The sequence below is a fragment of the Novosphingobium sp. genome, assembly GCF_025351285.1.
Classification (GTDB): Bacteria; Pseudomonadota; Alphaproteobacteria; order Sphingomonadales; family Sphingomonadaceae; genus Novosphingobium.
Genome location: NZ_JANXWG010000058.1, coordinates 1 through 57,365, shown reverse-complemented (window position 1 = coordinate 57,365; position 57,365 = coordinate 1). Strand labels below are relative to the sequence as shown.

Annotated in this window: 51 protein-coding genes, 1 tRNA gene and 1 pseudogene (1 of these 53 running past the window's edge); 31 read left to right on the top strand and 22 right to left on the bottom strand. The window is 63.4% G+C overall.

All coding sequences use genetic code 11. The features are described from left to right. The 5 genes from Q0R16_RS07475 to Q0R16_RS07455 form a co-directional block, all read left to right on the top strand. Positions 1-581 carry the 3' portion of a 2-hydroxychromene-2-carboxylate isomerase gene (locus Q0R16_RS07475; RefSeq protein WP_295634369.1) on the top strand. The gene continues 40 nt to the left of window position 1, outside the view, so 581 of the gene's 621 nt are visible here — the last part of the coding sequence; its start codon lies beyond the left edge, outside the window; its stop codon occupies positions 579-581. Positions 582-943: 362 nt separating this feature from the next. Next, positions 944-1,609 carry a DUF4331 family protein gene (locus Q0R16_RS07470; RefSeq protein ID WP_295634366.1) on the top strand — a complete coding sequence of 222 codons (666 nt, stop codon included), beginning with the start codon at positions 944-946 and terminating at the stop codon, positions 1,607-1,609. Continuing rightward, the gene (locus Q0R16_RS07465; protein ID WP_295634363.1) at positions 1,609-2,304 is read left to right on the top strand and encodes a DUF4331 family protein; all 696 of its coding nucleotides are present in this window, start codon (positions 1,609-1,611) and stop codon (positions 2,302-2,304) included. The genes Q0R16_RS07470 and Q0R16_RS07465 overlap by 1 nt, the downstream gene beginning before the upstream one ends. A gap of 76 nt (positions 2,305-2,380) precedes the next feature. Beyond that, the gene (locus Q0R16_RS07460) at positions 2,381-3,754 is read left to right on the top strand and encodes a hypothetical protein (RefSeq protein WP_295634361.1); all 1,374 of its coding nucleotides are present in this window, start codon (positions 2,381-2,383) and stop codon (positions 3,752-3,754) included. A 26-nt stretch (positions 3,755-3,780) separates the two neighbouring features. After that, a complete protein-coding gene (locus Q0R16_RS07455; RefSeq protein WP_295634358.1) occupies positions 3,781-5,019 on the top strand; it encodes a HupE/UreJ family protein in 1,239 nt (412 codons plus the stop codon). A 3-nt stretch (positions 5,020-5,022) separates the two neighbouring features. Here Q0R16_RS07455 and Q0R16_RS07450 read toward each other — a convergent pair. Next, a tRNA-Ser gene (locus tag Q0R16_RS07450) sits at positions 5,023-5,112 on the bottom strand. A 285-nt stretch (positions 5,113-5,397) separates the two neighbouring features. Here Q0R16_RS07450 and pstC point away from each other — a divergent pair. The 14 genes from pstC (at position 5,398) to mazG (ending at position 17,602) form a co-directional block, all read left to right on the top strand. Continuing rightward, on the top strand, positions 5,398-6,363 hold the full coding sequence (pstC, locus tag Q0R16_RS07445; RefSeq protein WP_295634355.1) for a phosphate ABC transporter permease subunit PstC: 966 nt from the start codon (positions 5,398-5,400) through the stop codon (positions 6,361-6,363). Continuing rightward, positions 6,360-7,250, top strand: coding sequence for a phosphate ABC transporter permease PstA (gene pstA, locus Q0R16_RS07440; protein WP_295634352.1), 891 nt, complete (start codon positions 6,360-6,362; stop codon positions 7,248-7,250). Before pstC ends, pstA begins: the two co-directional genes overlap by 4 nt. Further along, positions 7,247-8,098 (top strand): phosphate ABC transporter ATP-binding protein PstB, encoded by an 852-nt coding sequence (gene pstB, locus Q0R16_RS07435; RefSeq protein ID WP_295634349.1) that lies wholly within the window; start codon positions 7,247-7,249, stop codon positions 8,096-8,098. Before pstA ends, pstB begins: the two co-directional genes overlap by 4 nt. Positions 8,099-8,257: 159 nt before the next feature. Continuing rightward, positions 8,258-9,247: a lytic transglycosylase domain-containing protein gene (locus Q0R16_RS07430; protein WP_295634390.1), complete on the top strand. Its 990-nt coding sequence runs from the start codon at positions 8,258-8,260 to the stop codon at positions 9,245-9,247. Then, positions 9,231-10,334 (top strand): SPOR domain-containing protein, encoded by a 1,104-nt coding sequence (locus Q0R16_RS07425; RefSeq protein WP_295634346.1) that lies wholly within the window; start codon positions 9,231-9,233, stop codon positions 10,332-10,334. Before Q0R16_RS07430 ends, Q0R16_RS07425 begins: the two co-directional genes overlap by 17 nt. 24 nt (positions 10,335-10,358) lie before the next feature. After that, on the top strand, positions 10,359-11,045 hold the full coding sequence (tmk, locus tag Q0R16_RS07420) for a dTMP kinase (RefSeq protein WP_295634343.1): 687 nt from the start codon (positions 10,359-10,361) through the stop codon (positions 11,043-11,045). 19 nt (positions 11,046-11,064) lie between these two features. Continuing rightward, on the top strand, positions 11,065-12,021 hold the full coding sequence (locus tag Q0R16_RS07415) for a DNA polymerase III subunit delta' (protein WP_295634340.1): 957 nt from the start codon (positions 11,065-11,067) through the stop codon (positions 12,019-12,021). Between the two features lie 29 nt (positions 12,022-12,050). Then, on the top strand, positions 12,051-13,616 hold the full coding sequence (gene metG / locus Q0R16_RS07410) for a methionine--tRNA ligase (protein WP_295634338.1): 1,566 nt from the start codon (positions 12,051-12,053) through the stop codon (positions 13,614-13,616). Continuing rightward, positions 13,616-14,392 (top strand): TatD family hydrolase, encoded by a 777-nt coding sequence (locus tag Q0R16_RS07405; protein ID WP_295634335.1) that lies wholly within the window; start codon positions 13,616-13,618, stop codon positions 14,390-14,392. The genes metG and Q0R16_RS07405 overlap by 1 nt, the downstream gene beginning before the upstream one ends. Beyond that, positions 14,389-15,156: an MBL fold metallo-hydrolase gene (locus Q0R16_RS07400; RefSeq protein WP_295634332.1), complete on the top strand. Its 768-nt coding sequence runs from the start codon at positions 14,389-14,391 to the stop codon at positions 15,154-15,156. Before Q0R16_RS07405 ends, Q0R16_RS07400 begins: the two co-directional genes overlap by 4 nt. Next, positions 15,153-15,332 (top strand): hypothetical protein, encoded by a 180-nt coding sequence (locus tag Q0R16_RS07395; protein WP_295634329.1) that lies wholly within the window; start codon positions 15,153-15,155, stop codon positions 15,330-15,332. Before Q0R16_RS07400 ends, Q0R16_RS07395 begins: the two co-directional genes overlap by 4 nt. A 141-nt stretch (positions 15,333-15,473) precedes the next feature. Continuing rightward, positions 15,474-16,157 carry a helix-turn-helix domain-containing protein gene (locus Q0R16_RS07390; RefSeq protein ID WP_295634326.1) on the top strand — a complete coding sequence of 228 codons (684 nt, stop codon included), beginning with the start codon at positions 15,474-15,476 and terminating at the stop codon, positions 16,155-16,157. Positions 16,158-16,299: 142 nt separating this feature from the next. Then, positions 16,300-16,569 (top strand): hypothetical protein, encoded by a 270-nt coding sequence (locus Q0R16_RS07385; protein WP_295634323.1) that lies wholly within the window; start codon positions 16,300-16,302, stop codon positions 16,567-16,569. A 181-nt stretch (positions 16,570-16,750) separates the two neighbouring features. After that, positions 16,751-17,602: a nucleoside triphosphate pyrophosphohydrolase gene (mazG, locus tag Q0R16_RS07380; protein WP_295634320.1), complete on the top strand. Its 852-nt coding sequence runs from the start codon at positions 16,751-16,753 to the stop codon at positions 17,600-17,602. On the opposite strand, the gene hflX is transcribed toward mazG, so the two are convergent. The 7 genes from hflX to dusB all read right to left on the bottom strand — a co-directional run bounded on the left by hflX (position 17,564) and on the right by dusB (position 27,117). Further along, positions 17,564-18,844, bottom strand: a complete 1,281-nt coding sequence (gene hflX, locus Q0R16_RS07375) for a GTPase HflX (protein WP_295634387.1) — start codon at positions 18,842-18,844, stop codon at positions 17,564-17,566. The genes mazG and hflX overlap by 39 nt on opposite strands. 107 nt (positions 18,845-18,951) lie before the next feature. Further along, complete coding sequence (hfq, locus tag Q0R16_RS07370) at positions 18,952-19,578, bottom strand: RNA chaperone Hfq (protein WP_295634316.1); 627 nt, start codon at positions 19,576-19,578, stop codon at positions 18,952-18,954. Positions 19,579-19,749: 171 nt separating this feature from the next. Beyond that, positions 19,750-21,135, bottom strand: coding sequence for a sigma-54 dependent transcriptional regulator (locus Q0R16_RS07365; RefSeq protein WP_295634313.1), 1,386 nt, complete (start codon positions 21,133-21,135; stop codon positions 19,750-19,752). Between the two features lie 54 nt (positions 21,136-21,189). Continuing rightward, positions 21,190-23,451 carry an ATP-binding protein gene (locus Q0R16_RS07360; protein ID WP_295634310.1) on the bottom strand — a complete coding sequence of 754 codons (2,262 nt, stop codon included), beginning with the start codon at positions 23,449-23,451 and terminating at the stop codon, positions 21,190-21,192. Positions 23,452-23,508: 57 nt separating this feature from the next. After that, positions 23,509-24,939, bottom strand: a complete 1,431-nt coding sequence (locus tag Q0R16_RS07355; protein ID WP_295634307.1) for a sigma-54 dependent transcriptional regulator — start codon at positions 24,937-24,939, stop codon at positions 23,509-23,511. Further along, the gene (locus Q0R16_RS07350) at positions 24,939-26,054 is read right to left on the bottom strand and encodes an ATP-binding protein (RefSeq protein WP_295634304.1); all 1,116 of its coding nucleotides are present in this window, start codon (positions 26,052-26,054) and stop codon (positions 24,939-24,941) included. The genes Q0R16_RS07355 and Q0R16_RS07350 overlap by 1 nt, the downstream gene beginning before the upstream one ends. Before the next feature lie 25 nt (positions 26,055-26,079). Continuing rightward, positions 26,080-27,117, bottom strand: coding sequence for a tRNA dihydrouridine synthase DusB (gene dusB, locus Q0R16_RS07345; protein ID WP_295634301.1), 1,038 nt, complete (start codon positions 27,115-27,117; stop codon positions 26,080-26,082). A gap of 79 nt (positions 27,118-27,196) precedes the next feature. Between dusB and Q0R16_RS07340 the strand changes: the two genes are divergently transcribed. Together Q0R16_RS07340 and Q0R16_RS07335 are read left to right on the top strand one after the other, a co-directional pair. Continuing rightward, positions 27,197-28,399 (top strand): bifunctional 2-C-methyl-D-erythritol 4-phosphate cytidylyltransferase/2-C-methyl-D-erythritol 2,4-cyclodiphosphate synthase, encoded by a 1,203-nt coding sequence (locus Q0R16_RS07340; protein ID WP_295634298.1) that lies wholly within the window; start codon positions 27,197-27,199, stop codon positions 28,397-28,399. Between the two features lie 12 nt (positions 28,400-28,411). After that, positions 28,412-28,942 (top strand): CinA family protein, encoded by a 531-nt coding sequence (locus Q0R16_RS07335; RefSeq protein ID WP_295634295.1) that lies wholly within the window; start codon positions 28,412-28,414, stop codon positions 28,940-28,942. Here the strand turns inward: Q0R16_RS07335 and Q0R16_RS07330 are convergent. Beyond that, positions 28,939-29,394: a type II toxin-antitoxin system RatA family toxin gene (locus tag Q0R16_RS07330; protein ID WP_295634292.1), complete on the bottom strand. Its 456-nt coding sequence runs from the start codon at positions 29,392-29,394 to the stop codon at positions 28,939-28,941. The genes Q0R16_RS07335 and Q0R16_RS07330 overlap by 4 nt on opposite strands. 5 nt (positions 29,395-29,399) lie before the next feature. Continuing rightward, a complete protein-coding gene (gene lipA, locus Q0R16_RS07325) occupies positions 29,400-30,356 on the bottom strand; it encodes a lipoyl synthase (protein ID WP_295634289.1) in 957 nt (318 codons plus the stop codon). A gap of 109 nt (positions 30,357-30,465) precedes the next feature. On the opposite strand from lipA, the gene Q0R16_RS07320 reads away from it, so the two are divergent. Further along, positions 30,466-31,134, top strand: coding sequence for a carbonic anhydrase (locus Q0R16_RS07320; RefSeq protein ID WP_295634285.1), 669 nt, complete (start codon positions 30,466-30,468; stop codon positions 31,132-31,134). A 94-nt stretch (positions 31,135-31,228) separates the two neighbouring features. Here Q0R16_RS07320 and Q0R16_RS07315 read toward each other — a convergent pair whose 3' ends face one another. Then, a complete protein-coding gene (locus tag Q0R16_RS07315; RefSeq protein WP_295634282.1) occupies positions 31,229-32,626 on the bottom strand; it encodes a hypothetical protein in 1,398 nt (465 codons plus the stop codon). A 355-nt stretch (positions 32,627-32,981) separates the two neighbouring features. Between Q0R16_RS07315 and gyrA the strand changes: the two genes are divergently transcribed. The 3 genes and pseudogenes from gyrA to Q0R16_RS07300 all read left to right on the top strand — a co-directional run bounded on the left by gyrA (position 32,982) and on the right by Q0R16_RS07300 (position 37,015). After that, positions 32,982-35,747 carry a DNA gyrase subunit A gene (gene gyrA / locus Q0R16_RS07310; protein WP_295634279.1) on the top strand — a complete coding sequence of 922 codons (2,766 nt, stop codon included), beginning with the start codon at positions 32,982-32,984 and terminating at the stop codon, positions 35,745-35,747. Beyond that, positions 35,744-36,562 (top strand): annotated as a pseudogene (locus Q0R16_RS07305) (TauD/TfdA family dioxygenase); the annotation flags it as partial. The gene gyrA and the pseudogene Q0R16_RS07305, both read left to right, overlap by 4 nt. A gap of 84 nt (positions 36,563-36,646) precedes the next feature. After that, positions 36,647-37,015: a DUF952 domain-containing protein gene (locus tag Q0R16_RS07300; RefSeq protein ID WP_295634385.1), complete on the top strand. Its 369-nt coding sequence runs from the start codon at positions 36,647-36,649 to the stop codon at positions 37,013-37,015. On the opposite strand, the gene Q0R16_RS07295 is transcribed toward Q0R16_RS07300, so the two are convergent. After that, positions 36,993-37,658 carry a lysoplasmalogenase family protein gene (locus tag Q0R16_RS07295; RefSeq protein ID WP_295634276.1) on the bottom strand — a complete coding sequence of 222 codons (666 nt, stop codon included), beginning with the start codon at positions 37,656-37,658 and terminating at the stop codon, positions 36,993-36,995. The two genes, Q0R16_RS07300 and Q0R16_RS07295, sit on opposite strands and share 23 nt — an antisense overlap. A 75-nt stretch (positions 37,659-37,733) precedes the next feature. On the opposite strand from Q0R16_RS07295, the gene trmFO reads away from it, so the two are divergent. After that, positions 37,734-39,104 carry a methylenetetrahydrofolate--tRNA-(uracil(54)-C(5))-methyltransferase (FADH(2)-oxidizing) TrmFO gene (gene trmFO / locus Q0R16_RS07290; RefSeq protein WP_295634273.1) on the top strand — a complete coding sequence of 457 codons (1,371 nt, stop codon included), beginning with the start codon at positions 37,734-37,736 and terminating at the stop codon, positions 39,102-39,104. Positions 39,105-39,107: 3 nt separating this feature from the next. Here trmFO and Q0R16_RS07285 read toward each other — a convergent pair whose 3' ends face one another. The 5 genes from Q0R16_RS07285 to Q0R16_RS07265 form a co-directional block, all read right to left on the bottom strand. Beyond that, positions 39,108-39,608, bottom strand: coding sequence for an EF-hand domain-containing protein (locus Q0R16_RS07285; RefSeq protein WP_295634270.1), 501 nt, complete (start codon positions 39,606-39,608; stop codon positions 39,108-39,110). A gap of 116 nt (positions 39,609-39,724) precedes the next feature. Then, complete coding sequence (locus Q0R16_RS07280; protein WP_295634268.1) at positions 39,725-40,312, bottom strand: hypothetical protein; 588 nt, start codon at positions 40,310-40,312, stop codon at positions 39,725-39,727. 51 nt (positions 40,313-40,363) lie between these two features. Continuing rightward, positions 40,364-41,002, bottom strand: coding sequence for a TadE/TadG family type IV pilus assembly protein (locus tag Q0R16_RS07275; protein WP_295634265.1), 639 nt, complete (start codon positions 41,000-41,002; stop codon positions 40,364-40,366). A 35-nt stretch (positions 41,003-41,037) separates the two neighbouring features. Then, entirely contained in the window at positions 41,038-41,598 is a 561-nt protein-coding gene (locus tag Q0R16_RS07270) for a TadE family protein (RefSeq protein WP_295634262.1), read from the bottom strand. A 59-nt stretch (positions 41,599-41,657) separates the two neighbouring features. Further along, positions 41,658-43,607, bottom strand: coding sequence for a TadE/TadG family type IV pilus assembly protein (locus Q0R16_RS07265; protein WP_295634260.1), 1,950 nt, complete (start codon positions 43,605-43,607; stop codon positions 41,658-41,660). 406 nt (positions 43,608-44,013) lie between these two features. Between Q0R16_RS07265 and Q0R16_RS07260 the strand changes: the two genes are divergently transcribed. From Q0R16_RS07260 to Q0R16_RS07250, 3 genes are all read left to right on the top strand, one after another. After that, complete coding sequence (locus Q0R16_RS07260) at positions 44,014-45,852, top strand: pilus assembly protein TadG-related protein (RefSeq protein ID WP_295634257.1); 1,839 nt, start codon at positions 44,014-44,016, stop codon at positions 45,850-45,852. Positions 45,853-45,920: 68 nt separating this feature from the next. After that, positions 45,921-46,463, top strand: a complete 543-nt coding sequence (locus tag Q0R16_RS07255; RefSeq protein ID WP_295634254.1) for a TadE family protein — start codon at positions 45,921-45,923, stop codon at positions 46,461-46,463. An 11-nt stretch (positions 46,464-46,474) separates the two neighbouring features. After that, entirely contained in the window at positions 46,475-47,161 is a 687-nt protein-coding gene (locus tag Q0R16_RS07250) for a TadE/TadG family type IV pilus assembly protein (protein WP_295634251.1), read from the top strand. A 9-nt stretch (positions 47,162-47,170) separates the two neighbouring features. Here the strand turns inward: Q0R16_RS07250 and Q0R16_RS07245 are convergent, their stop codons facing one another. The 3 genes from Q0R16_RS07245 to recG all read right to left on the bottom strand — a co-directional run bounded on the left by Q0R16_RS07245 (position 47,171) and on the right by recG (position 51,901). Then, a complete protein-coding gene (locus tag Q0R16_RS07245) occupies positions 47,171-48,529 on the bottom strand; it encodes a pyruvate dehydrogenase complex E1 component subunit beta (protein WP_295634248.1) in 1,359 nt (452 codons plus the stop codon). Next, positions 48,529-49,539 carry a pyruvate dehydrogenase (acetyl-transferring) E1 component subunit alpha gene (gene pdhA / locus Q0R16_RS07240; RefSeq protein WP_295634381.1) on the bottom strand — a complete coding sequence of 337 codons (1,011 nt, stop codon included), beginning with the start codon at positions 49,537-49,539 and terminating at the stop codon, positions 48,529-48,531. Before pdhA ends, Q0R16_RS07245 begins: the two co-directional genes overlap by 1 nt. 304 nt (positions 49,540-49,843) lie before the next feature. After that, on the bottom strand, positions 49,844-51,901 hold the full coding sequence (recG, locus tag Q0R16_RS07235) for an ATP-dependent DNA helicase RecG (protein ID WP_295634245.1): 2,058 nt from the start codon (positions 51,899-51,901) through the stop codon (positions 49,844-49,846). Between the two features lie 82 nt (positions 51,902-51,983). Here recG and Q0R16_RS07230 point away from each other — a divergent pair, with 82 nt between their 5' ends. Both Q0R16_RS07230 and mfd read left to right on the top strand, forming a co-directional pair. Then, positions 51,984-52,265 carry a succinate dehydrogenase assembly factor 2 gene (locus Q0R16_RS07230; RefSeq protein WP_295634242.1) on the top strand — a complete coding sequence of 94 codons (282 nt, stop codon included), beginning with the start codon at positions 51,984-51,986 and terminating at the stop codon, positions 52,263-52,265. A 27-nt stretch (positions 52,266-52,292) separates the two neighbouring features. Beyond that, positions 52,293-55,814 carry a transcription-repair coupling factor gene (mfd, locus tag Q0R16_RS07225; RefSeq protein ID WP_295634240.1) on the top strand — a complete coding sequence of 1,174 codons (3,522 nt, stop codon included), beginning with the start codon at positions 52,293-52,295 and terminating at the stop codon, positions 55,812-55,814. Between the two features lie 43 nt (positions 55,815-55,857). Here mfd and Q0R16_RS07220 read toward each other — a convergent pair whose 3' ends face one another. Both Q0R16_RS07220 and Q0R16_RS07215 read right to left on the bottom strand, forming a co-directional pair. Beyond that, positions 55,858-56,388, bottom strand: a complete 531-nt coding sequence (locus Q0R16_RS07220) for a DUF3592 domain-containing protein (protein ID WP_295634237.1) — start codon at positions 56,386-56,388, stop codon at positions 55,858-55,860. A gap of 52 nt (positions 56,389-56,440) precedes the next feature. Next, positions 56,441-57,365, bottom strand: a 925-nt coding sequence (locus Q0R16_RS07215) for an EAL domain-containing protein (protein ID WP_295634232.1), incomplete at its 5' end; no start/stop codon positions are given.

Here is a 57,365-nt window from a genome sequence, read left to right as displayed (position 1 = left end):
CGTGGACGCGGCTGGCATTCCACAACATTCAACCGATCCTGGCAGAGACAGGCGCAAACGTCCGCTGGCGGCCGTTCCTGGTTGGCGGGGTGTTCAACGCGGTCAACCCCAGCGTCTATCAGGCCCGCGAAAGCAACGATCCGAAGATGGCGCGCTCGTTCGGCTGGCTCAAGGAATGGGCGGCGCTGGCCGGGCTGGCGATGAACTTTCCATCGCCGTATCACCCGGTCAAATCGGTGTGGGCGATGCGGTTCTGCTGTGCGTTGGAGGACCGGCAGGCCGATCTGCACGCCTTCGCCGAAGCCGCGTTCGAGACCTATTACCGCGATCAGCAGAACCTCGATGATTCAGCCGTGCTGGTGTCGATTGCGCAGGGTTGCGGGCTGGATGGCGCAGCCTTGGCTGCATCGGCGCAAACCGGTGCCATCAAGGACCGCTTGCGCGCCAACACGCAAGAGGCGATCGACCGCGGCGCGTTCGGTTCGCCGACGATGTTTGTCGCCGGTGAGGCAATGTACTTCGGCAATGATCAATTGCCGCTGGTGCGGGCGGCGCTGTCGATGGTTGCCACAAAGAGCTGAACGACAACGCGAACTGATTCGCTTGATGCCGGCGCGAGTGCCGCGTCCGTTCGATCTATTTTTGGCACGTGAAGTGCAAATTCGCATTTGCCTGAACTCGATGGTCTTTAAACACAGTCGCTGTGATCGTTGCAACAGAACACCGCAGCTTACCGCGAAAAAATATCTGTTCATCGCACGTTGAGACATTCCAAAAAATTGGAAATCGATTGCATCATATTTGCCGAAGCTACGTAATTTCGCCTCGTGCAATTCAGGAACTTGCGTTACCATCTGGCAACCGAGTGTGGAGAGCACCGGGTCGTGGTAAATTATTTTGCCTGCCAACCTGCATCTGAACCCCAACAGTCAGGGCTATCATCATGAATAAATCCTCGAAGCGACTTTTCGCCTTTGCAAGTGCCGCGCTGGCGCTGTCGGTAGCGGTGCTCTGGCCCGGCCATGGCATTCTTGCTGCCGACCACCTCGATCCCCCTGCGCGCACCGATATCCTTTTCGACTCAACCCCCGACAAGCCGGCTGATATCGCGGACGTTTTTGCGTGGCACACCGCGACGACGACGGTGTTCGTTGTCACTTTCGCAGGGCCCGTCGCGACGACATTGCCGGCGTTCTACGATCGGGATGTGCTGTACAAGATCAACATTTCGAACACCGACGCAACGACGACGCCGAACATCCCGATCACCGTGAAATTTGGCAAGGGCGCGAATGCAAACCAGTTCGGCGTGCAGATCAGCGGCATCCCGGGGGTCAACGGTGCCATTGTCGGGCCGGTTGATTCGACGCTGGTGAAGGATGGCGTGACCGCGAGGGCAGGTCTGTTCGACGAACCGTTCTTCTTCGACCTGCAAGGGTTCAAGGATACGGTCGCAACCGGCCACCTCGCTTTCAACAACAAGCGCAACTTCTTCGCCGGACAGAACGACACTGCGATCGTGATCGAGATCCCGTCAGATCGATTGAACAATGCCGGTCACGTTCTCAACATCTGGGCAACGACCGCCCGTTTCGGAGGGCAGATCTGATGACCCGGATTTCTTTCAAGTTTCGACGTGCCGTTCTGATGGCGCCGCTGGGGTTCGCGATGGCAACGCTATCGGGTTGCGGCAATGACTATGCCGCGCCGACCCCTACGCCATCCGCTTCAGTTACCGGTACTGCGGCAAGCTTCGATGTTACGCCTTGTCTCAACCAGACCATCCCCGGAACCGGGCTTACGGTTGCGCAGGCGGTCTTGCCCGATACGCTGAAGCTCAACCTGAACGCGCCGTCCGGCTTTCCGAATGGGCGCACGTTGACCGATCCTGTAATCGACGTGACGCTGGCCGTGATCTTCCTCAACTTGTCGAAAAACAGCCCGGCTACGCTCGCGGGTCTCCCGCTCAATCCGCCGGCCAACGACTTGCCGTTCAAGTCTGCCTTCCCGTATCTTGCCGATCCGCAAGGCACACCGCCACGCGCAGACACCACCGGCACCAGCTTCGATTTCCGCACCGATGCCGATTCGGCCTACACGCGTGTCGACCGGATGGGCATGCCGGCCGTCGCAACAGCGTTGATCGGTTCATCGATGAAGACGGCTTACAATGACGCCAATCCTTCCGATGACGCAGCGGGGAAGTTCGTGCCCGAGATCACCTCGCGTCTTACGGCGCTGGCCACGGCACTGAACCTCGATTTCTACGGCGCCGGTCTATCACCCTGCGCGGTGGCGAAGTAAATTCGAACCGGGTCCCGGTCTGGAAGGGGGCATCCCTGCATCCCTCCGGACCGGGCTTGTCCGCGATCGAACCCGCATGATTGAAGCCCTGCGCCAACTACGTTTGCCGCAGCACGGCATGAGCCGCGTCGGGCTCTTGCTCGCACCGCTCATTGTCCTGCTGCTGGTTGTCGGGCTCGATCGGCCGTGGCGTTCGTGGAACGCAACGCCGACAGGAACGGCCGAGATTCCCAAGCTCGGCATCGGACCACGTAATTTCGCCGATGCCTTGGCCAAGACCGATGATAAAGTTGCGTTCGCACGCGGCCGGGCGCGCGATGCCGCAGACCAGTGGCTGGTGCAGGAGGCGCTCGCCGGCGCGCTCGTTGCTCGCTTTCGGTTGACCGGCAATTACGATGATCTGGCCGAGGCCGATCACGCACTCACAATTGCGCGGGCCAATGCCCCTGCGGCATCGGGCCCGATCATGACCGAAGCGGTGTTCGCGATGATGGTTCATCGCCAGGACCGCGCACTGGTGGCGCTGGATCGGCTCGGCCATGCTGCGGTGCCGACCGAATCAGACGAATTGGCCGAATCCCGGGCTATCGAAGGCGATGTTGCGTTCTATCGAGGCGACATGGCGGGCGCGCGTTCAAAGTATCGGGCAGCGGATAAACTCGACGCCGGGGCGAGCGCGACTTATCGCTGGGCCGTACTCGCCAAGGCGCAGGGCGACTTTCCGCGCGCGCTTGCTGAATTTTCGCGGTCGGCCGACAGCAAGCACGGCATCGCGCCGTTACACGTGGCAGGCACCGCATTGCAGATCGGCGCGATCGAACTCGCTCGTGGCAATACCGCTGAGGCCAGGCGGTGGTTCGTCAAGGCTGACAACGCCTTCCCGGGCTTCTGGCTGATCGAAGCGCATCTCGCACAAGCCCGCGCCATCGACGGCGATCTGCCCGGCGCGATTGCGCAGATGCGCGATGTGGCGCAGCGCAGCGGGTCGGCCGAGGCGATGGACGCCCTGGCGATGCTGTTGCGCGCACAAGGCATCGGCGACGAAAGCCGCATGTGGTCAGCCCGCGCCGATACCTTGTGGCGCGAACGGCTGAACCAGATGCCCGAAGCCGCATTGGGCCACGCGCTGGAGCATGAACTGGTGTTCGGCACGCCCGAACGCGCGCTTGATCTCGCCACCCGCAACCTGGCCGCGCGACCTTACGGTGAATCGCGCCTGTTGATGGCGTCCGCCTTGTTGATGAACGGACGCACAGAGCCCGCATTGGACCAATTGGCCCAAGCCGAACGCTCCGGCTGGCGCAGCGCCCCTCTTTACGCGTTGCGCGCGCAAGCATTTGAATTGTCGAGCCGGGTGGCAGATGCGGAAGTTGCCCGGCGTGAAGCGCAGACGCTCAATCCGCATGTGTTCGAACCTTGGACCGCGCTGGTATGGTTTTCGCACGGGTGATCCAACGGGGCCGGCTTTGGGTAGTGGTGGCCGCCGCCATCGTGCTGCTGTGCGGATCACCTGCGGCCGCGCACCTCACGCCCAATTCCGAAGTGCAGATGGCGATCGGTCACTCCTCGATTCGCGCCGATGTAATCGTGCCGCAAGGCGAATACGCCTTCGCTACCGGCAATCCTGTCAGCAACGATGCGCGATCGCTGGACCTTGCGCGCGCCTATCTCGAAGACCGCTCTGCAATCCTTGCTCCCGACGGCCGGCGATGGTTGCGGCACATCGAATCGATCGCTTTTGCCCAGATTGCCGGGCCGCCCGATCTCCACGTTGTCGAACAGTGGACCCCTCCGCCCGGCGCGCCGCTGCGCCGCTTCACGATCGACTGGCACGTGCTGGTCGATGCCTTGCCCAATCACTTCGCACTGTTTCTGGTAAGCTCCGACGTGGCAAACCGGGTCGGCGCCGTGCACGAGGTGATCGGCGCCGTGCGCAGGCATTCGGCGCGCCTTGTGGTTGATAGAGGTGGCAGCTCTGCACTCACCGCGTTCACCAATGCCGTCATGGTGGGGGTGGACCACATCCTGGGCGGCTACGATCACCTGATGTTCCTGCTGGCACTGCTTCTGCCCGCGTCGCTGATTGCCAGCGGCGGCCGATGGGTTGGGTTGCGCCCCATGCGAAAGACGATCGGGCATCTGGCCAGGATCGTGACCGCCTTCACCATCGGCCACAGCGTCACGCTGATCGGTGCGACGCTCGGCCACTGGCACCTGCCGTCCGCGCCGGTCGAGGTGATGATTGCGATTTCGGTCCTGGTTTCGGCCATTCATGCCATCCGGCCGCTTGCACCAGGACGAGAGCCGCTGATCGCGTTGATCTTCGGATTGATCCACGGGCTCGCCTTTGCGACGATCTTCGCGCAGGCCGGCGCCGCGATGGGCAGCGGCGCGCTTGGACTGGCAGGGGTGAACCTCGGGATCGAAATGGTCCAACTCGGCATCGTTCTCGTTACGGTCCCGGCGCTGCTGGTCCTGGCATCGACCCCTGCCTACCCGCCGATCCGAATCGGCGCAGCAGCCTTCGCCTGTCTGGCGGCGCTGGCATGGATCGTGAACCGAACAACCGGCGAGCTGGCAAATCTGGTGGCCGCACTTGAAAGCGCCATGTCGCATGCCGGCTGGCTCATCGCGCTGCTATCGATCGCGGCTCTGACAGTGCTGGTATCAAATCGGCTCGCGATCGCCGCGGCCCATTCTGGCAAGCACGCATAAAGTTGGCGGACAGGGTGGGATTCGAACCCACGGTGAGCTTCCACCCACGGCGGTTTTCAAGACCGCTGCAATCGACCACTCTGCCACCTGTCCGTGCGTGGTGTAAAAAGGCGGCTAGCGCGATGGCCGGCGTTTGTCATCGTTTTTGCGCCTGCTTGGTGAGCGTTCACCAGCAGCGACGCAACGGCTTGGCATTTTCCGGCTGTTCACAGCCCAAACAATCGGCTTTGCACCCGGCATGGTCACGGTCGAGAATCGCTTCGGGGCTGTTACGGTGCGGGATCGCGATTCGTCACAATCCTGTCATTTATCGCGCCTAGCCGCTGCGAGTGTGGTGAGGCGCTTGCCACGTCTGTCGGATAAGGGGCGTTAGCAGCGATGGCTTCGGTTGGACCCACTGGCGCCGCCTCGCGCGAACGCGAGACGCCACCCGGCGCGTTTGGCGAAACCGCGTTCCGGTCGCTGTGCTTCGGCGCTTCGATGGTGCTGATGATCGGATTGGCCGGATTGATCATTTCGTTGGCGATCGGCGGCTGGCCGGCCTTTGCCAAGTTCGGGTTTTCGTTCTTCACGTCGAGCGAGTGGGACCCGGTGGCGGACCGCTATGGCGCCGCAGGGCCGATCGCGGGAACGCTGATCACCGCTTTCCTGGCCTTGCTGATGTCGTTGCCGCTGGCGGTCGGCGTGGCGATTTTCCTGACCGAATTCTGCCCGCCGCGCATCGCGCAGCCCTTGGGGATGGCGGTTGAGCTGCTCGCTGGCATTCCGTCGATCGTTTACGGCATGTGGGGGCTGTTCGTGCTCGCTCCGTGGTTCGCCGCGCATGTGCAGGCTCCGCTGGCCGCATCCGTAACACCGGGATCGTGGCTCGAACGCGCCTTCGCCGGGGTGCCCAACGGCGCCAACATCTTCACCGCCTCGCTGATCCTGGCGGTGATGATCCTGCCCTACATGGCCTCGGTGTTCCGCGAACTGCTGATGGCGGTGCCGCCGCAAATGCGCGAAGCGGCTTACGGCATCGGCAGTACCTCGTACGAAGTCGTTGGCTCCATCCTGATCCCGTACGTGCGCACCAGTGCGATCGGCGCGGTCATGCTGGGGCTGGGCCGTGCACTGGGCGAAACGATGGCGGTGACGTTCATCATCGGCAACAGCCACGCATTTCCGAAAAGCCTGTTCGATTCGGGATCAACGATCGCATCGACCATCGCCAACGAATTCACTGAGGCGACCGGCGAACTCCACGTCGCGGCGCTGATTGCGCTGGGCCTCGTGCTGTTCGTGATCACCTTCGGTTCGATCGCCGGCGCACGGCTGTTGCTGGGCCAGGAAAAGTACAAATGACCGCGCCCGACAAAACTTTGACGACGCCCACGCAGACTCCGAACCGGTTCGAGCGTGATACGCGGCGCAAGATCATCAACATGGTGTTCGTCGTGCTGGCGACCGGCGCCACCGCCTTCGCGGTCGGTGCGTTGCTGCTGATCCTGTACTCGCTGGTGGTCAACGGCCTCGGCGGGATCAATCTGGCGGTGTTCACGATGGACCAGCCCCCGCCGGGCGAAGTGGGTGGCCTGCGCAATGCCATCCTGGGTTCGATCATCATGTGCACGATGGGCATGGCGCTCGCGGTCGTGGTCGGCATTCTGTCGGGTACCTGGCTGGCCGAATACGGCGATGGCAGCCGTATCGCATCGACTGTGCGGTTCCTCAACGACGTGCTGCTTTCGGCGCCGTCGATCCTGGTCGGCCTGTTCGTTTACGAGATGCTGGTACGGCCATTTCATGGGTTTTCGGCGCTCGCCGGTGCGGTGGCGCTGGCGTTTCTGGCCACTCCCGTGGTCACGCGCACGACCGAGGACATCCTGCGGCTGCAAAGCGGCGCCCTGCGCGAGGCCGGCATGGCATTGGGCGCCAACCGCGGTTTCGTGATCCGCACGATCATCTGGCGGGCATCGCAATCGGGGCTGGTGACCGGCGCACTGCTCGGCTTTGCGCGGATCAGCGGCGAGACGGCACCGTTGCTGTTCACCTCGCTCGGCAACCCGTTCCAATCGTTCCGGCTCGATCAGCCGATGGCGGCGCTGCCCACGACGATCTTCCAGTTCGCGCTTTCGGCTTATGACGATTGGCGGCGGTTGGCCTGGGTCGGAGCGCTGCTCATCGCCACGACTGTGCTGGCAATCAACATTCTCGGGCGTGTTCTGACCCGCGGGAGTACCCACAAGTGAATTTCGAACTTTCGCAGGAAGAACAACCGTCGGTCATCCACGGTCCGCCAGCGGGCTCGCTGGTGATCGACGTGCGCGGGCTCAATTTCTTCTACGGCAAGACGCAGGCGTTGTTCGATGTCGATCTGCCGGTGGCGCGCAACCACATCACCGCGCTGATCGGGCCTTCGGGCTGCGGCAAATCGACGCTGCTGCGCACGCTCAACCGCATTTACGATCTCTATCCCAACCAGCGCGCCGAAGGGCAGATCCTTTTCAACGGCGAGGATGTGCTGTCGGGCAAGGGTAGCGATGACGCCAGCGACGGCAGCCAGCGGGTCAATGGCGATACGTCGCGGCTGCGCGCACGCGTGGGCATGGTGTTCCAGCGGCCGACGCCGTTTCCGATGTCGATCTACGACAACATTGCGTTCGGGGTGCGGCTGCATCGCAAGGTCAGTAAGGCCGACATGGACGTGATCGTCGAACGCGCGCTGACGCGCTCGGCGCTGTGGGACGAGGTCAAGGACAAGCTCAACCAGTCGGGCCTGGGCCTGTCGGGCGGGCAGCAGCAGCGGTTGTGCGTGGCGCGCGGCATTGCGGTGGAGCCCGACGTGCTGCTGCTCGACGAGCCAGCCTCGGCGCTCGATCCGCTTTCCACCGCCAAGCTGGAAACCGCGCTGGTCGAGTTGAAGGACACCTTCTCGATCGTGATCGTGACGCACAACCTGCAGCAGGCCGCGCGCATTTCCGACTATACGGCGTTCATGCTGATGGGACGGATGATCGAATTCCGCGCCTCGACCGACGCCTTCGTCAGCCCCGAAACACAAGCCATGCGCGATTACGTAACGGGCCGATTCGGCTGAGCCTTTGTGTGTAACGGCACGCTGGCTGGCTTGATCGCACTTGCGATCCTGTTGGTGACAAAGCGATTTCGCACCACGTTCGGGTGTGGCATGGTCATCCGCATGGCTAAACACATGACAGGTTGGCGCAAATTGTGCGGGTTGGTCGCCGCCTTGGCGATGGCGGTTCCCGCTGCCGCGCAGGCACCCGGCAGCGAAGGCGGTTTCCAGGGCTACATGCAGGTGCTGGCTGCGCGCGCGCGTGCGCAAGGTGTCAGCGAGGCGACGATCTCCCGCGTCATGCCGCAACTTACCTTCAATGCGCGCGTGATCGAACTCGATCGCACTCAGCCAGGTGGCGGACCGGCCCCCGGGCCCATTCCCGCCTTCGCGCCCTATCGCGCCAAGCACGTCGACGCGGTGCGGATCACGCAAGGACGCCGTCAATATGAGGCGTCTGCCACGACGATCGGCTCGATCGAGCGGACGTATGGCGTGCCGGGTTCAATCCTTATGGCAATTTGGGGAAACGAGTCGAACTATGGCTCGTATACCGGTGATTTCGATCTGTTTCGTTCGCTCGCCACGCTGGCTTACGAAGGCCGCCGACGCGAACTGTTCGCGCAGGAATTCATCGCCGCGCTGAAGATGGTCGATCGCGGTGTGCCCCGCGGCAAGATGGTGGGAAGCTGGGCCGGGGCCTTCGGCAACCCGCAATTCCTGCCCAGCGTCTATTTGCGTGTGGCGCGCGACGGCGATGGCGACGGATTCGCCGATATCTGGTCAAGCCGCGCCGATACGCTCGCCTCGATCGCCAGCTACTTCCGCGATGCCGGCTGGCGGCGCGGCGAACCGTGGGGCGTTGCGGTCTCGGTTCCCGATGGGCTGAACCGCGCCGCGCTCGCCAACCGCCTGGCCAGCCCACGTTGCGGTCCGGTGTTCCAGCGCCACAGCCGCTGGCTGTCGATGCGCGAATGGCGCGCGCTGGGTCTGGAACCGCGCGGTGGCGCCTGGCCGGCGGATTCGATGCAGGCCACGCTGCTCGAACCCGATGGCCCTGGGCGAACTGCGTATCTGCTAACCGGAAATTATCGGGTTATCCTCGATTACAATTGCTCGAACTTTTATGCCCTTTCCGTGGGACTGCTCGCCGATGCGATCCGTAATTGACCTTACTGCCCTGGGCACGCTTGCCCTGATCGCCGTTACCGTAACGCCGATACCGGCCAATGCGCGCGCACCGCGCACCGAATCCGTCGCCACCACCGGCGTGGGGCCGGAAAGCGATTACCCGCTGGTGGTGGGCGAGGCGTTCACTGTCGATGGCAAGACTTACGTACCCAGCGACACGATGAATTACGACGCGGTTGGTTATGCGGAAGCTGGCGAGGGCGGGGATATTGTAACGGGCGCGCACCGAACGCTGCCGCTGCCGAGCTATGTCGAGGTGACCTCGCTGACTTCGGGCAAGACCATCCTCGTCCGGTTGACCAGGCGCGGGCCGATGGCAGGTGCCAACCTCGTGGCGCTGTCGCCGGGAGCATGGTCGCAATTGGGACTGGGTGCGGACGCCAAGGCGCCAGTGCGCGTCCGCCGGGTCAATCCGCCCGAGCCCGAGCGGGCGATGCTGCGCCTGGGCCAGCACGCGCCCGATCGCATGGAAACGCCGCCAGGGTTGCTGGGCGTACTCAAGCGCAAGCTTGGCGACGGCAGCGTTGCGGTGCTCAGCGAAACAGCGCGAGGAGCGGCGGCCAGCCCGATGGCAGGGCAGCCCTCCGTGATCAAGCCCGATGCTGCCAAGCCAGGCTTGGCCGAAGTCTTGCCAATCAAGCCGGTTTCGGCGCCAAAACCTGCGACTCAAAAGCTTCAGACCCCAAAGCCGCAGGCTAAAATCGCCAAGCCAGCCATTGCTCAGAAGGCAGCGCCTGCGGCAATCACTGCGGCGCCACCCAAAGTCCCAGCTCCGGTGGTGGCCAAGGTCATGAGACCTTGGGTGCCAAGCGCCACCAACCCGGCACCAGCCAACCCGTCCTCGGCTGGGCTGCTAAAATCCTCCCAAGCCGTTCAGGTCGGTGCGTTCTCCAGCGAAGACCGGGCCAAGGCGGCAGCGACCAAAATCGGCGCCCAGGTCTCGCAGTCCGGCAAGGTCTGGCGCGTCAGGCTGGGTCCGTTCCCCGATCAGGCCAGCGCCGATCGCGGGTTGGCGAAAGCACGCGCCGCCGGCTACCGCGATGCACGGATCGTTCGCGAGCCCTGATTGCATCGCGCCTGACAACTGGCCATGACGGCGGTTGAGCCCGGAACGACAGTCGTTACGGCACAACGCGAGATTGACCGGTTGAGTGGACGCTTCATCAGTTTCGAAGGCGGCGAGGGCGCGGGCAAATCGACCCAGGCACGGATGCTTGCCGATGCCCTGCGCGCGCAAGGGACCGAGGTGGTCATCACGCGTGAACCCGGCGGCACGCCCGGGGCAGAGGCCATTCGTACGTTGTTGCTGACCACCGAGGGGACGGGCTGGAATGCCCGCGCCGAAGCGCTGCTGTTTGCCGCCGCGCGCAGCGATCATGTCGAGCGGCTGATTGCACCCGCGCTGGCACGCGGCGCCTGGGTGGTGTGCGATCGTTATCTCGACAGCAGCCGCGCGTATCAGGGTGGCGGCGGCGGCTTGACCGATGCCGATTTGCTTGCGCTCCATGCGATCGGCAGCTCGGGCCTGCTGCCGCACCGCACCGTCCTGCTCACGCTCGATCCGGCGATTGCAGCGACGCGCATCGCGTTACGTGACGGTGACGCGGTGGATCGTATCGGCGGACGTGACCGCGCTTATCACGACCGAGTCGATGCGGCATTCCGCGCGATCGCCCGCACAGCGCCCGATCGCTTCGTCCAGATCGACGCCTCGCGTAACGCACAAGCCATTCATCGCGACATCTTGGCGTCGTTGGCCGCGGACCTGCCGGCATGACCGTGCGGACGCTACGCCGATGATCGGCCACGATGATGCCTGGAAAACGTGGCGTAACGGGATAGCTTCGGGTCGGCTGCATCACGGCTGGATCCTTGCGGGGCGTGAAGGACTGGGCAAGGCCGGCTTCGCGCGCGCGGCTGCGGCTGAATGGGTCAACCAGGCGGGTACAAAGCAGCCTGCGCCCGAAAGTCACCCAGACATCCTGTTCATAACGCCACTGGCGGCGAGCGACGACGATTTGCGCAAGCAGGCCGAAGGCAAGCCTTACGCGCTCAAGCGCAGCATCTCGGTTGAGCAGGTCCGGCTGATGCAGCGCCGTCTCGTAACGCGGCCGACGCTCGGCGATCGACGCGCGGTCATCATCGATTCGGCCGACCTTTTGGAAAAAAGCGCAGTCAACGCCTTGTTGAAAAGCCTTGAAGAACCGCCACAAGGCACGGTTTTGCTGCTGGTAGTGCACCGGCCCGGCCGGCTGCTCGCCACGATCCGCTCTCGCTGCCAGATCATGCGATTTGCCCCGCTGGACGCCAAAGATCTCGCGCTGGCGCTTGATGAAACCCTGGCAGCGGCAGACCCGGCAACGCGTGCCTCGCTGATCCAAATGGCCGCAGGGTCCCCTGGCGCGGCGATGGCCTTCGCAGACCTCAATCTCGGCAAGGCCGCCGCGTTATTCACCAGGCTGCTCGAACAGGGTGACCCCAATCTGTCGTTACGGAGCGAGCTGTCGAGCGCGCTCGGTCAACGCCCCGGCCGGGACGCACAACTGGGCGCGATCGAGGCCGCGAGGCGATTGTTGGTGACGCGCTTGCCGCTTGCATCGCCCGCAGAACGCCTCTGCATTGCCGATGCTCACCAGCAGCTCGTTCAACTTGGCGCGCAGGCACCGACATACAATTTCGACGCAGGGTTGTTGCTGATGGAAATCGGCGGGTTGCTGGCTTCGGTGGCGGCCTCTAGGGAAGGGGCCAACTAGTCCAGTCCCGAAAGAACCAGGCCAACCCGATGGGCGCACCTTACACGATCACTACCGCGATCAGTTATCCCAATGGCCGTCCGCATATCGGCCATGCCTACGAGGCGATTGCGGCCGACGTCATCGCACGGTTTCACAAGGCGCAGGGCCGGGACGTGTTCTTCCAAACGGGCACCGACGAACACGGTCTCAAGATGGTGCAAAAGGCGCGTGAACTGGGCATTGAACCAGCAGCACTGGCCGACGAAATGTCACAATATTTCATTGATATGTGTGCTGAACTTCACATTGAATATGACAATTTTCAGCGTACCTCTGAACCCCGGCACCACGCCGCAAGCCAGGAACTCTGGAAGCGCATGGAGGCAAACGGCGATCTTTATCTCGACCGCTACGAGGGCTGGTATTCGATCCGCGACGAAGCTTACTACGATGAAAGCGAACTCGTTGCAGGTGAGGGCGGCGAAAAATGCTCTCCCCAAGGCACCGAAGTCGAATGGACCGTTGAGGAAAGCTGGTTCTTTCGCCTCTCAAGCTACCAGAGCAAACTCCTTGAACTCTATGAAACACATCCCGATTTCATTCGCCCGGAAAGCCGTCGCAATGAAATGAAGGCGTTTGTGTCGGGAGGGTTGCGCGATCTTTCGATTTCGCGGACCAGTTTCGATTGGGGGGTCAAGGTCCCCGGTAGCGAAGCGCACGTGATGTACGTGTGGGTCGATGCCTTGACCAACTACCTGACTGGGCTTGGTTGGCCGGATGAAACCGCAACGTTTGCAAAGCATTGGCCGGCGGACCTCCACCTGATTGGCAAGGATATCGTTCGGTTCCACACCATTTACTGGCCGGCTTTCCTGATGAGCGCCGGCCTGCCTTTGCCACGGCAGGTGTTCGGGCACGGTTTTCTGCTCAACCGCGGGCAAAAGGAATCCAAGTCGCTTGGCAACGTGACCGATCCCATCGCGTTGGCCCAAACATTCGGTGTCGATCCCTTGCGGTATTTTCTGCTGCGCGAAGTCGCATTCGGGCAGGACGGTAGCTACTCGGCCGAGGCAATCGTTGCGCGCTGCAATGCCGAACTGGCGAACAGCTTCGGAAATTTGGCTCAACGCACACTTTCCATGATTTTCAAGAATATGGGTGGTGAACTTCGTTCAGATACTACGGAAACAGAGGCCGATCGGCAATTGCGGGCAACCGTAGCCAGCAAGATCGCGGCTCTGCAGATCGAATTCGAAACGCTTGCGTTTAGCGATGGCCTCGATGCCTGGATGCAGGGGATCTTTGCATGCAACCAGTATGTCGACGAACAGGCGCCGTGGGCGCTCCGCAAGACCGATCCCGATCGCATGGAAGCGGTGCTGATGACGCTGTTCCGTTGCGTGCGGGATCTGGCCATTGCGCTGCGGCCGGTGACCCCGGGGTCTGTCGACCGCCTGCTCGACCAGATGGGAATCGGCTCGTCGGAGCGCGACTTCTCGGCGCTCGCGGACAGAAAATGGTTCGATGCGCTAGTGGCCAGCGGTTTCCGCCTGGAACAGCCCATCGGCGTATTTCCGCGGATCGAAGCCCCGGCCGACGAGGCGGCAGCCTGATGCTGGTCGATTCGCATTGCCACTTGAATTACAAGGGGTTGGTCGAAGATCGGGCAGGGGTGCTTGCCCGTGCGCGGGCCGCTGGCGTGCAAGGCTTTCTCAACATCTCGACAAAGCAGAGCGAATGGGCGGCCGTTCTGGCGACAGCCGAAGCCGAGCCGGACGTTTGGGCCAGCGCGGGCATTCATCCTCACGAGGCGGATCAGCACGCCGGGTTGGAACTGGACGACTTGCTGGCGGCCACCGCAAACCCAAAGGTCATCGCGATCGGTGAAACCGGGCTCGATTACTTCTACGATCACTCGGACCGCGCGGTTCAGCGTGCCTTGTTCCGCATGCACATCGCAGCCGCGCGCACGACAGGTTTACCGCTCATCATTCACACCCGGGACGCCGAGGCCGACACCGCCGCGATCCTTGCGGAGGAAATGGCGGCGGGAGCATTTCTTGCGCTGATCCACTGTTTCACCGCTTCGGCCGAGTTTGCGCAAACTGTCCTGGATCTCGGCTTGACGATTTCGTTGTCCGGGATTGTCACGTTCAAAAATGCGCGTGATTTGCAAAAAATCGCAGCGGAGTTGCCACTGGACCGCATCCTCGTGGAGACCGATGCGCCGTTCCTGGCGCCAATTCCGCATCGCGGGCGGACGTGCGAGCCGGCTTTCGTCAAGGATACGTGCGCTTTCGTGGCTGGGCTTCGTGGAATGACCAGCGATGCGCTCGCCGAGGCAACCGGGCATAATTTCGCCCAGCTTTTCAAGAAGGCCGGCTTGTGAAACTGATCATGCTCGGGTCGGGTACGTCGACCGGCGTGCCGCGTATCGGCAACGATTGGGGCGCATGCGATCCCGACGAACCACGCAACCGCCGGACGCGGGTTTCGATCATTGTCGAGGGCGACGACGGTGCGCGACTGCTGGTCGATACCTCGACCGATTTGCGCCAGCAGATGCTTGCCAATGACATCGACCGGATCGACGGGATATTCTGGACGCACGACCATGCCGATCACACCCACGGCATCGATGATCTGCGCGCAATCCGCTATGGTCGCAGCGGGCCGATCCCGGGCTACGGCGCCGATGAAACCGTGCGGCGCTTGCGGCAGCGCTTCGGGTATGTGTTCGCGGGGCAGTTCGGATATCCGACCATTTGTGCGATCGATACGCTCGATCGGGTGCGAATGGTTTCGGGCATCGGCGTTTCGCATTGCCAGGTTCCGCATGGACCTGTGCAGTCGACCGCATACCGATTCAGCCAGGCAGGAAAATCAATCGGTTATGCGACCGACTTCAGCGAGTTGACACCCGAGCTTGTCGCGTTGTTCGAGGATTGCGACTTGCTGGTGGTTGATTGCCTGCGCCGGCAACCACACCCTACGCACGCCCATCTGGGTATGGCGCTCGAGTTGATCGCGGCTTCCAGGGTTCGGCGCGGCATTTTGACGCATCTCGACAAGTCTATGGATTACAGGAGCTTGCTGGACGAAGTTCCTGGCAATGTCGAACCCGGCTATGATGGTTTGGTGGTCGAATTGTGAATGGTATCGACTCCGATCGGGCTGTTGCAATTGTCGGATCGCTGATGGCACTTGTCATTGTTGCCGCTGCGGCGCGCCGGCGTAGCGTTTCGATGCGGTCGGGAATGGTCATGCTGCTGATCTGGGGCATTATCATCATTGCGGCCGCAACGGCAATTGCGTTGCTTGGACGCTGAATTCGTCAGCATCACGCCCCATGGTTTAACATAATAATTATTATCAATCATAAGGACCGTAAGCGCAAGTTAGAGATGTCACAACCGGGACGTCTGGCGGTTCCAGTGGCATGTTCTCCTGCATCGCGGGAGGACTTGGCTATGACGGTGGTGGCGATGAGCCATGGCGAGCTTTCGAGATATGACACGCTGCTTCGCTTCGAGCGCGGCGAGTTGCGGGTCGAAGATGCGGCCATGTTGCTCGGTATCTGTCGTAGGCAGGTCTATCGGTTGCTCGGCCGATTGCGTGCCGATGGTCCTGAGGCGCTCGTTTCCTGGAAGCGCGGTCACCCAAGCAACCGTGCCTTCAACGCGGAGCTTCGCACCCGCGTTGTCGGACTGGTTCGCGAGCACTACCATGATTTTGGGCCGACGCTGGCGGCCGAGTATCTTGCTGAACGGCACCAGATCGTCATTTCGCACGAGACGTTGCGCAAATGGATGATCAAGGAGGGTTTCTGCAAGGATCGCGATGCGCGTCGCCCGCGACCATATCAACCCCGCTACCGACGCGACTGCCGCGGAGAGTTGATTCAGGTCGATGGCTCGAAGCACTGGTGGTTCGAGGATCGCTGCCCGCAGTGCACGCTGCTGGTCTACATCGACGACGCGACCAGCGAATCGCCGGAGCCAACGCGTTCCTGCCGGGCTACATGGCGCGCCACAACCAGCGGTTCGCCAAAGCGCCGTACGACGCGCGCGATCTGCACCGCCCCCTCGCTCCGCACGATGATCTGCGCGCCGAGATGGTCTGGCGCGAGCAACGCACGGTCACCGCTGCGCTGACGCTGCATTACACAACAAGGCGCTGTTCATCCTTGAGCCCACCGAGATCAGTCGGCCGCTGGCGGGCAAGCGGGTCGAGGTTTGCGAATATCCCGATGGCGGACTCGAGATCCGCTGCGGGGAGCATGCCCTCCCCTACCGGATGTTCGACAAGATCCGGCAGGTCAACCAGGCGGCGATCGTCGAGAACAAGCACCTCGATGCGGCGCTGATGATGGCCAAGCTGATGCAAGAGCAGCTGCCGGCGCGGAAGCGCAACAACAACGAGCCGTGTCGTCGTTCGCAACCGAGCCACATGTTCCCGGTTCCCGCTCAGCAGGGCGAGGCACCGGTCAAGCACAAGCGGGGACGGCCTCCCCTTCGTCGGCTCACGCCGATCGAGGCGGCACAACGGATGCTGGAGCGGTGTTGAGGGTGCCCACTGCCTTCGCAGCGGGTCCGGGGTCTATCACCCCGTGACCTGCGCACCAGCAGGGGCTGCGCTGCGCTAGATCGAGGGCTCCACGCAGCCCCTGCTGCATCAAGCCGTGACATCTCTATCTGGCCGAAATAGTGTCTTCTCTAATTTGCAGAAACAAGGACGCGGTTTCGCCATGACATCGGTCACGGACTTCCCCCGAAAAAATCCTGACAGATCGACCCCAGATCCGGTGGATCAATTGCAGCGCTTGCTGACCATCATGGCTCGGTTGCGCGATCCGGCGACGGGCTGCGAATGGGATCGCGCCCAGTCGTTCGAAACGATCGCACCTTACACCATCGAGGAAGCCTACGAGGTTGCAGACGCAATCGGTCGCGGCGACGTCGGTGATTTGCGTAGTGAACTTGGCGATTTGCTCTTCCAGGTCGTGTTTCACGCGCGGATGGCCGAAGAAGCCGGCCACTTTGCCTTCGGCGACGTGGCCTGCGCCATTGCAACGAAAATGGAGCAGCGCCATCCGCATATCTTCGGCAACCCCAGCGATGACTTGACGAGCGTGCCAACCGGGCGGGAGCAGCGGTGGGAAGCGATCAAGGCTGCCGAACGCGTCGAAGCCGGGGCAACGAGCGCGCTCGATGGCGTGGCGCTTGCCCTGCCCGCGCTCATGCGCGCCGAAAAGCTTCAGAAGCGCGCTGCACGGGTCGGTTTCGATTGGCCCGATCCGACTGGACCGGCTGCCAAAGTGGTGGAGGAAATGAGCGAATTGGCTGAGGCCCGAACCCAGGCCGAACGGATCGAGGAGGCTGGTGATCTGCTGTTCGCAGCGGTCAACCTGGTGCGCGCCAATGGGGTTGCGCCCGAGGACGCGTTGCGCGCGGCCAATGCCAAGTTCGAACGCCGTTTTCGCGCAATGGAGGCTCTGGACCCGGCCTTTGCAAACCTCACGCTGGATCAGCAGGAAACGCTGTGGCAGCGCGTGAAGGCGCTAGAGCCGGGTGTATCGACCCAGATCACGCAAGGCTAAGCGCACGCGGATCTTCAGAGCCGTGGTGCCAGCGCTGTCTTCGGTGGGTTCCTCGGCCAGGACTTCGCCATTGGCGTGAAGCCAGGCAATCCGTTGGCCGTCGGCAAGCGGGATGATCAGGTCGAGTGTTTCCGCCCCGCCGGTCAGCATCGCCGCGATCTTGCCGATCAGGGCGTCCTGCCCTTCCCCGGTCAGCGCCGAAATCGGCACCACCGGCACACCGGCGATGTCGGCGTCGATCAAGGCCTGCCGTGTGGCGCGATCTTCCTCGTCGAGCAGATCCCACTTGTTCCATGCCTCGATCATCGGGATCGGCGGCGTTTTCTCGTCACCGGCCACGCCCAGGTCTGCCAGCACCATTTCGACTTGGCGTTTCTGCGAGGCCGTGGCGGGGTTGGCGATATCGCGGACATGAACGATCAGATCGGCTGCAGTCACTTCCTCGAGCGTGGCGCGAAACGCTGCGACAAGTTGCGTTGGCAAATCCGAAATAAACCCCACGGTGTCGGACAGGATCGCCTTGTCGAGCCCTGGCAGGCGCACGCTGCGCATCGTGGGATCGAGCGTGGCGAACAGCAGGTCTTCGGCCAAAACGCTGGCGCCGGTCACGCGGTTGAACAGCGTGGACTTGCCGGCGTTGGTGTAGCCCACCAGCGCAACGATCGGCCAGGGAGCCTTCTTGCGGCGATCGCGGTGCAGCCCGCGCGTGCGGCGAACTTGTTCGAGTTCGCGCCGGATCCGCGCCATGCGGTTGCGGATCAGCCGGCGGTCGGCCTCGATTTGGGTTTCGCCCGGACCACCGAGAAAGCCGAATCCGCCGCGCTGCCGTTCGAGGTGAGTCCAGCTTCGCACCAGACGCCCGGCCTGGTAATCGAGGTGCGCGAGTTCGACTTGCAGCCGGCCCTCGGCCGTGGCGGCGCGTTCGCCGAAGATTTCCAGGATCAGCCCGGTGCGGTCGATGACCTTGCGTTTGAGCTTTTCTTCAAGATTGCGCTGCTGGATCGCCGAAAGCGAGCCATCGACCACGACCAGTTCGGCATCGGACTGGTTTGCGGCAACGACCATGCGCTCGACCTGGCCCTCACCGAACAGCGTGGCCGGGCGGACCGCGCGAATCGGGAGTACGAACGAATCGACCACTTCGATCCCGATCGCGCGCGCCAGACCCTCGCCTTCTTCCAACCGGGTTTCGGCGTTTTCAGCCAGACCACCGCCACGCGCGCGGATATCGGGAAGTACCACGAGCGCACGGGCACCACGCGAAACCTCGTTGTAGAGGTCCTTGTTCGCGCCCGTTTGTCCGGTCTTCTTTTCGCCTTCTGGTCGATTGGCGCCCTCTGGGTGATCGGTCAGCGGCTGCTGTCCTCTCCGTCCCAATCACCGCTCAGGTCGACATGACCGGCGGGCTGGATCGTCGAAACCGCGTGCTTGTACGCAAGCTGCACATAGCCTTCGCGCTCAAGCAGCATGCAGAACAAGTCATAAGCCGCGACTTTGCCCTGCAGCATCACGCCGTTGACCAGGAACATCGTGACCGACACGCCCGCATCGCGCACGCTTGAAAGGAACACTTCCTGCAGCAGCCGCGGTTTGCGACCGTTGTCATCGACCGGCGCCTGGAATTGGCTGACGGGGATCTGCGCGCTTGGCATGATTGTCGAGATCGCGTGCTTGTAGACCAGTTGCGATTGGCCATCGCGGCGCAGCAGGATCGAAAAATTGTCGAACCAGGTGACGATGCCCTGAAGCTTCACGCCCTTCACCAGGAACATGGTTACCGGCATCTTGTTGCGGCGCAGCAGGTTGAGGAACGCGTCCTGCAGGTTCTGGCCCTTGCCGCTCGATGCGGGCCCGGGCGACGCTGCGGCGCTGGTAGATGCAGGCGCCGTTGCAGCGCCTGTTTCGCCCTGATCGGAATCCGACGGCGCAGTTTCAGCTTGCGGTTTTAGGCGAGCGGACAAAGTTTTCCCGGTCATCTGTGATGGCTCCTTTGCTTATTGGCGCGTCCTCGCCCCATTCGGGAACAAGAACTACGCAATCAGGCACGGGACGAATCATTCGATCCGCCATGTGCCGCTTATTCGCCCATACGATATGGCCTGGGCCCCGGGACGTAAACGCTCAAATTGCCATCGGTTCCCGAATCTTCAGTCGATCACTTCGTCTTCGCGCCGATCGACCATACCCAGTAGCTTGAGCTTGCGATGCAAAGCCGACCGTTCCATGCCGATAAAGCTCGCAGTTTTCGAGATATTTCCCGAAAAACGGCGGATCTGGACGCGCAAGTATTCGCGTTCGAAATTCTCGCGAGCTTCGCGCAAGGGTACGCCCATCAGCGCCGATCCGCCCCCCTCGCCGCCCATCGGACCCGAGACGATCTCGGTCGGCAGCATGTCGGGTTCGATGCGGGCGAGCCGTTCGCGCGGCGCGAGAATGATCGTGCGCTCGACGACATTGCGCAACTGGCGCACATTTCCCGGCCAATCGTAGCTTTGCAGCGCGGCCATCGCCTCGGGCACGACAGCAGGCGGCGGAATGCCCTGTTCGGCGGCGTAGCGGGCGAAGAAGTGATCGACCAGCGCCGGAATATCGTCCCGTCGCTCGGCCAGCGCCGGGATCGTCACGGGCACCACGTTGAGCCGGTAATAGAGATCCTCGCGGAAACGTCGTTCGGCGATTTCGACTTCGAGCGGGCGCGATGACGACGAGACCACGCGCACGTCGACGCGGATCTGGCGATGCCCGCCCACCCGCACAAAGCTTTGTTCGGTCAGCACGCGCAAGATCCGCGCCTGGCTCGAAGCTGGCATTTCGGCCACTTCGTCGAGGAACAGCGTGCCACCATCGGCCATTTCGAGCAGGCCCGCGCGGATAAGCTTGCCGTCGGCCTCCTCGCCGAACAGTTCCTGTTCGAAACGTTCGGGCGTGATCCGCGCGGAGTTGACCGTCACGAACGCGTTTTGCGCGCGCGGGCTCCAGCTATGGAGCAGTCGTGCGGCAACCTCCTTGCCCGAACCCGATGGTCCGGTGATCAGCAACCGGCTGCCGGTGTTGGCGATGCGCTTGAGCGTGGCGCGGACCTGGTTGATCTGCGCGCTGCTGCCGGTGAATTCGTCGGCCATCGCAAAGCCCTGCCGCAGCCGCGCGTTTTCACGGCGCAAGCGTTCGGTTTCGGTGGCGCGTTCGACCAGCAGCAGCAGCCGCTCGGCCTCGAACGGCTTTTCGATGAAATCCATCGCCCCGCGTCCGATTGCCGAGACCGCGGTGTCGATATTGCCGTGGCCCGAGAAGATGATCACCGGCAGTTCGGGTTCGCGCTTCTTGATCTCGTCGAGCACTTCCAGCCCGTCCATCGGGCTGCCGTGAAGCCACACATCTAGCAACACCAGGCTGGGCCGGCGTTCGTCCACCGCGGCCAGTGCGGCGGTGCTGTCGCCGGCGAGACGGCAGCCATAGCCCTCGTCGCTCAGCACGCCCGCCACCAGTTCGCGGATGTCGCGCTCGTCATCGACGATGAGGATATCGAGGGGCATGGGTCTGGTCCTGGTTGGGGGTAATGTCATGTAAGTTGGGTCATTCTGACTGGGTCATTCGGCAGCGGCCGCGGATTGGAATGGTGCATCGCTGGCTGAAAATTGCGCGTTGCTGCGAGCGAGCGGATCGCGTGCGAAGCGCATGGTGACGCGCGTGCCCCCGCCTGGTTCGGGGGTGAACGCCATTTCGCCGCCGTGTTCCTCGACGATCTTGCTGACGATTGCGAGGCCGAGGCCGGTGCCGCGTTCGCGCGTGGTGACGTACGGTTCGAGGATGCGATCACGTTCGGGCGGAAGGCCCACGCCGTTGTCGGTCACGCTGACGGTCACGCTGTCGCGGTCGCCTGCCAGCGTAACCGCGACGCGGCCGCGATAATCGATGTCCTCGCGCGCCGCGCGCGATTCGACCGCCTCGACCGCGTTCTTGAGCACGTTGGTCATAGCCTGGCCGATCTGATGCCGATCGCACGCGATGGTGATGTTGGGTTCGTCGCAGGCGAAGCTGAAGCCGATGTCGCTGCGCGCAACTTCCTGCAGGAACAGTGCCTGGCGCACGAGATCGTTGGCATCTTCGGTGCGGAACACCGGCTTGGGCAGCCGCGCGAACGACGAGAATTCGTCGACCATCTTGCGCAAGCTGCCGACCTGCCGGATGATCGTGCTGGTCAATTCATCGAACAGTTCAGGATCGACGGTGATCTGCTTGCCATAGCGCCGGCGCAGGCGTTCGGTGGCGAGCTGGATCGGGGTCAGCGGGTTCTTGATTTCGTGCGCAATGCGCCGCGCCACGTCGGACCAGGCGGCGCGGCGCTGGTCGAGCAATTGCGCGGTAATGTCCTCGAAGGTGATCACGTGCCCGTTGGCATCGGCCACGATCTTGACCGCCAGCGTCCGCAAGTCGTTGTCCTTGCTGTAGTGGATCAGGCCCGAAGGCCGATCCGTCTCCAGCATCTGGGCAAGCTGCGGCGACAATTGCGCGAGCGGAATGCCCAGCGGGCGCGGTGCGGCGCTATCGAGCAACAGCCGCTGCGCCGAGGTGTTCATCAGCAGGATCGCGCCTTCGGCGTCGATCGAGATGATCCCGGCGGTGATCGCTTCGACCACTGCCTCGATGAAGGCGCGGCGTTCCTCCAGCTTGGCGTTGGCGCCAACCAGCGCCTGCGTTTGCCCTTCGATCTGCGCGGTCATGCGATTGAACGCACGGCTGAGCATGCCGATTTCGTCAGCTCCGCCACGCGGCGGCACGCGCATCGCCAGGTTGCCGCTGCCCACCCGCCGCGCCGCGAACACCAGTTCGGCCAGCGGCGCCACCTGCCGGTCGGCAATCCGCAACGCCAGCCACACGGACAGCCCGACCAGCGCCAGGCTGATCGTAAGCAGCGCGAAGTTGAAGCGCAATTGCAGCGCGGCGGCACGACTGATCAGCTCGCCATAGGCCTTGAGCACGCTTTGCGCGCGCTCCCACTGGCTGAGCGCGAGCGCATCCGAATTGCGCGCGGCATAAAGATAAATGCCGCGCGTTCGATCGAGCGCGGTCACTGCCTCGATACGCTGCTCGCTCGGGGTGACGACGACGGTTTCGCCCGCATCGATCCGGCGCAGTTCTTCGGGCGTGACGCGCTGACGCTCGGTCACCTTTTCGGGATCGACGATCGCGGCGATATGCAGCGCACCGTCGGGCGATTTCTGCAGGATGGCGGATTCGTTGAGCCGGCGGCTGACAACCTGGAACGAATAGCCTTCGGCAAAGGCCGGGCTGCTCATCGAAGCCTGGTCGAGATAGGCGTGGAGATCGCCCGCCATCGTTACGGTTTCGTTGCCGACATCGCGCAAGTTCTGGTCGTAGTAACCGCGCGCCAGCTTGTTGGCATTCTCCAGCATCCCGCGCGAATTGTCCGAGAACCAGAACTCCACGCCCGACTGGAACAGAAGCGACGCGAACAACACTACCAGCAAGGTCGGGATCGCAGCGACGAGGGAAAACAGCCAGACCAGCCGCACGTGCAACTGGCCATTGCTGGCAACCAGCCCGCGGCTTGCGCGGCGCAGTGCCAGCCGCCGGCCCCACAACACGAGCAAGGCCATCGCCGGCACCAGCGTACCCACGAGCAGGCTGGTGGTTGTCCGCGACGGCAGCAGCCGTGCCTGCGAATGGCCGCTGCTGATCGCCAGCCAGGCGATGACGATCATCATCGACAGCGCGGCGGCAGAGACCAGTTCGAACAAAAAGAACACATTGGCGCGGCGGGCGGTAACCAGCAGCCGCCGTCTCCAGCGTGGCATTCGGCGGGCGGTGCGCGCGATCAGAGTGGCCATCGTTGCCCGGAAACAACACCACTGTTGCCCAAATGCAAGCACTTTCCGTCGAACCGATCAAGTCCGGGCGGTGAATTGCTCCGGATCGACCGAAAGTTCGCTCAGCCGCTTGCGCAAGGTGTTGCGATTGATGCCGAGCAACTGCGCCGCGCGCAACTGGTTGCCGCTTGTTGCGGCCAGGGCGTGTTCGAACAGCGGGCGTTCCCAAGCGGCCAACGCTTCATCATACAGACGACCGACGGGCGGCTTGGCCCCGGCCAACCATGCGCTGAATGCGGCGTGGATACCGCCTGCCGGATTTCCCGTTGTCTGGGCGGGCTCGCTGACGCCTTGCGATCCGAACAATCCCTCGATCGTAGCGACGTCGATCACATCATCGCGCGACAGCAGCGCCAGACGGAACATCACGTTGCGCAATTCGCGCACGTTGCCGCGCCACGGTTGCTGCGCCAGCAACTCTGCGCCGGCGGCCGAAAGCTGCCGGCGCGGCAGGCCTTCTGCCGCCGCGCGCGACAGGAAATGCCGCGCCAGCGCCTCGATGTCGTCGCGCCGTTCGCGCAAAGCCGGCAATTCGATCGGCACGACCGCCAGCCGGTAGTACAAGTCCTCGCGGAACTGCCCGGCCGCGATCAGGGGCATCAGGTCGCGGTTGGTGGCCGCGACGATCCGGCAATCGAGCGTGATTTCCTCGGTCCCGCCCACGCGGCGCACCCGGCCCGACTGGAGCGCACGCAGCAGCCGTGTTTGCGCATCGATCGGCATGTCGCCGATTTCGTCGAGGAACAGCGTGCCTCCGCTCGCCTGCTCGAACTTGCCGATCCGCCGCGCCACCGCGCCGGTGAACGCGCCCTTCTCGTGTCCGAACAGTTCGCTTTCAATCAGATCGTGCGGAATGGCTGCGGCGTTGACGGCCACGAACGGCCCCCTCGCCCGGCTGCCGAGCTGGTGAATAGCTTCGGCCACCAGTTCCTTGCCGGTGCCCGATTCGCCCAGCACCAGCACGGTCAGATCGTTGCGCAGCACGCGCGTAATCATGCGGAACACCGTCTGCATCGGCGCCGATCGGCCAACCAGCGGCAAGCCTTCGAGCGCTTCGTCGTCATCGTCGTCGATGCCCTTGCCATCGCCCGAACCGATCGCCTGGCCGACCGCGCGGACCAGTTCCTCCAGATCGAACGGCTTGGGAAAGTATTCGAACGCGCCGGTATCGCTGGCGCGCACCGCGGTATCGAGCGTGTTCTGCGCCGACAGGATGATGATCGGCATGTCGGGCCGTTGCTCGCGGACGGTGCCGATCGTGGCGATGCCGTCGCCGTCGGTCAGCATCACGTCGGTCAGCATCAACGAGAACGGGCCCTTGGCCAGCAGGCGATCGCGCTCGGCGATGCTTTCGCAACTGCTGACGCTGTAGCCTTCAGCCTCGAGCGCCGCCGTGATCACCAGTGCGATCGAGGCGTCATCCTCGACCATCAGCACGCTTTTGGGCATCAGCCGCGCTCCGCGTTCGGGCCGAGCCCCTTGGCGACGGGAAGATGGATGCGAAAATGCGTCCAGCCGGCCGGCTCTTCGCGATCGTGCGTGATCCGGCCGTCCATTTCGCGCACCAGTTTCTGCACCAGTGCCAGGCCCAATCCCTGCCCTTGTTTCTTGGATGTCACGAACGGTTCGAAAATGTGATCGCTTAACGCTGGATCGATGCCTGGCCCGTTGTCGCTGACCCGCACTTCGATCGGCAAGCGCAGCGGGCTGTTACCGGGGCCGCGGTGCAAGGCGATCCCGCTGGCAAAGCGCGTCCGCACGCGGACCCTGGGTTCCCTGACCGGTGCACTGGCCTCGCGCGCGTTTGCAAGCAGGTTTAGCAGCACTTGCACCAGCGAATCTGGGTTGCACATCACTTGCGGAAGCGATGGGTCGAACTCCTCCTCGATCGACACCGCATGCGCGCTGGCTGCCGAGATGACCGCCTGTGCACGGCGCATCGCCTCGTGGAGGTTGCAAGGCCGCATCGGATCGGTGCTGCGCCGTGACAGCGTCTGCATCTGGTCGATCAGCTTGGCGATGCGATCGACTTCCGATGTAATCAGGTCGGTCAGCGCACGGTCCTTGGCCGGAACGGTGCGTTCAAGCAATTGCGCCGCGCCGCGAATACCGGCGAGCGGGTTCTTGATTTCATGTGCCAGGATTTCGGGTGCGCGGACGACATGATCGCCGCCTCCCCCCGCGCCCGCACCGTCACCGGTCAACGCTTCGACGCCCAGCGGTTCGTTCAGCACCAGCATCTGCCAGCCCGGAAAATGGAGCACCGGCGCGGTCATCACGTCGAATTGGCGCATCGGCTGGCCATTGATCGAAACTTTCGCGGCTCGGGCGAACAATTGCGCATCGCCCTCGCCGATCCGCTGCATGATCAACGGTTCACCGAACGACAGCAGCGAGGCAAGCGATCGCCCGACAAGGCGCCGCGCCCCCTGCCCGGTCAATTGCTCGGCCGCCGGGTTGGCCGAGGCGATCGTCACGTCGGGCGCAACCAGCAGGCATGCAAGCGGCAGGCTGGCAATCAGCCGCGCCGAATCGGGCCGCTTCCAGTCCGCCGACCCACTCATGCGGGGTTGACTTGAAAACATCCGCTCATGCGGCTGCGCGCGATTCCGCCGGCTGGCCCAGCATCGGACCATAGAACCGACCGAGCGAGGCAATCACTTCGCGCGGATCGTCGACGAAGTTCACGCGATTGCGGAATTCGGCCGATCCGGGCAATCCACGCGTGTACCAGCCGAGGTGCTTGCGCGCCATTTTCACGCCGGTCTCGTTGCCATAATGGCTGAGCATCGCCTCGTAATGCTCTATGATCAGGGAGAATTGATCGGCCAATGCAGGGTCTGACAAGCGTTCGCCCGTGCTCAACCAGTGCATGACCTGGCCGAGCAGCCACGGCCGCCCATAAGCGCCGCGCCCGATCATCACGCCATCAGCGCCGCTTTGTTCGAGTGCGGTTGCGACATCCTCGATCCCGCAAATGTCACCATTGACGATGACCGGAAGCGACACCGCCTCTTTGACGCGCCGCACGAACGCCCAGTCGGCCGAGCCCTTGTACATCTGGTTGCGCGTTCGGCCATGGACAGTGATCAGCTTCGCGCCCAGATCCTCGGCAATCCGCGCAAGTTCGGGCGCGTTGAGGCTGGCATGGTCCCAGCCCATCCGCATCTTTACGGTAACGGGCACATCCACGGCCTTGACCGTTGCTGCAATAAGCGCGGCGGCCAGCGGCAAATCGCGCATCAGCGCCGATCCGGCATCGCCGTTGACCACCTTCTTGACCGGGCAGCCCATGTTGATGTCGATGATCGCGGCGCCGCGGTCGGCGTTGAGCCTGGCCGCTTCAGCCATTTCATGCGGCACGCAACCCGCCAGTTGCAGCGAGACCGGCTCCTCTGCCGGGTGCCACGCCGCCTTCTGCAACGATTGCCGGGTTTCGCGGATCATCGCGGGCGAGGCAATCATCTCGGTAACGTTCAGCCCCGAGCCGAACCGCCGAACCAGCGTGCGGAACGGCATATCGGTCACCCCGGTCATCGGCGCCAGGATCACCGGGCAGCCGACGTGGATCGGCCCGATCGAAAGCGGCGCCAGTTTGGGCGGGGTCGGAGCGGAAGTAGCGGTCATGGGAACCAATGTTGCCTAAAAAACAGGCAGCGCTTAGTCGATTGCGGTCCGCACGGCAAGGCTGGTAGAGGCGGCGACGATGGCAACTGTCCCCTCACCCAGTTTTGCAAGCACCGCAGCGGTGGTCGTCGCCGCGGGCCGTGGCATGCGTGCGGGTGGCGCGGTGCCCAAGCAGTTCGCGCAGTGGCGCGGCCAGCCACTGCTGCGTCATTCGCTCGAAGCGCTGGTGGCCGCCGGCATTGCTCCGATCGTGGTGGCCATTCCCGAAGGCGGGGACGCGTTGGCCCAGGCCGCAGCAGCGGGGTTGCCCGGTATCCGCTTCGTGACCGGCGGAGAGACCCGGCAGGACTCGGTGCGCGCGGCGCTTGAAGCGATGGTTGGTGAGCCGCCTGCAAACGTCCTGATCCACGATGCGGCGCGGCCAGGATTGCGCATTGCGATGATCGATCGGCTGATCGCTGCGCTGGACATTTCGCCCGGCGCGATCCCGGTATTGCCGGTGGTCGATAGCCTGGTGCGCGGCGAAGGCGGGATGATGGCCGAGCCGATTGCCCGAGAGGTGCTGCATCGCGTTCAGACCCCGCAGGCGTTTCGCTTCGCCGCAATCCTCGGTGCGCATCGCGCGTGGCAAGGCCCGACCACGGCCGGGGACGATGCCCAGGTAGCAGTTGCGGACGGGCTGTCGGTTGGGCTGGTCGAGGGCGACGAAGCGCTGCACAAAATTACGTTTGCTTCGGATTTCGACAATCAATCGCAGGAGCGCCCCGCACATATGAACTTTCCCCGGATTGGGCCCCGAACTGGCTTGGGCTTCGACGTCCACCGCTTGGTCGAGGGCGAGGAACTGTGGCTCTGCGGCGTCAAGATCGAACACTCGCGCGGGCTTTCAGGCCACAGCGATGCCGATGTGGCGATCCACGCGCTGGTCGATGCGCTGCTCGGCGCCGTGGCTGCGGGCGACATCGGCGATCATTTCCCGCCGTCGGACCCGCAATGGCGCGGTGCCTCGTCCGACCAATTCCTGGCGCACGCGGCCAAGCTTGTCGGCCAGACCGGCTACCGGATCGGCAATGTCGACGTGACGATCATCTGCGAAACCCCGCGTATCGGCCCGCACAAGGCCGCGATGGTCGCTCGAATCGCTGAAATCCTGGTGATCGGCGCAGATGCGGTCAGCATCAAGGCCACCACCACCGAACGGTTGGGGTTTGCCGGTCGCGGCGAAGGCATCGCTGCGCAGGCCATCGCCACAGTTATCCCGGCAGTTATCCCGGTTTCCTGAGAGAGACACACCATGGACCACTTGCTCCCCGCCGCGATCGCCGAACTCGCCGAACGCGTGGTCAAGGCAAACATCGCCGCTGGACGGTGCCTTGCGGTGGCTGAAAGCTGCACGGGTGGCCTCGTTGCCGCAGCAATCACCGAAGTGGCCGGTTGCTCGACCGTGTTCGATCGCAGCTTCGTGACCTATTCGAACGAGGCCAAGCAGGACCTGCTCGGGGTTTCGGCGGACCTGATCGACACGTTCGGCGCGGTTTCGGCTGCGGTGGCCTGGGCGATGGCGCAAGGCGCGTTGCAGCACAGCAATGCCGATGTGGCGGTGGCGATCACCGGAGTGGCCGGGCCCGACGGCGGAACGGTGCAGAAGCCGGTCGGCACTGTCGTGTTTGCGCGCGCGGTGCGCGGCCAGCCGCCCGAAGCGTGCAGCGCCGAAGTCAGGTTCTTTGAAAACGCCAGGACCCGGTCCGAAGTGCGCCAGGCCGCCACGATCGTCGCACTCGAACTGCTGATGCCCGACGCGAAAGTCGAATCCGGCTGCGCTTAACCGCGACCGATCGCCGATGGCTGCGTGTAAAGTGCTGCAGCGCGCGCCTCGAATGCACCGACCATGCGCCGCAGCGCACGGTCTAGGTGCTGGCCGGCCAGCCGTTCGAACAGCGCATTGCGAAAGGCGAAATCGACTTGGAAATCGATGCGGCAATTGTGCGCGTCGATCGCCACGAAGGTCCAGTCGTTCTCCAGCCGCTTCAACGGGCCGTCGAGATATTCGACCCGGATGGTCGCCGGGCGTTGCTTGAGGACGCGTGAAGTAAACTTTTCCTTCAGCGCGGCGAACCCGACGAGCATGTCGGCCACCATCTCGGTCTCGCTATCGGACCGCACCCGCGTCGCCACCACCCACGGCAGAAATTCGGCATAGCGCGCGACGTCGGCCACCAGATCGAACATCTGGTCGGCGCTAAACGGCAAATAACGGGTTTCGGCGATCCGCGGCACGATAATTACAGTCCGGGGAGAGCTTTTTGCGCAACCTTGGCCAGTTGCGCCTCACGCGTCGCGCGCATGGCGCGGAAATCGTCGCCGGCGTGGTAGCTCGACCGGGTCAGCGGGCTCGCCGCGACTTGCAGGAAGCCTTTCGCGCGCGCGATCGCGCCGTAAGCGGTGAAGGCCTGCGGGGTCACGAAATCGATGACCTTGGTATGCCTTGGCGTGGGCTGGAGATATTGCCCCATCGTCAGGAAATCGATCCCCGCGCAGCGCATGTCGTCCATCACCTGGTGAACTTCGAGCCGCTCCTCGCCCAGCCCAAGCATCACGCCCGACTTGGTGAAGATCCGAGGATCGTGCCGCTTGACCTGTTCGAGCAAGCGCAGCGACGCATAATAACGCGCGCCGGGCCGGATGGTCGGGTAAAGTCTTGGCACGGTTTCGAGGTTATGGTTGTAAACGTCTGGTCCGGCGGCAACAATTGCCTCGACCGCCGATTCCATCTTGTTGCGGAAATCGGGAGTGAGGATCTCGATCGTGGTCCGCGGCGTTTCGCGCCGCAGCGCTTCGATCACCCGCACGAATTGACTGGCGCCGCCATCGGGCAGATCGTCGCGATCGACCGAGGTGATGACGATGTGCTCAAGCCCCAGTTTGGCCGCCGCTTCGGCCACGTGGCCCGGTTCGCTCAGATCGACAGCGCGTGGCATCCCGGTCTTGACGTTGCAGAAAGCGCAGGCGCGCGTGCAGACATCGCCCAGGATCATCACCGTGGCGTGCTTCTTGGTCCAGCATTCGCCGATGTTCGGGCAGGCCGCTTCCTCGCACACTGTGTTGAGCTTGAGATCGCGCATCAACTGGCGGGTTTCGCCATAGCCCTTGCTGGTCGGTGCCTTGACGCGGATCCAATCGGGCTTGCGCTGACGCGGGAGGGCTTCGGCTGTAAGGGTGCTGGTGGTTGCTTCGCTCATTCTGCGCAGATAGGCCGTTCGGCGCGCGCTTGCCAGTGTGATTTGGTGATATCGTTCGCCGATGGGCCGGCGGCTTGCCAGCACCGATTGTGCACTGCAGTAGGCGCGTATGACCGATTCTTCCTTGCCCGTCCCCGTCACACCCGAACTCGATCGACTCGTGACGGGTTACCGTCGGTTCCGCGATACGGGGTGGACGCCCAAGCTTGAACGCTGGCGCCAGTTGCGTGAGAGCCAGAGCCCCGAGATCATGGTCATCGCCTGTTCGGACAGCCGGGTCGATCCTGCGCAGATCTTCGATACCGATCCCGGCGAAATGTTCGTGGTCCGCAACGTGGCGGCAATGGTGCCCCCGTTCGAGACCGCGCCCGGCCACCATGGCGTTTCGGCCGCGCTTGAATTTGCTGTGCAGATCCTGGGGGTGCGCGAGATCGTGGTGATGGGCCACGGCATGTGCGGCGGCTGCCGCGCTGCGTTGACCGAGGAAATGCGCGGCGCCGAACGCGGCGAAGGTGGCTTTATCGCCGACTGGATTGCCATGCTGGACCACGTCCGCGATCCGATCGTGGCCGAATTCGGCACCGAGGGTCGCGCTGCGGAACGGGCGATGGAGCAGGCCGGGGTCAAGGTCAGCCTGGCCAACTTGCGGACATTCCCCTGCATCCGCCGCAAGGAGCGCGAAGGCACGCTGCGGCTGCGCGGCGCATTTTTCGCAATTTCCGACGGGCTGCTGCACTTGCTGGATGAAGCCGACGACGCTTTCTACCCGGTCGACTGACCAAGCCCGATGGCATCACACAAGATGCCATCACACGAAAGGGGCGGCTTCCATCCGGAAACCGCCCCTTTGGTTTAGCTCTGAACGCCCTGGATCAGCCGGCTTTGCCAACCGCCTTGGCATCGAGATATGTCGACCAGAGCTTGGCAATCGGTGCGCTTTTTCCGGCAACGGTGCCGAAAGTGGCCTTGGCTTCAGCGGTCTTGCCAGCGTCGCTTTGCGCGATGCCCAGGCGCAATGTCGCCTTGTCCTTGTCTACGCCGCCCTTCTGGATGGCCAGTTTGTAAAGCTCCTCGGCCTGCGCATCCATGCCATATGACAGGAAACCATCGCCGGTGGCCATGGCAAGCACGCCCGTTGGCGATGCTTGCGCGCTTTTGGCGGCGGCGGGCAGCGACGCCTTGTCGGCCGCAACACGGCCGCGCGCCTGCGTCAGCGAATCCGCGACGAAAGTATCGGTGGCGCGCAATGCGCCGGCAGCGATGGCGGCATCACCAACCTTGACGACTTCACCCGGCAGGCGGCGCGGATCGGCGGCCTGCAGGTATTCGACGTATTCGCGTTCGATGTCCTTCGACTTGCCGTTGAGTGCGCCGGTGCGGAACATCAGCCGCGAGATGTCGACCGTGTCTTGCGAACCGTAGTTGCCATAAAGCCGGACGAGCTGCGCAGCGCCAAGCCAGTTGAGCGGCGTCGGGTTGGCGGCCACCATCATCTGCGCCCATTGCACGCCCTCGGTCGAGAGCTTGGGACTGGCAGAGTAGGCAATCGTATTGGCGCGGGTGAACCAGCTATCGGGCACCGTTCCGCCGGCTGCGCGGCGGGCATCGACCGCCACCTTCATTGCGGCCAGGCCCTGCGCCGGCTGGCCTTGCTTGGCATAGGAATCGGCCAGGATTTCAGCGGCGGCATTGTCGGAAAAGTTGCCTGCGACCAGCGGCGTCAGCGCCGCGATGGCACCGGCATAATCCTTGTTGGCGTACGCCGAGTTTCCGAGCTGGAAGCGATAGCCGGGAATGCGATCATCGGGCGCAACGCCGCTGTCGATCACGTTCTGCAAGGCATGCTGCATCAGCTTGGCATCGCCCAGAACCGAACCCACCATGCTGCCCCACTGGCCCAGCAACAGCCGGTCACCCGGTGTCTTGACGGCCGCTTCAGCCACGGCCAACTGCGGCGGCGCACCCGCCATCACAGCCTTCAATTCGCCGAGCGCGGCATCTTTTGCTGCACCGACGGGTGCAGCATTGAACTTGTCAATTGCAGGCCGTGCGTCGGCAAGTGTCTTCTGCAGCGGCGCGGCGGCGGTGGCAAATTCCTTGGAGTTGGCGGTTGCCTTGCCGGCGGGTACTGCGGCGGGCTTGTCCTTGGCCATGGCATCGACGCCGCCGGTGAGGGTTGCAGCAGCAAGCGCCATGCCCAGAGCAACGCGCCCGATCATGCCCGATTTTGCCGAAATGGTGTTGCCCGAATTGGCGTTAAATGCGCGCATCGTGAACCTTCTCCTGTCTGACCCGGACCGCGACGGGATTGAGCCCCCGAAAATCGCGCGTCCTCTCCACACGAATGAGCCGCTACTGGCGTCAAATCATCCGCTTGGCAACTAGCCGGGAGGTAGAAAGTACCGGTTGAACGCCGATTGAACGTTCAGCGTGCGTCCCGTTCAGGCCGCGGTGACGCCTGAATGACAAATGCGGGCCGCAAATGTGGAAAACCGGCCCCTTCCCGCCCGCCCGCAGCCGGCTTCGCTGGTCATCGCCGGGCGATTGTCCTAGTGCCACATGACTGTTTAGAGAAACCGCCTTCTTCCAGGGCTTCTGGCCCCCAACCATAACAAAGCTGGTCCCGTGAGCGACGATACAACCATCATCGATCCCCCCGTTTCCCCGTCTGAACCCGAATATCAGCGGATCGACATCGTCGATGAAATGAAAGCCAGCTATCTCGATTACGCGATGAGCGTGATCGTGGCCCGCGCGCTGCCCGATGTGCGCGACGGGTTGAAGCCGGTCCATCGCCGCATATTGTTTGCGGCGCAGGAAGGCGGCATGGTCGCGGGCAAGCCATACCGCAAATGCGCCAAGATCGTCGGCGACGTGATGGGCAATTACCACCCGCACGGTGACAGCGCGATCTACTTCGCGCTGGTCCGCATGGCGCAGGACTGGTCGATGCGCGTGCCGCTGGTCGATGGCCAGGGCAACTTCGGTTCGATGGACCCGGATGATCCGGCGTCGATGCGCTATACCGAAGCGCGGCTGGCCAAAGTCGCCAATTCGCTGCTCGACGATCTCGACAAGGATACCGTCGATTTCGTCGACAACTACGATGGCTCGCGCCGCGAACCGCACGTCCTGCCAGCGCGCTTCCCCAACCTGCTGGTCAATGGCGCCGGCGGCATTGCGGTCGGCATGGCCACCAACATCCCGCCGCACAACCTGGGCGAAGTGATCGACGGGTGTCTGGCGTACATGGACAACCCGCTGATCTCGCTTGACGAGCTTTGCGAGATCATCCCGGCGCCAGATTTCCCGACCGCGCCGCTGATCCTGGGTCTTTCGGGGGCGCGCAAGGCTTATGCCGAAGGGCGCGGTTCGATCATGATGCGCGCGCAGCACAAGATCGAGGAAGGGCGCGGTGATCGCCGCTCGATCGTGCTGACCAGCATCCCGTACCAGACCGGCAAGAACTCGCTGGTCGAAAAAATCGCCGAAGCCGCCAAGGACAAACGCATCGAAGGCGTCTCGGATATTCGCGACGAATCGAACCGCGAAGGCATGCGCGTGGTGATCGAGCTAAAGCGCGATGCCACAGTCGACGTCGTGCTCAACCAGTTGTGGCGCCACACGCCTGCGCAAGCCAGCTTCCCCGCCAACATGCTGGCGATCCGCGGCGGCCGGCCCGAAACGCTCGGGCTGAAGGACATCATCGAAACCTTCGTGCGCTTCCGCGAACAGGTGATCACGCGGCGCACCAAATTCGAACTCAACAAGGCGCGCGATCGCGCGCATATCTTGCTCGGGCTGGTGGTTGCGGTCACCAACCTCGATGAAGTGGTGGTCATCATCCGTGGCTCGTCCAACCCGGCAATTGCGCGCGAACGGCTGATTGCCCGCGAATGGCCGGTTGGTGACATCGCGCCCTACATTCGCCTTGTCGAAGCGATCGCAGACGATGCTGCCGACGGTTCGGGCCGGCCCTACAAGCTGTCGGAAATCCAGGTCCGCGCGATCCTGGAATTGCGGCTTCACCGGCTTACCGCGCTCGGTCGCGATGAAATCGGCGGCGAACTGGAAACGCTGGCCGTGGCGATTCGCGGATATCTGGAGATCCTGGCAGACCGTCAGAAGCTCTACGCGGTGATGCGGCAGGAACTGATCGAGGTTCGGGCAGCGTTCGCCACCCCGCGCAAATCGCCGATCATGCCGGCGGCCGATGGGATCGAGGACGAAGACCTGATCGAGCGCGAGGACATGGTCGTGACCGTGACGCTCGACGGCTATATCAAGCGCACTCCGCTTTCGACGTTCCGTGCGCAGAACCGTGGTGGCAAAGGCCGTTCGGGCATGGCCACCAAGCAGGAAGACGCGGTGACGACGATGTTCGTCGCGTCCACCCACACGCCGGTGCTGTTCTTCTCGACCGCGGGCAAAGTCTATCGGCTCAAGGTCTGGCGCCTGCCCGAAGGCGGCGCCGCCACGCGCGGACGGCCGGTGGTCAACCTGCTGCCGGCGCTCGACAAGGACGAGACCGTCGCCGCCGTGCTGCCGCTGCCCGAGGATGAGGCAGAGCGGAACAGCTTGTCGGTGGTATTCGCCACAGCGCTGGGCAACGTCCGCCGCAATTCGATGGATGCGTTCGAACGCATCCCGTCGAACGGCAAGTACGCGATCAAGTTCGAAGACGATTCGGAGGACCGCCTGATCGGCGTTGTCCTGCTTAACGAAGCCGATGACGTGCTGCTCGCCAGCCGGCAGGGCAAGGCCATCCGCTTCCGCGCCGACGATGTCCGCGAATTCGTCAGCCGCACCTCCACGGGCGTGCGCGGCATGTCGCTCAAGGCCGGAGACGAAGTCATTTCGCTGTCGGTGCTCCACCGCGTCGGCGTGCAGGATCAGGATGAGCGCGAGGATTATCTGCGCCACGCCGCCTGGAAGCCCGGCCGAGAATCAGACGAGCGTGAAAGCGAACCGACGATGAACGCCGAACGCTTTGCCGAATTGGCCGAAAAGGAACAGTTCATCCTGACGGTCTGTGCCAATGGCTACGGCAAGCTATCTTCGGCTTACGAATACCGCCGGACCAATCGCGGCGGCCAGGGCATCACCAATATCGACAATATCGGCCGCAACGGCCCCGTTGTCGCAAGCTTCCCCACCAGCCAGGCCGACCAGTTGATGCTGGTGACCGACCAGGCCAAGCTGATCCGGCTGCCGCTCGATACCTTGCGCGTGATCGGTCGCGGCACGGCGGGCGTGCGGCTGTTCAACGTTTCGGGCGACGAGCACGTCGTCGGAGCGGTGCGGCTGGCGGAAGAGGCAGACCCCGAGCCCGAGGACACCGCCGATGCGGCAGTGGCCGAAAATCCGCCCGAAACGCCGCCGGACGAATGAACGTGGCGGGCATGAAGATCGAACCCTCGGGTCAGGCGTGCGGCGCGCGCGTGACCGGGATCGATCTTTCGCAAACGCTCGATGCAGCGACCATCGCCACCCTGCGCGCGGCCTGGCTCAAACACCGGGTGCTGGCGTTCGCCGATCAGACGCTCGACGATGACGGGCTCGAACGCTTCACCCAGGCCATGGGCGGGTTTGGTGAGGATCCGTTCTTCGCCCCCCTGCCCGGCCGCAAGAACGTCGCCGCGATCTTGCGCGAAGCTGACGAGCAATCACCGCTGTTCGCCGAAAACTGGCACAGCGACTGGACCTTTCTCAAGCAGCCACCCGCCGGAACCTGCCTGCTGGCCGTCGATATCCCGCCGACTGGTGGCGACACGCTGTTTGCCGACCAAATCGCGGCCTTTGCCGCGCTGCCGCCCGCCGATCAGGCGCGTTTCGCCAAGCTCACAGCGGTTCACAGCGCACGCGGCGCCTATGCCCCCGACGGCACATACGGGGCCAAAGACGCCGGCCGCAGCATGGCGATCCGCCCCAGCGAGGATGCCCGCGCCACGCGGACGCATTCGCTGGTGCACAGCCACCCCGAAACCGGCGAGCGCGGTTTTTTCAGTTGCGCAGGCTATATCGTCGGGATCGAAGGTATGGCTGACGAACAGGCCTTCCCGCTGCTGCGCGATCTGCTCGCCTGGCAATCGCGCGATGAATTCGTCTATCGCCACCGGTGGGAACCGGGAATGCTGATCATGTGGGACAATCGCTCGGTGCTGCATCGCGCCACCGGAGGCTACGAAGGCCACCGCCGAGAGCTGCACCGAACAACGATCAAGGCCTGGAAGCCGCGCAAGATCGGCAGCCTGGGCGACAGGCCCCGCGGTGGCTCGGGGAGATTGGCGATGACACAGCAAGCCGAACCTGCGCGACCGACGGTTGCCTACAAGGTCCTGACCGCAACGCAGATGAGCGAACTCGAACAAGTCGGCACGTTCGCGGGGGCGCCGATCGATCTCGCCGATGGCTATATCCACTTGTCCACCGCCGGGCAGATCGACGAAACCGTGGTCAAGCACTTCTCCGGGCAGGATGATCTCCACGTCGGAGCGATCGATCTCGAAGCTTTGGGCGATGCGGTGCGCTGGGACCCTTCGCGCGGCGGGCAACTGTTTCCGCACATCTATGCCGCGCTGCCACTGTCGGTGGTGATCGCTTACGGCCCGCTGGTGCGCGATCATGCCGGCCGGATCAGGCTTCCGGTCGCCGAGTAAGGCCTGCCAGAACCCTGGTGCAGATCAGGAATTGCCCGAAGTAGTATAGCGGCCACACCAGCAGACGGGGGATCATGCTGCCCGCCAGCGGCCCCATCCGTGCGAAGATCAGCAAGTCCGAAGCCGCGAACAGCAATGCGCCGGTGGCCACTCGGCCGCGCGGGAACTGGCTGAGCCAGGCCATCGCGGTCATTGCCGAGAGACCGGTGGCGTAAAGTGCAACGTTCGCGGCGCTCGAACGGTCGGTTGGCAAGGTCCACGCGATAGCCGGAACGATCAGGAGGATCGCCGCCGCCAAGGCAAGATCACCTGATCGCGCTGGCCGTCTGCGGTTCATCGCATAAAGCGCGATGGCCACGACGTGTCCGACAAGGAACAGCCCTGCCCCTGCTGTCAGGCTCCGCTCGATCGCTACGTCACCGCCCGCGCCAAAAGCCATGACCATTGCCAGCAACGCTGCGTCGCGGCGCGCCTCCGGGTGGCCGATCGCGAAAACCAGCGCATGGACCGCCAGCAAGGCCACCCCTGCCCCTTTCCACGCCACCAGCAATGGCCCGTGGTTTTCGGCGCCGGCAACCAGCCAGAAGCTGGCGCCGAAGACCAGGCTCGCAACCAGCCAGATTGTCCATTCGCGCCTGCGCATCGCTGCCCCCTCTGCCGTGTCCGTGCGCGATCATGGGGCTTGTGACAAGGCGATGGCAATGCCAGTGCGGGCTCCATGACGCATCAGGTTCATATCATCGGCGGCGGTCTCGCGGGCAGCGAGGCGGCGTGGCAACTCGCGCGGCGAGGCGTGCATGTGCGGCTGTCCGAAATGCGCGGGACCGGAGAGCGGTCTCCAGCGCATCAGGGCGATGCGCTGGCCGAACTGGTTTGCTCCAACAGCTTTCGTTCGGACGATGCGGAAAAGAACGCGGTGGGGCTGCTCCACCAGGAAATGCGCGATCTCGATTCGCTGGTGATGGCGGCGGCTGCCATTGCGCAAGTCCCGGCCGGATCGGCGCTGGCGGTCGATCGGGACCGCTTTTCCGCGGAAGTCGAGGCTGCGCTGGCAGCCCAGCCGACGCTGACCGTGGTGCGCGAGCGGATCGATCATCTGCCCTCGGAAGGCCTCACGATCGTGGCCACCGGCCCGCTGACCGCGCCGTCGCTGGCCGAAGCGATCGGTGCGGCAACCGGCGCGGACAGTCTTGCATTCTTCGATGCCATCGCGCCGATTGTCCACCGCGACAGCGTGGACATGGATGTGGCGTGGATGGCCTCGCGCTGGGACAAGGGTTCAGGTGAAGACGGCGAGGGCAAGGACTACATCAACTGCCCGATGACCCGCGAGCAATATGCCGCGTTTCACCAGGGCCTGATCGACGGCGAAAAGACCGAATTCCGCGAGTGGGAAGCAAACACGCCCTATTTCGATGGGTGCATGCCGATCGAAGTCATGGCCTCGCGCGGGTTCGAGACGTTGCGCTTCGGCCCGATGAAGCCGGTCGGGCTCGACAATCCGCACTGGGCGACGGCCGAACATCCCAATGGCCGCTGGCCGCATGCCGTCGTGCAATTGCGGCAGGACAACCTTCTGGGCACGCTGTGGAACATGGTCGGCTTCCAGACCAAGCTCAAGCACGCCGAACAAGTCCGCCTGTTCCGCACGATCCCGGGGCTGGAAAACGCTGAATTTGCGCGATTGGGCGGGCTGCATCGCAACACCTTCCTCAATTCGCCGCGGCTGCTCGATCGGCAATTGCGGCTGAAATCGGCGCCGCACGTGCGCTTTGCCGGGCAGATCACCGGGTGCGAGGGCTATGTCGAAAGCTCGGCCGTGGGGTTGATGGCAGCGCTGATGAGCGCCAGCGAACTCGCCGGCCAGGACTGGACTTCGCCCCCGCGCGAAACCGCGTTCGGAGCGTTGCTGTCGCACATCACCGGCGATGCCGTGGCCGAAACCTACCAACCGATGAACGTCAATTTCGGGCTGTTCCCGCCGGTCGACGAGACCGTCAAGAAAAAGCAGCGCAAGGAGGCCTATACCGGCCGCGCGCGGACTGCGTTCGCGGCATGGCGGGCCGCAGCGGAACTGGTGCCCGCCTGACGGTCAATCGCCCGGTGGCGCCGCGCATTTGCACTTCTGCTTGCGCTTTGCAGGCTTCTTCGAGGCGGCAAGTTCCTGCGGGCTGATCACGCCGTCGCCGTTCAGGTCCATCTTCTTGAACCGCTTGCGGGTCGCAATCGACCATTCGTCGAAGCTGAGCAGGTTATCGCCGTTGATGTCGAGCTTCTTGAATGCCTTGACGCGCGGAGCGAGCAATTCGGTGGTGGTGATCCGCCCGTCATGATCGCGGTCATAACGATCGAAGCGGCGCTGTTCCTTGCTCGCTTCGGTTTCCTCGGGCAGCGCGGCGCCGCGTTTGCTGGCGTGATCGGTGGGCAGGCCTTCGGGCGATTCGGCCAGGTCGGCGTCGGCTTGTTCTTCTTGGGCAGCCGCGACTTCGGGCGGTGGCGCGTTGCGTTCGACCGCCGCGCGGCCCTGCCACCAGAACACCCCCGCCGCCACCATCAGCAGCGCCGCCAACCCTCCCAGCAAAGTCCGGTTCATGCGCGATGGCTCCGCAACAATCCGGCCACCTAGGGTCAAGGCAGTCCGTTGCGGGACTGTCTAGCCTGCCACACCGCCTTGCAAAGTGTCCGATGCTGCCAAAACGGCAGGACCCGTCAACGGCCTGTCAGCGCCAACCGTAGCAAGGCGAGCGCGTCGCCCAGCGGTTGGGTCGAACCGCCCCGCCGCGCAGCCTCGCGCAAAGCCAGCATGCGCAACACCGCCAGAGGGCGCATCGGCCTTGGCAACGATCGATTGCGCGTGTCGGTCCCTGGCGCCAGCCAATCCCGCGCGGCGGCTTCGATCGCGGGTGCAGCGTCGACCTTCAGCAGCCGGGCGAGCGCCAGCATGGCCAGGACGCGTGCTTCGGCAAGCGCCCGGCCCGCATCGTCGGCGACCAGCAACGCCTCCCAGCCATCGACCAGCCCTACCAAAGCCCCGCGCTCGCCATCCCACGGAGCCAGCGCAGCGAGCAGAGGCTCGCCTGTGGGCCAGTCTGAGGCCGGCGCATTCAGCCGATCACGCCACCACGCCAGCCGCAACTGCGCCATCATCGGTTGCGATGTACGCCTGCCCGCGTCTGCCAGCCGGGCTTCTAGCGCGAAATATGCAGACCATAGTTGCCGATCGGCAGCCAGTGCGTAAGCCAGCGCCAGTCGGGCCGGCGGGTGTTGTGGATCAAGGATCGGGGTTTCTGCGCTCACGCGCGGTTCCTGCGCAATCTGGCCGACCGGCGCAAGAGCAGCCGCGAAGGATCAGGTGCAAGGCGTGGTCTTGGTTCCGGTCAGGCCCGCCGACAAGTTGCGGCTGTCACGCGTGATGAAGGCGCCTTCGTGTGCGAAGCGTTGTTGCGGCATGAACATCGTGCCAAACAAGCCATTGTAATTGTAGTAAAGTTCAACGAACATTACCGCCTGATTGTTGCTTGCGGCTGGGGCCGAAACCTTGACCGCGCCGCTGCCCAGGCTGGTGATCGTGGCCCCGCTCAGCCCGTTTCGCGTGGTGTCGTTGCCATAGACCGACTGGACCGCAAGGTTGCCGATACAGCGCTGCCAGTGGATATATTGCTTGCCGGTCGATGGATCGGTTTCAAGGCTCGACAGGATGACGCGGCCATTGGTCTGGAAATTGTAGGCCGCCCCCTGCTTGAGCACGCCGTTCATGACCGAGGCGACGTCGGCCTCCGTCACCGTCGGGGTCACGGCAGAGTTGTTGGTCTGTTCGAGACGCGAGGCATTGTCCGCAGCCGATAGCGCAATCTGGCTCATCTCCATGTTGACCGAGGCTTCGTATGCGATTTCGGTGCCGAAGAATGTAAGGGTCAGCAACAGCGGCAGCGTCAGCGCGAATTCGATCGCGGCCGCGCCCGAGGTCGATCCAAGCAGCGCGCGCATTAGGCCGGGAACGCGACGCGTGGCGGTGAACTGCATCAGCACGTACCGGTAACCGTTCCGTAGCTGACCTGGTTTGCGAACGGCTGGTTCTTCTTTACCGCGCTTGATGTCAGGGTGATTTGTTGGCGGAATGCACCGGCCACAAGCGGAATGGCAATGACCGGCGTGTAAGCTGCGGTGACCGTGTAGATCACGACGTCGTTCGCACTGCCGTTGCCACTTTCGCCGATGTCGGAATCCCAATGGCCGTTGCCGTTTTCGTCAACGTAAGGTTCGCCGTTGTCGCAGCGGCCGTTGGCATTGCTGTCGGTCCACTTTTCCTTCCGGCTGATATCGGAAAAATCGTAGTAGTTGGTGCGGGTCGAGGTGATCGTTGCGCCTGGCAGGACCGGGGTTACGGTGTCTTTCACGAGCTGATCGGTTGTCGTGGTGTTGGCCGTTTCAAGCGCCGAATTTCGCGCCGCCTGCTGCACGGCACCGTTCAGCACAGATTGGCCATATGCCATCTGGCCAAGGTCGATCACGCCGAAGATCAACATCAGGAAGACCGGGATGACCAGCGCAAACTCGAGCGTCCCGGCGCCAGAATTGTCCATTGCCAAACCGCGCATACTAGTGGTCCCGGCGCGCAGGCGAGTGAAAGCCACGTTTTCGATCATCCCGAAATCCTCAGTTCACCGATCTGCTTGGCGATCTGCTGGAACGCAGTGTTGATTTCGGACGAGGTGTAGGCGGTGTACGAACTGTTGGGCGAGGCACAGTACGAAAGATCCGAGGTCAGGGCGCTGGTGTAGCCGATCACCCAGATGCGGATGCCCTTGGCCTTTACCGCATCGCAAATCGCGCGAAAGCGGGCCTCGTGCAGCGCGTTGGCATCGTCGGTGCCGTTGGTGGTGATGCGCTTGTCGTGTGCCTCGATGCCGTAAGCCTGGTACTCGTAGTTGTAAGAATTGGGGATGCCGTCGGTCATGTAGATGATGTGGCGTGCGACATTGCCCGCATTGGTCGGCGCGGTGTTGACCAGCGTGGACCAGATGCCGGTGGGCGAACTCAACCGAGCGCCCCAGATCATGCCGATGTCATGGTAGGTATCGCCGTTGGGGGTCAACGTATCGACATAGCTGTTGAACGTCGTCTGCGTCCAGCTTTGCAGCGTCTTTGCGGCGGCCGGGCAGGCATAGCCCGGGCTGTTGCCGAAGCTGCCCAGCACGATGTCCTGCGCATATGTCGACGCACTCGATGAACCGGTGCGCATGGTGGTGACTGTGGGCCACATCGGCGCCCATTTGGTAGACTCGTTGCTGGTTGGTGCGGAATCGATGTCAAGGTCGGTCGCGCCCGAGGGGCTGATTGCGCCCGATCCGGCATCGAACGTGACCGTGGTCGCGGGCACGGTCGCGCGTTCTTCGATGCACCCGTCCCAGGTCGATGTCTGCGTAGCGCCGCCCGAACCCGTTGGCGTGTTAACTGGGGCGAATGTGTTGAACACCGAGGTGTCATACTTTACCAGCTTGAAATCGTAGTGGTCGAACGAGGTGTAGTTCGTGGTGCTGGATACCGCACCGACTCCCGCGTCATAGGTGTAAACCTTGCGCGCACGATACGAAGTGTAAACATACATGTAATAGCTGTTACCGGAATGCCAGCACGAATAATTCTGGAGCGTCTGCGGGGTTGAGGTGATCGATGTCGCCACGTTTTCGTTGTACCAATTGCCATTTTTTCTCATTGATGTGTTGGCATTGGTCGTCGTTGTCGTCCCATTTACCCAGTTTGATGACGGATAGGCGGCCATACAGGCATCTTGATCTGAATAGGCTGTAGTCGAATATTGTGACACGCTGCCGTTGTAAGTGCTATTGTACTGATAGATATTCTGCGGAACCGTTGTCGTGTAGTTGGCAAAATCAACGTTGGTTCCAGAATCGAACAGCGGCACCACGGACTGGTAGCCGTGGCTGTCTGCCAGATAGCTGTTGTTGAGCGTGTTGAGCGCAGCGCCCACATTGACCGTGGTGCTATATGGCACGAATGCATAGCGCACTCGGGCATTGGTGTTTGCGACGGTGGTGTTGAGCGTCACCCAGAAATTCTTCACTGCGGCCTTGAGCCCGGTGATCTTGACCGTACCGTCCGACATCGTGTCGCTCATCGAACCCGTCGTATCGAGCACGAAGGTCACGTCCGAATTGCCGATGCCCATCGTGCCGGTGCATTTCGAGGTCAACACGATCGAGGTCTTGCCGAACAAGTGCATCATCAGCATCGGTACGGTCGTGGTCGCCGAACCGTTTACGGTGTTGCCGCTGTCGGGCGTGGTTGTGGTCAGCGTGGTGGTGTTGGCTTTACTGCCCTGCTGGGTCTCGTCGAAGTTGGCCTTGAAATAAGTCTGTGCGGTAGCTTGCGCATTGGTATCGTAGCCATTGGTCATTTCGGCGCGGCGCCCCGCCAGAACGCCCGCATCGCAAGCGCTCTGCAAGCGGTTCTGGGCGTGATATACGCGGCTGAGATCCACGGCACTGCCAACCAGCGCGGTCAGCACGAACACGCTCATCGCGGTCAATGGCAGGATGTTGCCCGCGGAATCGCGAACCAGTGTTGCCAACCCTTCAGCGATCCGTGCGGTCGATGACTTGCCCAAGCGCATTGCGGTCCTGTCCAGATTCCAACTTGCTAGGGGTCTTATCGGTCGGACAGCTAAAAATTCGTTAAGAATTGCGGCACCTTGGCGCCGAACCGCGCCAGTGTCCGGGGCAGGGCTCCCGTCGATATCATTAGGCCGGACACCACAAAAACCGCCGTTAACGACCGCCGCTTACTCTTTTTCCGGTTGTTAAGGGTTGGCGGTTAACCAGCCTGCGATGCCATCCGACAGCGACCCATCCGGCCACGCGCGCCCATCGCATTCGACGCGCTATTGTCCTTGGCCGATTTCCAGGTCGAGTACTCGGCCGACCACCGGCAAAAACCCCGGCCTGTTCGCGCGGCTGCTTGCCGATCGGGCGGGCAATATGATCGCGCTGATTGCAGCGGCGTTGTTTCCGCTTCTGGCGCTTGTCGGCAGCAGCATCGACATGGGGCGGCTTTACGTCGTTCAGTCGCGGCTCCAGCAAGCCTACGACGCCGGGACGCTGGCCGCACGTAAACAGGTCGCGGGCATGGCAAATTTCAACGCCACCAGCGGCGACGATCAGCTTACCGCCATCAACCGCGGCAGGATGCTGTTCAAATCCAATTTTCCCGATGGCATGTATGGCGCGCGGAACCTGGCGTTCAACGTTACGGTCAACCCGGACTTGTCGATCAAGGGTACCGCGAGCCTGATCGAGCCAACGACCCTGATGGCCATCTTCGGGCTGACCAGCGTGCCGATGGCGATCACCTGCACCGCGCAGATGACGGTAACCAACACCGACATCATGATGGTGCTCGACGTAACCGGATCGATGAACGAAACGCTGTCCGGGGATAGCCAGTCGAAAATTTCGGCGGTGCGCAAGGTCGTCAAGGATTTCTGGAGCCAGACCGCCACCAACCAGGTGCCGGGCACCCGCATCCGCTTCGGGTTCGTGCCCTATTCCACCAATGTCAACGTGGGCGGCGTGCTCAAGGACGAATGGGTCGTGCCGAATTGGACGTACCAGTCACGTACGCTGACCAATACGTCCGATGCCAACGGTACTTACAGCTTCTACACAGCGATCTCGCCGGTGTCGGGCACCTCGAGCAGCAACGTCGACCAGAGCTATCCCGCGAGCTTCGATCTGTTCACCTTGAAATTCAAGTGCAAAAACCCTTTGCCGCCCAGCACGGGCACGCCCAGCATCGCGCAGACCGGTAGCGAGACAAAGCCCTTCGCCGGGCCACCGGCGGGAACCAGCACGGTCTTGACGTATCAGCGTACCCGCAACGGCGCGGACTACAGCGTCGCCATGCAGGGCCTGACGTGCATCGTCACGAAGACAACTTACCTGAACTACGTCGATACGTGGCAGTATATCACCAATCCCGCGCAGAAGTCGAACGTGAAGTGGAGCTATCAGCCTGTGACGCTTTCGACAGCAGGCTGGCGGACCGATTCGAACGGCTGCATGGAGGAGCGCGCCACTTACGAGATCGATGATTATGCCAATGTCGATCTCGGCCGGGCGCTCGATCTTGTTCTCGACCGTGTCCCCGATGCCAGCAACCCGGCAACGCAATGGCGTCCCCAATACCCCGACCTTATATATGAACGGCAGCTCGACTGGTCTGGCGGCGGCAGTTTCGACACCGGTGTGAAGGTGACCAACGATGAATATATCGCACCCGGTGAAGCGGGCTTTGCAGCCTGTCCGCCGCCCTCGAAGAAGTTGCAGGTCTGGGAGGCGGCCGATCTCGACGGCTATCTGACAAACCTGGTTGCTGCGGGCAGCACGTACCACGACATCGGCATGATCTGGGGCGGCCGGCTGATTTCTCCGACCGGCCTGTTTGCCAGCGAAAATGCCGATGCCTCGCCGTCGAACACGACCAAGCGCAACGTCATCATGCTGACCGACGGCCAGACCGCGCCGCTGGATATCAGCTATGGCACGTATGGTGTGGAACCGCTCGACCAGCGGCGCTGGACACCCAATTCTCCAATCTCGCTGACGCAAGTCGTGGAGAAGCGCTTCACTTATGCGTGCAACGCAATCAAGAACAAGAACATCACCGTGTGGTTCATCGCCTTCGGCACCACGCTCAACCCGATCATGACCGATTGCGCGGGCCCAGGTCACTCGTTCAGCGCTGCCAACAGCACCGAACTTGCCGCCGCATTCGCCCAGATCTCCAAGGGCGTCAGCAACTTGAGGATTTCGGGATGAGCCAGTTCAGGCTACCGGCACATCGGTGGTGCCGCGCTCTTGGGTGCGACAAACGCGGCGTTACCGTGGTGGAATTCGCACTGCTCGCCCCGGTGCTGCTGATCAGCCTGCTCGGGATTTTCGACATGGCCTACACCATGTATGCACAAACCCTGCTTCAGGGCGCGTTGCAGCAGGCCGCTCGCAATTCCACCATCGAAGGCGCGGCGGGTTCCACGGCAACGATCGACGCCGCCGTGACATCGTCGGTGCGCACCGCGATCATCGACGCGACCGTTACCTTCAAGCGCAAAAGCTACGCCAGCTTCAGCAAGGTGGGGGTTGCAGAGCAGTTCACGGATACCAACAGCAACGGCACGTGCGATGCCGGCGAACCGTTCGAGGACGTCAACAACAACGGCGGCTGGGACCGGGACCAGGGCAGCATCGGCCTGGGCGGCGCGCGCGACGCGGTGCTTTACACCGCAACGATGACCTTTCCGCGCGCCTTCCCCATCGCCGGCTTCATCAATATCCCGACCAATGTCACGGTGAACGGCAGCACCGTGCTGCGCAACCAGCCTTATGGCCTGCAGCAAAGTTCACCCCCAACCGTGAGGTATTGCCCGTGAGGATGTTGGCAATGATCCCCAGGACACTTTTGCGCAACGCCCGCCGTCGGCTCGGCATACTCGGGTACGCGCAATCGGGGGTTGCCGCGGTAGAGTTTGCGCTGTCGCTGCCGTTGTTGCTGATCGCGGGCCTTTATGGCGTGGAAACCGCCAACCTTGCGGTTACCCACATGCGGATAAGCCAGATCGCGATGCAGATTGCCGACGATGCCTCGCGGATCGGCGACCAGTCAGCGCTCCAGAACAAGAAAGTTTACGAAAGCGATATCAATGACTTGCTGCTGGGCGGGCAGTTGCAAGGGGGCGGGCTCAATGTGCTTGGCAACGGCCGCGTGATCATCAGCAGCCTGGAAGTCGTGCCCAGCACCACCAACCAGTACATCCATTGGCAGCGCTGCAAGGGCGTGCTGAACGTGTCGTCGGCGTATGGCAGCCAAGGCACGGGCACGGCCGGCGGTCTCAACGGCATGGGTCCGGCGGGCAACATCGTCACCGCCAATACCGGCGACGCCGTGATGTTTGTAGAAATCACCTACAATTACCAGCCTATCGTCGGAACCATGTTCGCGACCAGCCGGACGATCAGCACCACGGCATCGTTCAACGTCCGCGACAGCCGCGACTTGTCACAAATTTACCAGCTCGATGCCAGCAACCCCTCACCCGTCGCGTCGTGTTCTACCTATACGGCAAGCTGACCTTTCAGCTCAGCGGTAGCAGACCTTCCTGACCGCCTCGACAATGCGTGACGCATCGATCAGCGCCAGCTTTTCCAGATTGGCAGCATAAGGCAGCGGCACGTCTTCATCGCATACCCGCAGCACCGGCGCGTCGAGATCATCGAACCCCTCGGTCATGCAAATGGCGATGATTTCGGACGCGATCGAGCACGTCGGCCAGCCTTCTTCGGCCACGACCATGCGGTTGGTGCGCGACAGGCTTTCCAGCACCGCCGCCTTGTCGAGCGGCCGCAGCGTGCGCAGATCGATGACTTCGGCGTCGATCCCTTCCTCGGCGAGCACCCGCGCGGCTTCGAGCGAATACTGCACGCCGATCGAATAGGTCACGATCGTCACGTCCTTGCCCGGCCGGACGGTGCGCGCCTTGCCGATCGGCAGCACGAAATCGTCCATCGCCGGAACGTCGAAGCTCTTGCCGTAGACCAACTCGTTTTCGAGGAACACCACCGGGTCCTCGCTGCGGATTGCCGCCTTGAGCAAGCCCTTGGCGTCGGCCGCATCGTACGGCGCGATCACCACCAGCCCCGGCACCGAGGCATACCACGGCGCATAGTTCTGGCTGTGCTGCGCGCCTACGCGGCTGGCTGCGCCGTTGGGACCACGGAACACGATCGGGCAGCGCATCTGCCCGCCCGACATGTAGTTGGTCTTGGCCGCCGAATTGATGATGTGATCGATCGCCTGCATCGCGAAGTTGAAGGTCATGAACTCGATAATCGGTTTCAAACCGCCCATCGCCGCGCCCGAACCGATGCCGGCAAAGCCGTATTCGGTGATCGGCGTATCGATCACGCGGCGCCCGCCGAATTCGTCGAGCAGCCCTTGCGTGACCTTGTAGGCGCCCTGGTACTCGGCAACTTCCTCGCCCATCACGAAGACGCGATCGTCCTTGCGCATTTCCTCGGCCATCGCATCGCGCAAGGCTTCGCGCACGGTGGTCGAGACCATCGGAGTGCCAGCGGGAATCTCCGGGTCGGCGGCAGAAACCGCCGCCTTGGCCGGAGCGGGCTTGGCGACCGCAGGCGCAGCAGCAGCTACCGGTTCGGCAGCTTTCGCAGCCGGCGGCGGCGCGGATGCTTCCTCACCTTCCCCACCGATCGTCGCGATCACGGTGCCGACCTTCACATTCTCGGTCCCTTCGGCGACCAGCAGCTTGCCGACCGTGCCTTCATCGACCGCTTCGAATTCCATCGTCGCCTTGTCGGTTTCGATCTCCGCGAGGATATCGCCAGACTTGACCACATCGCCTTCCTTGACCAGCCACTTGGCGAGCGTGCCCTCTTCCATCGTGGGGGACAGCGCGGGCATCTTGATTTCGATTGCCATCAGTACTGCTCCACCAGGATGTCGGTGTAGAGCTCGTGCAGCTCCGGTTCGGGCGAGGATTCGGCGAAATCGGCGGATTGACCGACACGCGCGCGAATGGCCTTCTCGATCTCCTTGAGCTTGTCCTCGGTCACCCCGCGCTTGAGCAGTTCGGCCTTGGCGCCATCGATCGGATCGTGGTTTTCGCGCATTTCCTGCACTTCTTCGCGGCTGCGGTACTTGGCTGGATCGGACATCGAGTGCCCGCGATAGCGGTAGGTCTTGACCTCCAACAGCACCGGCCCGTTGCCGCCTCGCACGTATTCCAGCGCCACTTCGGCAGCCTGGCGCACTTCGAGCACGTCCATTCCGTTCACGTCCATGCCGGGGATGCGGAAGCCCGTGCCGCGCCGGTAAAACGCAGTCTCTGCGCTGCCACGGCTGACCTTGGTGCCCATGGCGTAGCCATTGTTTTCGATCACGAAAATGATCGGAAGCTTCCACAGCGCTGCCATGTTGAAGCTTTCATAGACTTGGCCCTGGTTGGCCGCGCCATCGCCGAAATAGGCCATGCACACGCCGCCATCGCCCGAATACTTGTGTCCGAACGCAAGGCCGGTGCCGAGCGAGACTTGCGCACCCACGATGCCGTGCCCGCCGAAAAAGCGGTGCTCGGTCGAGAACATGTGCATCGAACCGCCCTTGCCCCGGCTGATCCCCGCGCCGCGCCCGGTCAATTCGGCCATGATCACGTTGGGATCGATGCCGTAAGCGAGCATGTGACCGTGATCGCGATAGCCGGTGATCACGCTGTCCTTGCCCGTCGTCAGCGCCGATTGCAGCCCGACCGCGACCGCTTCCTGGCCGATATAGAGGTGGCAGAACCCGCCGATGAGGCCGAGACCGTAAAGCTGGCCGGCCTTTTCCTCGAAGCGGCGGATCAGAAGCATCTGTTCGTAGAATTCGAGAAGCTGTTCGTCGGAAGCATCGAAGCGCTTGTTGTTCGCGTGCGCCTGCTGAAGGCTGCGCAGCGCGAAGCTTGCATCATCGCCAGCCACACCGCCCTGCGGCAACGCGGTTTCGCCGGTGCTGCCGGTGCCGGATTTCGCCGACGCTTCAGGAGATGCTTTCGCGCTTGCGGGCGCGGGCTTCTTCGCGGCGCGAGGCCTTGCTGGCTGTGCCAAGTTTACGAATCCCCCCTTGGATGGTGAGTTGGGTGGTGGTGCGCTGCGGCGATACCGCGTGCTCGATGATCGACGTATAACCTTGCGTCTTGGCTGCGCAACGCCCGTGCGGGGCACACTAGCAAATAGCAGGCGCGGGGCAAGTGGCCGATCACCCGCCGCGCAGCAATTGCACGCCCCAATCGCGCTCGAACAGATAAAGCAGCAGCCGCGCCGCCTGGCCCCTGAGACCATCCAGCCCACCATCGCGATCGATCAGCAGCCGCGCATCATCGTGCGCCAGCGGCAAAAGCCGCGCGATCTGCTCGAAATCCGCGACGCGGAACGGCGTGTCGCCCGATTGCCGCGTCCCCAGCAGTTCGCCGCCGCCGCGCAACTTCAAATCTTCCTCGGCCAGCCTGAACCCATCCTGGCTTTCGCGCATCAAGGCCAGCCGCGCGCGACCCGTCTCGGACAGCGCGGCCGAGCGCAGCAACAGGCATGTCGACTTGTCTGCCCCGCGCCCGACCCGTCCGCGCAACTGGTGCAATTGCGCGAGCCCGAAGCGCTCGGCCTGTTCGATCACCATCAGCGTGGAATTGGGTACGTCGACCCCGACTTCGATCACCGTCGTCGCCACCAGCAGTTGCGCCGCGCCGCTGGCAAAGCGCTCCATCGCGGCGTCCTTGACCTGAGGCCGAAGCTGGCCGTGGACGAGTTCGACCGTGTCCCCGAACCGCACCTTCAATTCGGCATGGCGCGCTTCGGCGGCGGCAAGATCGGCGCCTTCGTTCTCGCGCACCATCGGGCACACCCAATAGGCCTGCCCACCGCCCGCCATGTGCCGCCCGACACTGTCGATCACGTCTGGCATCCGATCGATCGCGACAACGCGCGTATCGATCGCCTGCCGGCCGGGCGGCATTTCATCGAGCCGCGAGACATCCATCTCGCCATATTGCGCCAGCGTCAGCGTGCGCGGAATCGGCGTCGCGGTCATCGCCAGGCAATGCGGCATGCGGCGCCCTTTCTGCGTCAGCAACAGCCGCTGGCCCACACCGAAGCGGTGTTGTTCATCGATCACCACCAGCGCGAGATTGCGGTACTGCACCGCCTCCTGGAAGATCGCGTGTGTGCCGACGCAGATCTGGATCGAGCCATCGACCAGCCCCATCAGCGTTGCCTCACGCGCCTTGCCCTTGTCACGCCCGGTCAGCAGCGCCACCGTAACCCCCGCCGGCGCAGCCATCTTCCGCAGCGTTTCGTAGTGCTGGCGCGCAAGTATCTCGGTCGGCGCGAGCATCGCCGCCTGCGCCCCGGCTTCAACCGCGATCAGCATCGCATGGAGCGCCACCGCGGTCTTGCCCGATCCGACATCGCCCTGCAGCAAACGCAGCATCGGCGCGCCTTGCGCAACATCGCCCTCGATCTCGGCGATCGAGCGCGTCTGCGCACCCGTCAGCGCGAAGGGCAGTTGCAACCGCGCGCGCAAGCTCCCGTCGCCATGCAAGGGCGTGCCGGTGCGCTTGCGGTTCGCCGCCTTGACCAGCAGCAGTGCCAGGCTGTTGGCGAGCAGTTCGTCATAAGCCAGCCGGTCGCGCGCGCCGGGATGCTCGCTTTTGTGCGCGAGCGTCATGGCGTCACGCCACTTGGGCCAGTCCATCTTCGCAATCAGACCCGGCTCGATCCATTCGGGCAGTTCGGGCAGGAAGGTCAGTGCCTGCTGCACCAGCGCGGCGATGCGTGGCTGCGTCAGCCCATCCGACAACGGATAGACCGGCTCGACCAATTGCCCCAGCGCCGCGCCGCTTTCCATGCCGAGATGATCGGGATGGACCATCTGCAACATCTGCCCATACTGGTCGAGCCGCCCGGCCACCCAGCACGTCTTGCCCAGCGGCATCTGCTTCTTCGCCCAGCCCGCGTTGCGCCCGAACCACGCCAGCGTGATCGCATTTCCCGCGGCGTCGTAAGCTACGATGCGGAACGGGCCCCTGCCCGGCGATGAGCGATGTTCGCGCGGGGTTAGCGCGATAACGATCTGCTCGCCAACGCTGGCTTCATCCAGATCGGCCACCGCGCGCCGCGTTACGAAACGGTCGGGCAGATGATAGGCCAGATCCCTGATCCGGGTAAGCAAAAGCTTTTCCAACGGCCGCGCCAGCCCCGGCCCCACGCCTTTCAGCGAGTCCACGGCGGCGAACAGCGGGTTGAGCAGATCGGGGCGCATCGCACGCCTGATAAGCGCTGCGCACGAAGGGGCAAGTGGCCGCGACTTGCAACGGCCGGGCCGCTGGCGTAGCGGGCCAAGGATGTCGTCGCCCGCCACCCCGTTCTTGGCACGCTCCAAACGCCTGCGCTTCCGCGCCTGGCACCGCGGCACGCGCGAATCCGATTACCTGTGCGGGTGCTTCTTCGATCGCTTCCACGAAAGCTGGAGCGAAACCGATTTCGACTGGTTCGAAGCGCTGCTCGACGAAGAAGACCCCGACGTGCTGAGCTGGATCATGGGCACCGAAGCGCCGCCTGCGCGCTACGCCGGGGCGCTGATGGATGCGATGAAGCAACTCGACTACGTGACCATCCCGCGCTGATCCTCGCGCGCCTGAAGTTTTCCACAAATGCCAGATCTCAACCGCATCCTTTCCGCCACGCGCGCGCTGACGCTGTCCTCGGTCGCCCGGGGCGCGCAGCCGCTGGTCATGGCCGACATTGCACGTGCCGCCGCTGTGAAGGGCGGCCGCGCGGTCTTCATCGCGCCCGACGAGTCTACAATGCGCAGCATGGTCGAAGCCGCCAACTTCTTCGCGCCCGAACTCGACGTGATCGAATTCCCCGCGTGGGATTGCCTGCCGTTCGACCGCGCCAGCCCCGCCATGTCGGTTTCCGCGCGACGGCTGGCGGCGCTGCAACGCCTCCAGGGTAAGCGAAATGGCGCGCAACTGCTCGTCACCACGATCAACGCCCTGCTCCAACGCGTGCTCACCCCGTTCCGCATCCGCGAGGCGACGCGGCTGCTCGAACCGGGCATGGAAATCGGCCGCGAGAGCCTGATCGCGCTGCTCCAGCGGCAGGGCTACACCCGCACCGACACTGTGGTCGATTCGGGCGAATACGCGGTGCGCGGCTCGATCTTCGACGTCTATCCCAGCGGGCTCGATCACGGATTGCGGCTCGATTTCTTCGGTGACGAACTCGAAACGCTGCGACTGTTCGATCCGGGCACGCAGCGCAGCGTCCAGCCGGTCCAGTCGCACCTGCTGCTCCCGGCCAGCGAAGCGCTGCTCGACGAAGACTCGATCAAGCGCTTCCGCACCCGCTACCGCGAACGATTCGGCGCCAAGGCCACCGAAGATCCGCTCTACCAGGCGGTCAGCGATGGGCGCCGGCTGGCGGGCATGGAGCACTGGCTGCCATTGTTCGAAGACCGGCTGGTCCCGCTGTTCGATCACCTTGCGGACGGCGACGTGCTGGTGATCGACGCTGCCGCCGCCAAGGCTGCCGAGACGCGGCTGGCCGACATTGCTGATTATCACGCCGCGCGCACCGAGGGCGCCGCCCGGTCGCCCGGCAAATACCGCCCGCTGCCCGAGACCGCGCTGTACCTTTCGAAGGCGGAACTTGAGCAGGGCCTGCAAGACTGGCCGGTCCACCGCACCACGCTGTTCGCCGAGCCCGAATCGGCCAGCGTGATCGACTTCGGCTTCACCAGCAGCCGCGATTTTGCGCCCGAACGCGCCGCGATTGCCAACCAGCAATCAACCGGCAAAGCTGGCGGCACCATCTACGAAGCCGCCGCACGCCATCTGTCGGGCCTCGCCGTCCAGGGCCGCAAGCCGATCATCGCCGCCTACACCGAAGGCTCGCGCGCGAGGCTCTCCTCAATCCTGGCCGAAGCCGGCAAATTGCAGCCAGTGCCTGCCGAATCTTGGCAGGAGGCGCTCGGCCTCGCCGCCGGGGGCCGCCCGGTCGCGGTGGTGCTGCCGCTCGAACAGGGTTTCGCCAACGCCGAACTGGAATTGCTGACCGAGCAGGACATTCTCGGCGACCGGCTCGTGCGCCGCAAGAAGAAGCGCAAGGATTCGGACGCCTTCCTCGCCGAATTGTCAGCGCTCAATCCCGGCGATCTGGTTGTCCACCGCGATCACGGCATCGCGCGCTACGTAGGGCTGGAAGCGGTCAACGTCGGCCAAAGCCCGCACGATTGCGTCCAGCTTTCTTACTCGGGCGGCGACAAGCTCTACATCCCAGTCGAAAACCTCGATGTGCTTTCGCGCTACGGTTCGGAATCGGATGGCGTCGCTCTCGACAAACTCGGCGGCGAGGCGTGGCAGCGGCGCAAGGCGCGGATGCACGAACGCATCCTCGAGATGGCCGGCCAACTGATGGCCACCGCGGCGCACCGCGCGCTGCGTTCGGGCGAAGTCCTGCCGGTCGACCCCGCCAGCTATGGGCCTTTCGTCGATCGCTTCCCATGGGACGAAACCGACGACCAGGAACGCGCGATCGAGGATGTGCTGCACGATCTGGCCGAGGGCAAGCCGATGGACCGGCTGGTCTGCGGCGATGTCGGCTTCGGCAAGACCGAGGTTGCCTTGCGCGCCGCGTTCGTGGCGGCGATGGCTGGCTCGCAAGTTGCGGTCGTCGCGCCCACCACGTTGCTCGCCCGCCAGCACTATTCGAATTTCGTCGAGCGCTTCAGCGGCTTTCCCATCGAGATCGGCCGCCTCTCACGGCTGGTCCCACCCAAGGAAGCGACACAGACCAAGGAAGCGCTCACCGCCGGCAAGCTCGACGTCGTCATCGGCACCCACGCGCTGCTGTCGAAATCGGTCGAGTTCAAGAACCTCGGCCTCGTCATCGTCGATGAGGAACAGCGCTTCGGGGTCACGCACAAGGAACGGCTCAAGGAACTCAAGGCCGACGTTCACGTCCTCACGCTCACCGCCACGCCGATCCCGCGCACCTTGCAGATGGCAATGAGCGGCCTGCGCGAATTGTCCACGATCCAGACCCCGCCGGTCGATCGGCTCGCCGTGCGCACCTATGTCATGCCGTGGGACGACATGGTGATGCGCGAGGCGCTGCTGCGCGAACACCAGCGCGGCGGGCAAAGCTTCATCGTCGTGCCGCGCATCGCCGACATGCCCGATCTGGAAGACTGGCTGCGCACCCACGTGCCCGAAGTCCGCGCCATTTCCGCGCACGGCCAGATGAGCCCGACCGAGGTCGAGGACCGCATGGGTGCGTTCTACGAAGGCCGCTACGAAGTGCTGCTATCGACCACGATCATCGAATCGGGCCTCGATATCCCCAGCGCCAACACCATCATCATCCACCGCGCCGACCGCTTCGGCCTCGCGCAGTTGTACCAGCTTCGCGGCCGCGTCGGGCGCGGCAAGATCCGCGCCTATTCCTATCTGACTTACCCCGAGAACTCCGCGCTCGGCGAAATCGCCGAGAAACGCCTCAAGGTGCTGGGCGATCTCGACAGCCTGGGCGCGGGCTTCCAGCTTGCCAGCCACGATCTCGACATCCGCGGCGCGGGCAACCTGCTGGGCGACGAGCAATCGGGCCATGTCCGCGAAGTGGGCTTCGAATTGTACCAGTCGATGCTCGAGGACGCGATCCTGGCCGCGCGCGCGGGCGACATCGGCCTGGCGCGCCAACGCGAGACGCTCAGCCCGCAGATCACGGTCGATGCCGCGATCATGATCCCCGAGGACTACGTGCCCGATCTGGCGGTGCGGATGGCGCTTTACCGCCGCATGAACGACGCCGAAGGCTCGGACGCGGTCGAGGCGCTCGCCGCCGAAATGATCGACCGCTTCGGCCCGCTGCCGCCGCCAACGCAGAACCTGCTGCAACTGATCGAGGTCAAGCGCCAGGCGATCGCCGCCAATATCGCCAAGATCGACGTCGGCGCCAAGGGCGCGCTGGTCAGCTTCCACAAGGACAGCTTCCCCGACCCCGCCGGCCTGATCGCCTATGTCGAGCGGCTGAAAGGCACCGCCAAGCTGCGGCCGGACATGAAACTGGTCATCACCCGCAACTGGGGCAACGCCGAAGCGCGGCTCCATGGACTGATCCAGTTGACCAAGGGGCTGTCGGTGATTGCAAGGCGGGCGGCGAAGAAGGGTTGACGCTGGGAAAGTCCACTACTGCGATGGCTAAATTGGCTTCGGATCATTCGCACTTGATTGCTCTCTTTTCGCGCTGGCTCGCCCACAACCCAAAGGCTAAAATTCCTGCGGCAAGAGCCATAACCAAAGCAGCCAAAAGGATTGGAAAAAGAGTGCGATTTAGCTTCGTTTTGCCATCTATTTGCGGCACGGTCGTATAAGGTGCCGGGAGTGCGTGACTTGGTTCTAAATGGTTGTAGATGACATCGACAGCCATCCCCGGAGTCAGTTTTTTGAGTTCTGGAGCGAATAAGATTTCCGAGTAGCATTGGGTCAACGTCTGACCTTCTCGCGTCTCATAGCGAAATCTTGCTGGGCAGTTTTTGCCACCTCTCATTTCAAGGATTTTCCCCGGCGCTCTGATACCGTGTTGCGCAAGTTCCGCGCGCAGATTTGCGTTGGCGTTTACGCCATTGTAAACTACCGATCCAAAGTCGTGCAGAACATAAAGTACGCAAAGTAAAATACCAAGTATTTGCCCCGTTGGGCGCAACCAACCCATACTTTTTTGTCTATCCTTGCTCATTTCAGTCATCTCCGGAGAAGTAATTGAATTAGCATGCGCATTTACCGATGCTCTCGCGGACTTACGAATTAGGCGCAATCACCCCCGCCAAAGCCTCCCCCCCAATCGGCCCCGACCGCAAGAACCCCTGATACACATCGCACCCTTCCTCGCGCAGCACGGCGAGTTGGGCTTCGGTCTCGATCCCCTCGGCCACCACCTTGAGGCCCAGCGCGCGCGCCATGGCGATGATCGCGGAGAGGATCGCGCGGTCGCGCGGATCGGTGGCGACGTCGGCCAGCAGCGTGGCGTCGAGCTTGAGCGTGTCGAGCGGCAGCGCCTTCAACATGCGGAAGTTGGCGAAGCCCGATCCGAAATCGTCGAGCGCAATGCCCACCCCCAGGTCCGCCATCTGGCGCAACGCGGCGGCGCTACTGGCCAGATCGGCAATCAAGGTCTGCTCGGTAATTTCGAGCGTCAGGCACGCCGGATCGAACCCGCTCGCGGCAATGATCGCGCGCATCCGCTCCGCAAAGTCGGTCGCGGCCAGATCGGCGGCGGTGACGTTGAGCGACAGCCTGAACTGGCCTGCTTTTGCCCAGCCCGCCGCCGCCGTCATTGCCTGCGCCGCGATATGGCGCGAAAGCTGGGTGACGTGATCGCCCCGTTCGGCGATGGCGAACAACGCCTCGGCACCGATCCGGCCAAGTTGCCGATGATCCCACCGCACCAGCGCCTCGGCCCCGATCAGCACATCATCGGCCACCGCATATTGCGGCTGGAACAGCACCGCGATCTGCGAACCGCCCTGCTCCTCACCCAGCGCGCCCAGCAGATCGGCCTCAAGCCGCGCCGCGCTGCGCCCCCTCGCCCGGTGCGAACCATCCGCCCAGATCAACCGCTGGCCCGGCCGTGCTTCGAGCGTGGATAAGGCCTGATCGAGACGATCGAGCAGCACAGAAGCCCCCTCGCCCGGCAGCCCGCGCAACAAGGCAACCCGCGGGCGC

Coding starts and splice junctions, on each gene's coding strand:
- Q0R16_RS07470 (WP_295634366.1), top strand. CDS start 944: ATGAATAAATCCTCGAAGCGACTTTTCGCCTTTGCAAGTGCCGCGCTG.
- Q0R16_RS07465 (WP_295634363.1), top strand. CDS start 1,609: ATGACCCGGATTTCTTTCAAGTTTCGACGTGCCGTTCTGATGGCGCCG.
- Q0R16_RS07460 (WP_295634361.1), top strand. CDS start 2,381: ATGATTGAAGCCCTGCGCCAACTACGTTTGCCGCAGCACGGCATGAGC.
- pstC (WP_295634355.1), top strand. CDS start 5,398: ATGGCTTCGGTTGGACCCACTGGCGCCGCCTCGCGCGAACGCGAGACG.
- pstA (WP_295634352.1), top strand. CDS start 6,360: ATGACCGCGCCCGACAAAACTTTGACGACGCCCACGCAGACTCCGAAC.
- Q0R16_RS07430 (WP_295634390.1), top strand. CDS start 8,258: ATGGCGGTTCCCGCTGCCGCGCAGGCACCCGGCAGCGAAGGCGGTTTC.
- Q0R16_RS07425 (WP_295634346.1), top strand. CDS start 9,231: ATGCGATCCGTAATTGACCTTACTGCCCTGGGCACGCTTGCCCTGATC.
- tmk (WP_295634343.1), top strand. CDS start 10,359: ATGACGGCGGTTGAGCCCGGAACGACAGTCGTTACGGCACAACGCGAG.
- Q0R16_RS07415 (WP_295634340.1), top strand. CDS start 11,065: ATGATCGGCCACGATGATGCCTGGAAAACGTGGCGTAACGGGATAGCT.
- metG (WP_295634338.1), top strand. CDS start 12,051: ATGGGCGCACCTTACACGATCACTACCGCGATCAGTTATCCCAATGGC.
- Q0R16_RS07405 (WP_295634335.1), top strand. CDS start 13,616: ATGCTGGTCGATTCGCATTGCCACTTGAATTACAAGGGGTTGGTCGAA.
- Q0R16_RS07390 (WP_295634326.1), top strand. CDS start 15,474: ATGACGGTGGTGGCGATGAGCCATGGCGAGCTTTCGAGATATGACACG.
- Q0R16_RS07385 (WP_295634323.1), top strand. CDS start 16,300: ATGTTCGACAAGATCCGGCAGGTCAACCAGGCGGCGATCGTCGAGAAC.
- mazG (WP_295634320.1), top strand. CDS start 16,751: ATGACATCGGTCACGGACTTCCCCCGAAAAAATCCTGACAGATCGACC.
- hfq (WP_295634316.1), bottom strand. CDS start 19,578: ATGACCGGGAAAACTTTGTCCGCTCGCCTAAAACCGCAAGCTGAAACT.
- Q0R16_RS07365 (WP_295634313.1), bottom strand. CDS start 21,135: ATGCCCCTCGATATCCTCATCGTCGATGACGAGCGCGACATCCGCGAA.
- Q0R16_RS07360 (WP_295634310.1), bottom strand. CDS start 23,451: ATGGCCACTCTGATCGCGCGCACCGCCCGCCGAATGCCACGCTGGAGA.
- Q0R16_RS07355 (WP_295634307.1), bottom strand. CDS start 24,939: ATGCCCAAAAGCGTGCTGATGGTCGAGGATGACGCCTCGATCGCACTG.
- Q0R16_RS07350 (WP_295634304.1), bottom strand. CDS start 26,054: ATGAGTGGGTCGGCGGACTGGAAGCGGCCCGATTCGGCGCGGCTGATT.
- dusB (WP_295634301.1), bottom strand. CDS start 27,117: ATGACCGCTACTTCCGCTCCGACCCCGCCCAAACTGGCGCCGCTTTCG.
- Q0R16_RS07340 (WP_295634298.1), top strand. CDS start 27,197: ATGGCAACTGTCCCCTCACCCAGTTTTGCAAGCACCGCAGCGGTGGTC.
- Q0R16_RS07335 (WP_295634295.1), top strand. CDS start 28,412: ATGGACCACTTGCTCCCCGCCGCGATCGCCGAACTCGCCGAACGCGTG.
- lipA (WP_295634289.1), bottom strand. CDS start 30,356: ATGAGCGAAGCAACCACCAGCACCCTTACAGCCGAAGCCCTCCCGCGT.
- Q0R16_RS07320 (WP_295634285.1), top strand. CDS start 30,466: ATGACCGATTCTTCCTTGCCCGTCCCCGTCACACCCGAACTCGATCGA.
- Q0R16_RS07315 (WP_295634282.1), bottom strand. CDS start 32,626: ATGCGCGCATTTAACGCCAATTCGGGCAACACCATTTCGGCAAAATCG.
- Q0R16_RS07300 (WP_295634385.1), top strand. CDS start 36,647: ATGACACAGCAAGCCGAACCTGCGCGACCGACGGTTGCCTACAAGGTC.
- Q0R16_RS07295 (WP_295634276.1), bottom strand. CDS start 37,658: ATGCGCAGGCGCGAATGGACAATCTGGCTGGTTGCGAGCCTGGTCTTC.
- trmFO (WP_295634273.1), top strand. CDS start 37,734: ATGACGCATCAGGTTCATATCATCGGCGGCGGTCTCGCGGGCAGCGAG.
- Q0R16_RS07285 (WP_295634270.1), bottom strand. CDS start 39,608: ATGAACCGGACTTTGCTGGGAGGGTTGGCGGCGCTGCTGATGGTGGCG.
- Q0R16_RS07275 (WP_295634265.1), bottom strand. CDS start 41,002: ATGCGCGCGCTGCTTGGATCGACCTCGGGCGCGGCCGCGATCGAATTC.
- Q0R16_RS07270 (WP_295634262.1), bottom strand. CDS start 41,598: ATGGACAATTCTGGCGCCGGGACGCTCGAGTTTGCGCTGGTCATCCCG.
- Q0R16_RS07260 (WP_295634257.1), top strand. CDS start 44,014: ATGATCGCGCTGATTGCAGCGGCGTTGTTTCCGCTTCTGGCGCTTGTC.
- Q0R16_RS07250 (WP_295634251.1), top strand. CDS start 46,475: ATGATCCCCAGGACACTTTTGCGCAACGCCCGCCGTCGGCTCGGCATA.
- Q0R16_RS07245 (WP_295634248.1), bottom strand. CDS start 48,529: ATGGCAATCGAAATCAAGATGCCCGCGCTGTCCCCCACGATGGAAGAG.
- recG (WP_295634245.1), bottom strand. CDS start 51,901: ATGCGCCCCGATCTGCTCAACCCGCTGTTCGCCGCCGTGGACTCGCTG.
- Q0R16_RS07230 (WP_295634242.1), top strand. CDS start 51,984: ATGTCGTCGCCCGCCACCCCGTTCTTGGCACGCTCCAAACGCCTGCGC.
- mfd (WP_295634240.1), top strand. CDS start 52,293: ATGCCAGATCTCAACCGCATCCTTTCCGCCACGCGCGCGCTGACGCTG.
- Q0R16_RS07220 (WP_295634237.1), bottom strand. CDS start 56,388: ATGACTGAAATGAGCAAGGATAGACAAAAAAGTATGGGTTGGTTGCGC.